The organism is Psychromonas sp. 14N.309.X.WAT.B.A12 (genome assembly GCF_030397575.1).
In the GTDB taxonomy this organism is placed as follows: domain Bacteria; phylum Pseudomonadota; class Gammaproteobacteria; order Enterobacterales; family Psychromonadaceae; genus Psychromonas.
Genome location: NZ_JAPNXS010000003.1, coordinates 57,672 through 115,342 on the forward strand (window position 1 = coordinate 57,672; position 57,671 = coordinate 115,342).

Consider the following 57,671-nt stretch of genomic DNA (forward strand, 5'->3'; position numbering starts at 1 on the left):
GTTTATTATGAAAAAAATTGAAGCGATTATTAAGCCATTTAAAATGGATGATGTACGTGAAGCACTAGCAGACATCGATATTACAGGTATGACAGTATCAGAAGTAAAAGGCTTTGGTCGTCAAAAAGGCCACACTGAACTATATCGTGGGGCTGAGTATATGGTCGACTTTCTACCAAAAGTAAAAATCGAGTTGGTGGTAAAGAAAGAGTATGTCGAGCGTTGTATTGAAGCGATAATGAAAACAGCTCAAACAGGTAAGATTGGTGACGGTAAAATCTTTGTAACTTCAGTAGAGCGCGTTATTCGTATTCGTACTGGTGAAGAAGATGGTGAAGCTGTTTAATTTTTATCGCAATTAGATCATTATAAATACATTTTTATAATGTAATTGTTTTAAATATTTAGTGAACGGATCAAAAAAGGAGAACTATGTTCTCCTTTTTATTTATATACTAACGAAGGATATTACCAGTCAAATAGTTTCAGGCTTCCACCGCGTTTTACTATCTTATTATCAGGGTAATTTAACGCTAAAATAGCCAATGCATTTTTCTTCGGCTCTTCTAAACCTAACTCTTCGTAAGCTTCTATCATAATCTCTAACGCATCTTTTACTGATTCTGTATCAGGATAGTTATTAAGTACTATTTTACTTCGATTGATGGCAGCAATATAAGCTTCACGTTTGATGTACCATTCAGCAACAGCCACTTCATATCTTGCTACACGGTCTTTTAAGTAAACCATACGTTGACGTGCATCTTTAGCGTATTCACTATCTGGGTAGCTTTTTAAAATACGATTAAAATCTTTAAAAGCACGTTGTGAGTAACTTTGATCTCGGTTGAAACGATCGACACCAAATAGGTTTTGGAAAAATTGTTCATCAACGGTTAGATTGGTTAAACCACGCATGTAATATACATAATCCAAATCTTTATGGGTTGGGTTTAAACGGATAAATTTGTCTATGTTTGCCAGTGCAAGCGCCATGTCACCTTGTTTATAGTAAGCATAAATAAGATCTAATTGTACTTGCTCTGAGTGAGGGCCAAATGGGTAGCGGCTATCTAGGGCTTCTAAAATTTCAGCGGCTTTTTCAAAGTTAGCTGATTCCAATGCATTAGATGCATCTTGATATAATGCCACTGGCGGTTTATCAGCTACTTTGGGTTTAGTATTTTTTTTCGATGAACAGCCCGAAATAAAAATGGCAATAAAAAAACTGGTCGTTATTAGTCTAAGGATTTTATTCATAAGTGTTATAATGTCGGCCAATATTAAAAAGTAACAGTATCAGCTATCGTTGAACGAAATAAAAGTAAAAAAAGACAAAATGTGACAAGATTAGGTTGTTAAACGATATACTGTTTAAAAAATACATTATTACAGCGCAATATTATAAGAAGAGAACATTATGAGCCAAGCAATACACCTAACTGCAGAAGTAACAGATGAACAGTTAGGACTTCGATTAGACCAAGCGGTTGCAGCACTTTTTCCTGACTATTCACGCTCTCGTATCAAAGAGTGGATTTTAGCCGGTTTGGTAAAAATCGATGGCGCGGTCTCATCCACTCCTCGTGAAAAAGTATTTACAGGGCAAGTCATAGACGTTAATGCAGAATTAAAAGATGAAGTTACTTTTGTTGCGCAAAAAATTGAAATCGACATTGTTTATGAAGATGAAGATATTCTAGTGATAAACAAACCTGCTGGGTTAGTTGTTCACCCTGGTGCAGGTAATGCGAGTGGTACATTGTTAAATGCACTGTTATATCATTATCCAAGTATTGCTGAAGTACCACGCGCCGGTATTGTGCATCGTCTAGATAAAGAAACATCGGGATTAATGGTGGTTGCTAAAACCGTACCTGCTCAAACGCATTTAGTTACTAGTTTACAAGCACGCCAAATGACGCGTGAATATGATGCTATTGCAACAGGTTGTTTTACGGCTGGTGGTAAAGTAGATGCACCGATTGGTCGAGATAAAGTACATCGTACTAAAATGGCTGTCAATCATACTGCCGGTAAAGAAGCGATCACGCACTATCGTATTTCAGAAAAATACCGTGCTCATACGCGCTTACGTTTACGCTTAGAAACAGGCCGTACTCACCAAATCCGTGTACACATGATGTCTATTAGCCATGTGTTAGCAGGTGATCCTGTCTACGGAGGCCGACCTCGTCCACCAAAAGGTGCTTCAGAAGAGTTAAGTAATGCACTACGTGGCTTTAGACGTCAAGCGCTACACGCAACTATGCTTCGTTTAGATCACCCTATTACAGGTGAAGAGATGGAGTGGCATGCAGAACCACCAGAAGATTTTAAAGTGTTAGCTGCTGCGTTACGTGCTGATGCCATTGCACATGAAAATCAAACTCAAGACTATTAAGTCCTGCTATGCAATTAATTAAACCTAATTGGGATGCTCCTGCTCATATACATGCTTACTCTACCACTCGTTTAGGTGGAGTGAGTGAGCAACAGTACACGGGGTTGAACTTAGGTTTACATGTACAAGATGATCCACAAGCGGTTATGACTAACCGCCGATTACTGAGTGAGCAAGCACAGGGTGCTGGCGACTTTTGTTGGTTAAATCAAACCCACAGTAATAGATTAATAAAGGTATTCCCTTCAACTGAGCAAGGTATTGACGCTGATGCGAGTTGGACAACCTCACCACAACGCACATGTGTGGTGATGACTGCGGACTGTTTGCCTGTATTAGTCACTGATAAACAAGGCTCCTTCGTTGCTGCAATACATGCAGGCTGGCGTGGTTTATATGACGGCATCATCGAAAATAGCATCACTGATATTTGTAAAGAACTGGAAATACCTAGTCAACAATTACTCGTGTGGTTAGGTCCTTGTATTGGTCCTGATGCTTTTGAGGTTGGTGATGAAGTGCGTTGCTTATTTGTGGAACATAATCCATTAGCTGCACACGCTTTCATTGCAGGCTCTCCTAGCAAATGGTTTGCTGATTTACACGCTTTAGCAAGACTGCGTTTAACCTCTTTTGCTGGCATTAATATTAGCGCCACGCCATTATGCACTTACAGTGACTCAAGTTTATTTTATTCCTACCGCCGAGATGGTCAAACAGGGCGCTTAGCAACATTTATCTATTTAGGTTAACCCTAACGCCTTTTCTTTCCTTGATTAACGTTGTGCTGATTAAATAAGAGGCAATTGGCGCTTGTTAATTGCACAATTTATTTTTAATTTATACCAATCATGCTAATTAATTGATCTATTTTTCTGGTTAAAATAACTTATCTTATTGTTGTTATTTTCATAAATATAACAACTGGTTAACTCACATTACGCCGTGAATGAAATCCTCTTTCCTACGCAAAATTTGCATTACTCATTTAATATAATTGGAACGACCTTGAATTTATAATCTTTATACCCATTTATAAAGAGTAATCTTTGTTGGGAGAATTAAGATGCGTTTAGATAAATTAACCAGTAAATTTCAATTAGCATTAGCTGATGCTCAGTCTATTGCACTAGGTCGTGACCATCAATATATTGAGGCCACGCATGTTCTGTTAGCCATGTTAAATCAAGACGGTGGAGCAATCCGCGGTATCTTGTCTGATCTTGAAATTAATATAAATCTACTGCGCTCACAACTATCAACTATGCTCGATAAATTACCTAAAGTATCTGGCATCGGTGGGGATGTGCAGCTATCAAGTCAGCTGGGTATTACCTTCAACCTATGTGATAAATATGCTCAAAAAGCAAAAGATAAATTCATCTCTTCTGAACTGTTTTTAGTGGCAGTGTGCGAAGATAAAGGTGAATTAGGAAAAGTACTCAATGAGTTAGGTCTGACGAAGCAAAAAGTCGAAGAGTCTTTAAAGAAAATTCGTCAAGGTCAGCATGTCGATGATATCGATGGCCCTGAAAAAGTATTAGATAAATATACTATCGACCTTACTGAACGCGCCGCAGCAGGTAAACTAGATCCTGTGATTGGTCGTGATGATGAAGTGCGCCGTATGGTGCAGGTATTACAACGTCGTACTAAAAATAATCCAGTGATCATTGGTGAACCAGGTGTAGGTAAAACCGCAATTGTAGAGGGGCTTGCCCAACGAATTATTAATGGTGAAGTACCTGAAGGTTTAAAAAATAAACGCGTTCTATCATTGGATATGGGGTCGCTAATTGCAGGGGCTAAATATCGAGGTGAGTTTGAAGAGCGCCTAAAAGGTGTATTAGCTGAACTCGCTAAAGAAGAAGGGCAAGTGATCCTATTCATTGATGAGTTACATACCATGGTCGGCGCAGGTAAAGGCGATGGTGCAATGGATGCTAGTAACATGTTGAAACCAGCTTTAGCCCGAGGTGAATTACATTGTGTAGGCGCAACAACCTTAGATGAATATCGTCAGTATATTGAGAAAGATGCGGCATTAGAGCGTCGTTTTCAGAAAGTACAAGTTGATGAACCTACTGTCGAAGATACCATCGCTATTCTACGTGGTTTGAAAGAGCGTTATGAGCTACATCATAAGGTGCAAATAACAGATCCGGCAATTGTTGCGGCGGCGACTTTGTCACATCGTTATATTTCGGACCGCCAATTACCTGATAAAGCTATTGATTTAATTGATGAAGCTGCATCTAGTATCCGTTTACAAATGGACTCTAAGCCGGAGAATTTAGATAAATTAGGCCGTAAAATAATTCAATTAACCGTAGAGCAAAAGTCATTACAAAATGCGACAGATGAAGCAAGTTTGCAACGTTTAAGTGATTTAGATCAAACTCTTAAAAGCAAAGGCAAAGAATATAAAGAACTCGATGAAGTATGGAAAACTGAAAAAGCCGCCTTATCGGGTACTCAAAATATTAAACAAGCCCTAGAACAAGCTCGTTTAGACCTTGAGGTCGCCAGTCGTGCTGCGGATTTAACGCGTATGTCTGAATTGCAATATGGTCGTATTCCTGATTTAGAAAAGCAGTTAGATCTTGCTTCTCAAGCTGAAATGCAAGAAATGACACTGCTAAAACATTCTGTGACTGAGAATGAAATTGCGGATATCTTAGCGCATTGGACTGGGATCCCTGTGTCTAAAATGCTCGAAGGTGAGCGTGATAAATTATTAAAAATGGAAAAACACTTACATTCGCAAGTGGTTGGACAAAATGAAGCGATTGAAGCTGTTTCTAATGCTATTCGCCGAAGCCGCGCTGGACTAAGTGATCCAAATCGCCCGATAGGCTCATTTTTATTCTTAGGTCCAACGGGGGTAGGTAAAACTGAGTCTTGTAAAGCATTAGCAAGTTTCCTCTTTGATAGTGTTGATAATATGGTGCGTATCGATATGTCAGAGTTTATGGAGAAACATGCGGTATCTCGCTTAGTAGGCGCACCTCCTGGTTATGTGGGGTATGACGAAGGTGGGTATTTAACCGAAGCAGTAAGACGTAAACCTTATTCTGTCATTTTATTGGACGAAATAGAGAAAGCGCATCCAGATGTGTTTAATATTTTGTTACAAGTATTAGATGATGGACGTTTGACTGATGGTCAAGGACGTACTGTTGATTTCCGTAATACTGTGATTATTATGACCTCGAATATTGGCTCAGAAGTGATACAAAATGCGTTTCCGCGAGCCGCTTATGATGATGTTAAGAATCAGTTATTAACTATTTTAGGAAATCATTTTAAACCTGAGTTCTTAAATCGTATCGATGAAACAGTGGTATTTCACCCATTAAGTGAAAAACACATTAAATCGATTGCGACGATTCAGCTTCATACGTTACAAACTCGTTTGAAAGCAAAAGGGTACCAGTTGATGTTTAATGATGCGTCTATTGAGTTATTAGTAGAAGCGGGTTATGACCCAGCTTATGGTGCTCGACCATTAAAACGTGCAATACAGCAGCTACTAGAAAATGCTTTAGCACAGAAAATTTTATCCGGTGAGTTAAGTACTAGCCATCCTATTTTAGTGGATGTGAAAGATGGGCAACTGGTATTTGTCGAGCAGTAGTTCGCTCAAAAAAAAGCGACCATTTAAAAACCTGAGCATTATTGTTCAGGTTTTTTGTTTTAAAGCCTTAAACTTTAATTCGTTGTAGTAGATCGCCTTCATAAATGGCTTGTTTGGTTAAAGCAAAAGCCGCGAGTGTTAGGTCTGCTGTTAATTCAGTGGGAATCACTGATAGTTGATGGTGAAAATCAGGTAGGGTTTGAGTATCAGTACATTGTTTAATTGTATCGAATACTAAGTTGCCGGATAAAATAATCTTACCTGTGATCACAATCTTTTCCGGACTTAATAGATTCACTAAGATAGCAATACTCTTGCCTAAATAGGTGGCAGCTTGTTGCACTATTGCCTGGCATAAAGGATCTTTATTCGTTGCTGCTAAGTAGATATCGTCAATAGTAAAATCTGAAGTACTGAGCGAAGAAGGGCTACCTGCCGCAATCGCTGTTTTAACTTTGTCAAAGATGGCATTATCACTTACTTCTGTTTCTAAACACCCAATATTGCCGCAATGACATTGTTTACCTAGAGAATTGATTTGAATATGGCCAATCTCTCCAATATTACAACTTTTACCTAACAGTACTTTTCCTTCCATGATGACACCTGAACCAACACCATGATGGACGCTAACTAAGATGGAGTCCTGACACTGTCGAGTGGCACCAAAGTAATGTTCTGCCAATGCTAAGCAACGCGTATGGTTGCCAATAAAGGTTGGGATATTAAAGGCCTGTTCTATCTCTTTAACTAAAGGAGTGTTTTGCAACGGGGAAGTTGAATGGTAAATAACAACCCCTGTTTTAGGGTTAACTAAACCAGAGATGGTCATAGAAATAGCTGATATTTTTTCATTGATTAAGGTCGGTTGAGTTATAAACTTAGCGATTTCAGAAATGAAAAAATCTATCAAAGCCGCGCTATCAGATACCGTTGGCACATTGATTTGTTTACTCAGGAGTTTTTCTCCAGATAACTTATAATGTGCAATAGATAACAGGCTTTTTCCTAGTTTGATTGCAATAACATTAATGTTGTGGGCATTGGGAGCGAGAGAGATAGCACGTCGGCCTCCGGTTGATGCTTGTAAATCGACTTCAGAGATTAAACCGTTTTCCATTAACTGGCGGGTTATTTTAGTCACACTGGCAGGAGCCAGACTACTTACTTTAGCTATTTTTACACGAGAAATAGGGGCATACTGTTCGATAACTTTATAAATAGTTGCACTATTAAGTTGTTTTACCTGATCAAGGTTAACGATAGTGTTTGGTGTGTTTGCCTGATCCCCGACATTCATTCATTCTCTTCCTTTACATATCAATGCATTAAATTGTAAGTTGATGATATCCATTAACAATGGTGGCAGTCACATTAAATTGTTGATCAAATATCGTTAAATTAGCTACCTTGCCGGCCGTTATGGAGCCTAGCTTGTGATCAACTGCAATCGCTTTAGCAGGGTAGTAACTAGCCATTCTAATGGCTTCATCTAACGGAATACCAACATGTTCAACACATTGTTGAATGGACTCGATCATAGTGACTGCTGAACCACCTAAAGTACCATCTTTACCGACACACTTACCATCTTTGTAATACACTTCTGTACCTACAAAATCAAACTGTTCAATATCAGCGCCTGCTGGTGCGGTAGCATCGGTCACTAAGATAAGTTTATCACCCATCAAACGTTTGGAGATGCGTATATTTTCGTAAGCAACATGGAAACCATCAACAATAATACCCGCATACAGTTGGTGATCGTAAATAGCACCAACCATGCCTGGTTCTCTTCCTGTCATAGGAGACATGGCATTAAATAGATGCGTTGCAAAACTAGCACCTTGCTCAATCGCTAAAGTTGCTTGTTGGTAATTCGCATTACTGTGACCAAGTGATACAACAATACCGGCATCACTCAATTGTTTAATAAATTCAAGGGGCATTTTTTCTGGCGCGATAGTAATCTGCGCTACGATATCTGCATTTTTACAAATTAGATCTACCATTTCAGCTTCAGCAGGACGTATCCATTGAGCTGGGTGGATCCCTTTTTTTTCTTGGCTGATATAGGGACCTTCTAGATGTAAACCTAATACTTGATTGCTGGTGGTTTGCATATATTGACGCGTCGCAGCCATGGCTTTTTCGATGCCTTGGTCACTATCTGTAATAAACGTTGGTAGAAAGCTTGTTGTGCCAGACTTAAGGTTTGCAGAATGCATTATTGATAGTGTTTGCTCACTTTCAGAGCCATTAAACATCACTCCGCCACAACCATTAAGTTGTAAATCGATAAAACCAGGGCTCAAGTGTTGTCCCTGTAGATCTATTTTCGCTAATGATGATGGCAGGTCTGCAACAGGTACAATCGCGTTAATTAATTGCCCTTCAATAATCACTGCGTGATCAGTTAGAACTGATTCAGGGCTATAAATAATGCCATTAACCAATGCATACATGTTTAACTTCTCCTTTAAAATAGGTTATAGATTACCTAAATTGCCTGCTTCTACTTCGGTGAAATAATTAAGCGTTTTAACCTTGAGTTCAAGGGTGGCATCAGCGTCACACACAACCACTACCTTAGGGTGGAGTTGTAATGCACTCACTGTCCATTGTTGATTCACAGGACCTTCAACGGCGGCATGCAATGCTAACGCTTTAGCGTGACCAGTGACAAGCGTTAAAATCTCTTCTGCATCTAATAAAGTAGCAACACCTATGGTTAATGCTTTTTTAGGTACTTGATTGATATCATTGTCAAAAAAACGGGAGTTAGCTAAACGCGTATTAGTTGTTAAGGTTTTTGCTCGAGTGCGAGAAGCTAATGATGAACCTGGTTCATTGAAGGCAATATGTCCATCATTTCCCATGCCACCCATAAATAAATGAATCTTACCGTATGCTTTTATTTTCTGTTCGTAACGTTGGCATTCTTCACTTAGGTCGTTTACTTGCCCATCGAGTAAATTAATGTTTTCTTTTTGAATATCCACATGGTTAAAAAAGTGATTAAACATAAAGCTATAGTAACTTTCTGGATGTGATCGCGGTAAACCAACATATTCATCCATATTAAAAGTGACAACATGTTTAAAGCTTACTTCTCCAGCTTGATAAAGTGCAATCAATTGTTTGTAAGTGGTTAATGGTGTACCGCCTGTCGGTAAGCCTAAAACAAAAGGGCGATCCTGTGTTGGTTGAAACTGATTAATTTTATCAGCTATATATCGAGCAGACCAAAGTCCAACCTGTGATGCATTTTCAAGCGGGATTAAGCGCATGGTAATCTCCAAATATTAAAAACAATTAATTCTCATCGCGAATAAAGTGGATTGTAATAGCTTGTTGAATATAATGCTAGTGTAAATTTAAGTGATTTGTGTCACATAAACTTTCAAAATACTTTGCGCCTATTTAGAAAAACTTTAGAGTCATAGCTTGTTTTTGATACATATTTAAATTTTTATAGGTTATTTGTTAGTAATTAAAATAAATAATAATAAGTGCGAATTAAGTTGAGTGATCAAGGAGCGTTACAGTGAATATATTAGGATATATGCAAAAAGTCGGAAGAGCGTTAATGGTGCCTGTCGCGGTATTACCTGCGGCTGCTATTTTAATGGGGATTGGTTATTGGATTGATCCTAACGGTTGGGGAGGCGATTCTCCCTTAGCTGCTTTCTTGATTAAAGCAGGTGCTGCGGTTATTGATAACATGGCGTTATTATTTGCTGTTGGTGTTGCCTATGGCATGTCTAAAGACAAAGACGGTGCTGCTGCTTTATCTGGTTTAGTAGGTTGGTTAGTGGTCACTACTTTACTGTCGCCCGGCGCAGTTGAGCAAATTACTGGTGAAGTCGCACATGCTGCCTTTGGGAAAATTGAAAATCAGTTTGTAGGTATTCTTATTGGTATCATTTCAGCTGAGTTATACAATAAATTTTCTGATGTTGAATTACACAATGCGCTCGCGTTTTTCTCTGGTCGTCGTTTAGTACCGATTGTGGTCTCGGTTGTGATGATCATTGTGTCGTTTATCTTAATGGCGATTTGGCCGATTATCTTTTCTGGTTTACAGCATTTCGGTGAAAGTATTTCTGGAATGGGGGATATTGGTGCCGGTATTTACGCTTTCTTTAATCGACTACTTATCCCGGTAGGTTTACATCACGCATTAAACTCAGTGTTTTGGTTTGATGTAGCGGGTATTAATGATATTCCTAATTTCCTAGCTGGTCAGGAAACTATTATACAGTTTGCTGCTGAAGGGAAAACGGCATTAGGGACAGTAGGTATGTATCAAGCTGGTTTCTTCCCTATTATGATGTTTGGTTTACCTGGTGCTGCATTAGCAATTTACACTGCCGCACGTAGTGAGCATAAACAAAAAGTGGCTTCTATCATGTTAGCAGCTGCGTTAGCTTCTTTCTTCACTGGGGTTACTGAGCCTTTAGAGTTCTCTTTTATGTTTGTTGCACCATTATTGTATGTCGTGCATGCAGTACTAACTGGGATATCTGTATTTATTGCCGCTAATATGGAATGGATTGCAGGCTTTGGTTTCTCTGCTGGTCTAGTGGATATGGTGCTTTCTTCGCAAAATCCACTTGCTAAACAGTGGTATATGCTACTGGTACAAGGTGTGGCTTTCTTTGCTATCTATTATTTTGTGTTTTTAGGATTAATCAAATGGTTAAATCTTAAAACTCCGGGGCGTGAAGCAGATGAAGAACTACCAGCAGAAAGTAAATCAAGTGTAGCGAAAGATGGCGATGCATTAGCGAATGATTATATTGCGGCGTTAGGTGGCATAAAAAATATCGAAGTGATTGACGCTTGTATTACTCGCCTAAGGTTAACTTTAAAAGACCGTAATATTATTGAAGATGCTAATTTGAAAAAGTTAGGGGCGATGGGAGTGGTCAAGCTAGGTGAAAAGAACCTACAAGTTATTATTGGCCCTCAAGCAGAAAGTATTGCTAATCGCATGAAATTATTAAAATAGTTAACGTTATTACTTGTCTTGTTGAGGCACGCTTTGCGTGCCTTTTTTGTTTCTGGAAATGGCCCGAAAATAAATAATTATAAGACCCTTATTTATTGGGGTTGATATAACCACAGGATATCGCGGTGATAGTAGGCATTTTCTATTATTTAACTTGAGGTTAAGCCAAGAATATACGATGATTGTTGTTTTTATGAATCATGTCTTTTAGAGGTTAAAATGTCCGAATTGGAAACACGCCCAAGTAATTTTATACGCACTATTATTGAAAACGATCTTGAGAGTGGTAAACATCAGACAATTCATACACGTTTTCCACCTGAGCCCAATGGATACTTACATATTGGTCATGCAAAATCGATCTGTTTAAACTTTGGTTTAGCATCTGATTACCCTAATGCTGCCTGTAATCTTCGCTTTGACGATACTAACCCTGTTAAAGAAGATGCAGATTATGTTGCCGCAATTGAAAAAGATGTGTCTTGGTTAGGTTTTGAATGGCAAGGTGATGTTCGTTATTCTTCAAACTATTTTGAACAGCTTTTTGATTATGCAGTAGAGTTAATTGAAAATGATAAAGCCTACGTTTGTGAGTTAAACGCTGAGCAGACTCGTGAATACCGTGGTACGTTGACTTCTCCTGGTAAAAACAGCCCATTTCGTGATCGTCCTATCGCTGAAAGTTTAGATCTGTTTAATCGCATGAGAGCAGGTGAGTTTGAAGAAGGCACGATGATGTTACGTGCTAAAATCGACATGGCTTCACCAAATATGAAAATGCGTGACCCAGTTATTTACCGTATTCGCTTTGCACACCATCACCAAACTGGTGACAAATGGTGTATCTACCCAATGTACGATTTCACCCATTGTATTTCTGATGCTATCGAAGGCATTACACACAGTTTATGTACATTAGAGTTTGAAGATCATCGTCCATTGTACGACTGGGTACTTGCTAATATCAGCATTGAATGTAAACCACGTCAGATTGAGTTTTCACGTTTAAACTTACAGTACACATTAACTTCTAAACGTAAATTAAACGCACTAATTGAAGAAAACATCGTAACCGGGTGGGATGACCCTCGTATGCCAACAATTTCTGGTATGCGTCGCCGTGGTTATCCTGCAGCTTCATTACGAGAGTTTGCTAAGCGTATCGGTGTAACCAAGCAAGAAAATACGGTAGAGTTGGCTGCTTTGGAAGCTTGTGTACGTGAGAACTTAGAAGCTAACGGTGCACGTGCTATGGCTGTGATTGATCCCGTTAAAGTAACTATCTCAAACTACGAAGAAGGTAAGTTAGAGCAACTGATTGCACCTGCTCATCCTAAAGATGAAAGTATGGGAACACGAACTATTCCTTTCTCTCGTGAATTGTATATTGATGCCGCGGATTTCCGTGAAGAAGCTAATAAAAAATACAAGCGCTTAGTATTAGGCAAAGAAGTTCGTTTACGTAATGCTTATATGATCAAAGCAGAAGAAGTGGTTAAAGATGAGGAAGGCAATATTACAGAAATTATCTGTTCATATGACCCTACTACATTAGGTAAAAACCCTGAAGATGGACGTAAGCCAAAAGGTGTTATCCATTGGGTAAGTGCTGCTTCTAACCATCCTGCAGAGTTCCGTATTTATGATCGTCTATTTACAGTAGAAAACCCTGCAGCAGCTGAAGATATCCATACAGTATTATATCCAGAATCATTAGTTGTTAAGCATGGCTTTGTTGAAAATAGTCTTGTTGAAGCGCAACCTGAAGTTGCTTATCAGTTTGAACGTGAAGGTTACTTCTGTGCCGATAATAAAGACTCAAGTGCCGAGCATCTTGTCTTTAACCGTACCGTTGCCTTACGAGATTCATGGGCTGGTTAGTGCTTACTAACTTTTTTAATAGGCCTGCTTTCAGCAGGCTTTTTTTTATTGTGTTTTTAATACTTTCTAAGAATATCCTGCAGTTTAATATGTTCTAACCCTCCCATTTTATTGAGTTGTGCTAGCAGCAGTTCTGCACAGGCAAGCGCATCAGTTAATGCATTATGGGCTGAATAAATTGGTAAGTAGTAACGTTCTCTGCAGGCATTTAACCTTAACTCTCCGTTTTTTATGAATTGTTTTTTTCGATAAATACGTTGTTTTTCTAGCTGTAAGGTATCAACCGCAAATAGTTGATGGACTGGTATTCCTAGTTTTAACAGAGCGTGCTCTATAAATTGTATGTCCAATAATGCATGGTGTGCGACTAATACTTTATCCTGGCATTGTTGTAACAACCACTCTATTACTTCTGAAGTATCTAAAGCTGTTGTTAAGTCTCTATCATGTACTCCATGAATCGTTGCACTTTGCCCAACACTTCCTTGAATTTTCAATAGCTTGTACTGTGCATATCCAGGTTGTATTTGACCTTTTATAATAGGAATAATACCTATGCTGACCATTTCATCTTTTTTATGATCTAATCCAGTCATTTCAATATCTAATGCTAAAAAATTAATGTCTGAAACAGGTTTGTTTAATTGTGTGAAAAGGTATTGATAATGTCTTTGTAGGTGAGTTGATTTGTTTAACTTATTATTACTAATAAGTCGCTTAAGTTTATTGTTTAACCACCATTTTTGAAACATTAAAATTGCCTTAAGAATTTAAGTTTTATAGTACTTTGGGCTTCATAAATCACTTTAAATGCATCTTTTAGCTGGTGTCTTGCTAAAGAGGAGAGGCTATCGGGTAAAATATAGTTTGATACTGTTTGAGCTTGGTTAAATTGGCGGCCTTGATTAGTGAGACGTTTATGTGCAATAAACTCCCAGGCATCTAATAGGTTCATTGCAATATCTTTATCAATTGCAGACTGCGTTACAAGCCTTTCGATACGTTTACTAGTATTAACCTCGTCAATGCCTACAGAGAGTGCATATATTCTAATAATGTCATTAATTAATGCATTGCCTTTATGTTTAAGATCGATACCTTTTACTTCTCTACCATCACGCTCAATAACAAAACTACGGAAGAAGCCTAATGGTGGTGTTGATTGCAGGGCATTCTGACTAAGTGCAGCAATAAAAATATCATTATTTTTTGTATCTTTTAAAACGCTTGTTTGTAATTGATCGAAGAGACTTATCTCACCATAGATAGGGCGCATATCAAAGAAGATTGATGCATGTAATAACGCGGTTGGGTCTGGGCTTTTTATCCATTTAGAAAATTGTTGTAACCATTGTTGTAGCGTGAGTTGCCATACTGGGTTTTGTGCCATGATGTTACCGGGACAAAAAGGAAAGCCACATTCGTTTAATGCGCAGCATACATATTCTGACAGCTGTTTAAAATATTTGGCTTCTTGTTCAGTGGTTTCTTTTTCTAATATTAGTGCATTATCTTGGTCTGAACCTGCCATTTGATCTTGGCGGGCTTGCGAACCAAAGGATAACCAACAAAAACGCATTGGCTCTGGTCCTAATTGTTTCTGTTTTAATGCAATTAATCGGCGTGTTAAGGCATCGGTGACCGATGTTAATATACGTCCTATTTCACTAGCTTTAGCATCACTGCTGATCAAGTTGTATAATAAGTCTGGTATTTTTTGACTCACCTGAATTAATGATTCTAGGTTGGGTTGGCGTTGTATTTGTCCAATTAAGAGTAAAGGTTGAGAGCTTTGGCTTCTAATTAAATCTGTACTAGTGATGATTGCAATAGGTTTGTTATGACTCATTACAGGTAAGTGATGGATATTGTTTTCACTCATCTTTAACATTGCTTCAAATATTAATGAGTTGCTTTCAATTGTCGTTGGATCTTGGGTCATTGCTGAAGCTACTGATAAATTACCTCCTAACCCCTTAGCCAATACTCGGCTGCGTAAATCACGGTCAGTTAAAATACCGCATAGTTGTTTCTGATCCACAACAATTAATGAAGAAACTCGTTTATTTGACATTAGCATAGCTGCATCATGAATAGTTGCATCTGGGGCAATTGTGGTCAGTTCTTTAGACATAATGTTAGTGATACGCGCAGTGTCAATCGCGTTGCGATCTAGAGAGCTTTGATTGCGTAAACGTTTTGCAAATGCACGATTAAAAAAGCGATCAAACTGATAGCAACTACCACGCAATTGATCAAACATACTTGCGGGGAGGTGATAAACCAAACCGTCTTCTAAAATATGCACTTGATTAACTACTTTCTCGCCAGAAAGCATGCCGCTGAAACCAAAAAATTGCCCTTCACCAATACGGTCAATTAATTCACCTTGCTGTGTACTAACTTCAAAAGCTCCTGTTCGTACAATATAAAGCTGTGGTTGATTGGTATCTACATGCACTAATTTCTGTGCTTTGCTGTAGTAAACAATGGTCAATGTTGAACAACATTGTTTAATGGTTTGTTCTTGCAAAGTATCAAAGGGCGCTAACTTGCGCATGAAGTCAAAAATGGGTTGTAGTTCACTATTATCCATATTTACCTATCTATCTCATGTTAGTGTATTTAGGTTATATTTCCTTTTATTCATCTGTATTAATTGCTTTATTGATGTGCTTTTTTAATAAAAAATGATGCAAAAAAAAAGCGCCGAAGCGCTTTAAATTGAGGTTGTCCTAATGATCTTGTGCTTCACCTGCTCCCTTAGGGAAACGAATAGATTCGACCATATCAACTACGGCTTGCGGAGTTGGAGCTGTCATTTTGCAGACGAGAATAGCCACTGCGAAGTTAACTACCATACCTAGCATACCTATGCCTTCTGGTGATATACCAAATAACCAGTTATCAGACACATTCGCAGATGGGTTAATAAATTTAAAATATACAATGTAAACAGTTGTAAATAATAAACCTGCTAGCATACCTGCGATAGCACCTTCTTTATTCATTTTTCTAGAGAAAATCCCCATAGTAATCGCTGGGAATAAAGAAGAGGCTGCAAGACCAAAGGCGATTGCGACCACCGCAGCTACAAAGCCTGGAGGGTTAATACCAAAGTAACCTGCCATAATAATACCGGCCGCCGATGCTAACCGCGCATACATTAGCTCCTTTTTATCGGAGATATTGGGCATTAAGTTCTTTTTCAGTAAATCATGGGAGACAGAGGTCGAAATAACCAGTAATAAACCTGCTGAGGTTGATAATGCAGCAGCCAGACCACCGGCAGCCATTAACGCAATAACCCATGCAGGTAAGTTTGCCATCTCTGGTGTTGCTAATACTATGATATCGCGGTCAACATTCATCTCATTTGTTTCTGTATTTGAGTAGAACATTTTACCGTCATTATTTTTATCATCCCATTTGATTAAACCTGTTTTCTCCCAGTTTTCAATCCAAATTGGTGCTTCGGCATGCGGTACACCTTGGCTTTCTGGACCATTGATTGACTGAATCATATTTACACGCGAGAAGGAAGCGAGAGCAGGGATGGTGGTGTACATAATTGCGATAAACAATAATGTCCAACCCGCTGAACTACGTGCATCTTTCACTTTTGGTACGGTAAAGAAACGTACAATGACATGTGGTAAGCCAGCGGTACCAAACATTAATGCACCAGTAATAAATAGCACATCAATCATATCTTTAGAGCCTTGGGTATATTGTGAAAACCCCAACTCTGTAGAAAGTCCATCAAGTTTATCAAGCAGATAGATACCTGAGCTATTTCCTGTTGCATCGAGTAATTCAGCACCAAAACCTAGTTGAGGGAAAATATGGCCTGTCATCATGATTGAAAGAAAAACAGCGGGTACCATGAAAGCAAAAATCATCACACAGTATTGTGCGACTTGTGTGTAAGTAATCCCTTTCATTCCACCTAAAACCGCATAGAAAAAAACTACACACATGCCAATATACACGCCAGTATCAACATCTACTTCTAAGAAGCGTGAAAATACAACGCCTACACCACGCATTTGACCTGCGATGTAGGTAAAACTAATGAAGATTGCACAGATAACGGCAACAGTACGTGCTGATTGTGAATAGTAACGGTCACCAATGAAATCTGGCACGGTAAATTTACCAAACTTACGAAGGTAAGGAACCATTAATAAAGCAAGTAATACATAACCGCCAGTCCAACCCATTATGTACACACTGCCATCATAACCAACGAAAGAGACAATCCCTGCTAATGATATAAAGGAAGCGGCTGACATCCAATCTGCAGCTGTAGCCATGCCATTTAAAACCGGTGGAACACCTCCGCCTGCGACATAAAATTCTTTGGTTGAGCCTGCTCGTGATTTAATTGCAATACCGATATAAAGGGCAAAAGTAACGCCAACCACGATATAGGTTAATGTTTGAACATCCATCTTGTTACTCCTTGTTATTCGTCAACACCATATTTTTGGTCAAGCGCATTAGATTTTTTTACATATACAAAAATTAAGAGTAAAAAAACGTAGATAGAACCTTGTTGGGCGAACCAAAATCCTAATTTAAATCCCATAAAACTGAATTCATTTAATATATCAACGAATAACACACCACAGCCAAATGAGACAAAAGCCCAAATTGCTAAGAGTTTGAGTACTAGTTTGAGGTTTTCATCCCAATACCCCTTTGCTTTTTCTTCATTTTCAAAACTCACTATTATTCTCCTTAATGTTATTAGTCAGAAGAGATTTCAAGAAAAAGGTTAAATTTTGTATTTAAAATAATCACTTTTAAAGTCAAAAAAATAAACATTCACTTTTAATCACTTAACTGTATTGCTAAAGAAAAAATCTTCTATTTCGTCAAATCGCTGTTAATAGTATGTTAATTTTTTTGTTTATCTATGGAGGGATGAAGAGCTAGATCATGTTTTTTTGAATAAAAAGTGAGCAGTTAATCACAATAGTTATCTATTGAATTATTTTTGTGAGCTAAGATTATTTATTAATAAAAAGTATTTTATTGATTTAATAACTAAATCACTTTTTAAGAAAGGTATAAAAGTTAAGTAATCGTGAATAGTTATGCTGTTTTTGTGATTTTAAATTCTATTTATTAGCTGTTTTTACATTTTGTCAATGGCTTATCATTTACTAGTAATTTAATACTCATTTACATAGCAGCATGACATTATTAGTAGTAAATTATTACTATATAAAAAAATATAATAATGGAATATTTAAGGTGGGTGTACAGTGATGGAATTTAATGCAATGTTAAGTCAATTATCAGAACAAGATGGTTCTGATCTTTATTTGGCCACAGGAGCACCTCCTTCAGCTAAATTTCAAGGTGAGTTAATTCCCTTAAGTGATGTTTCTTTTAAACCAGGTGATGTTAAGGCGATAGCCTACGACATTATGGATCCAGAACAAATTGAAGAGTTTGAACATACCTTAGAAATGAATCTGGCGATTTCTATCGGTGGAATAGGGCGATTTCGAGTTAATATTTTTAAACAGCGAAATGACGTGTCAATCGTCGTGCGAAACATTAAAATTAACATTCCTAAGTTTGCTGACTTAAGATTACCTGAAGTACTAAAAAAAGTGGTGATGGCTAAAAATGGTTTGATACTATTTGTCGGAGCGACTGGTTCAGGTAAATCGACTTCACTAGCAGCCTTAATTGACCATCGCAATGAAAATTCATCCGGCCATATTGTCACTATCGAGGATCCTGTTGAGTTCGTTCATCGTCATAAAAAAAGTATTATTAACCAAAGAGAAGTTGGCGTTGATACGCGTAGCTTTCATGCCGCACTTAAGAATACCCTAAGACAGGCACCAGACGTTATTCTAATTGGTGAAATACGCGATACAGAAACTATGGAGCATGCATTAGCCTTTTCTGAGACTGGGCACCTAGTGCTTTCTACGTTACATGCCAATAATGCTAACCAAGCGATTGACCGTATCATTAACTTCTTTACAGAGGAAAGACGTGCTCAGTTGTTAATGGACCTAGGTAATAATTTAAGAGCCTTTGTTTCGCAACGTTTAATTCCCACAATTGATGGCAAACGTTGTGCTGCGATTGAAGTGATGATGGGAACATTAACCATTCGAGACATGATTAAGCGTGGACATTTCGAAAGCTTAAAAGAGGTAATGGAAAAGTCTAAAGAATTAGGTATGCAAACTTTTGATAGCGCTCTGTTTGATTTGGTGAAAGAAGGTTTAATTAGCGAACAAGAAGCGATTAAAAACTCCGACTCTCCTACCAACTTAGCACTTAAGTTTAAACTTGATAAAGGCAGTTTTGCAGAGCCGGAAGTGAAGCCAAAAAGTAAAAGTAGTTTAAGTTTAGAGCCGAAAGAGCTAGGGGACATTAACGACTTAACTTATTCGTAGTATTTCAATTAGACTATAGAGTTATTAAGCGCTTCGGCGCTTTTTTATTGTCTGATGTATTTTTATTCAAGTTATTTTAAATGAATTGATATATGAATTAAGTCATAGATAAATTAATAGAAAAAAATATTGATTAATAAAGTTATTAGAACTGAGCGAAGTATGAAATATAGATAGGGGATTAATTTTTTGAAAGGTAAACGTTTATACACTGTTGGCGGAGTGGACGGGACTCGAACCCGCGACCCCCGGCGTGACAGGCCGGTATTCTAACCAACTGAACTACCACTCCTCCGAGTGTATAACAGTTTTGTCTTTTGACAGTATTAACTGAGGGCATGACAGACCGCTTATTTTAATCACTTTTAATCGTAGTGATAACGATTTAACACACTGTTGGCGGAGTGGACGGGACTCGAACCCGCGACCCCCGGCGTGACAGGCCGGTATTCTAACCAACTGAACTACCACTCCACGAGTGTGTTACAGTTATTTCTTTTCATATAAATGATTGGTGAAATAAACCAATAAGCTTTTATATAATACTGTTGGCGGAGTGGACGGGACTCGAACCCGCGACCCCCGGCGTGACAGGCCGGTATTCTAACCAACTGAACTACCACTCCAGCAAAATCAACGTTACATAATATGCAACTCCGTTGAGGCGCAGATAATACGGAGTTGCATGTACTGAGTCAATAACGAAAAACAAAAAAAACACAATATTTACAAGGTAAAAGGTCTAACTGCTCGTTTTATCGCCACAGCGTTTATTTTTTAACTTCACTTTCATCTATTTCTAATGGTTTTAGCTGATCTAAAGAAAGCGTGTTGAGTGATAAGTCACCCTCTGAGAGTAATTTCTTCTGTTTTCTTTTTAGTACAAAAAGGACGACTGCAATACTAATCGCGATTAACAGGATCAGGGCTAATACTATTATCCATAAATATTGAAAACTGCTACTTGTTTTTTCCTCTTGAATGTTTTGCTCTAGGGTGTCATCCGATATTGTCTCTGCTGTTGAGCTTGAGGTAACAACAGGTGTTGTTACTTCTTCTATAACAGGCTCTGGTTTAGCGAGCTCAAAATTATATTCAGGTAAGGAAAAGTTAACTTCTCGGCCATCAATCGTGTTGGCAAAAACCCTTCCTGAAAAGGTATATGAGGTATGCGGGAGCGGGATTTTTAACGAAAGTGTGTCATGAGCGATTGTTTCATCTGAAAAATGCACTAAAAGCTGCTCGCGTGTATTTAAGGTCGTGTTATTGATAATTCCTTCGACAATCACAGATTTAGGGTCAATCTCTGATGAATCGACTTTAAAAATAAAATTCGCATCATCACTTTTTTGATCAAGTTGCTCAACATGATAGGTCACTGGTTGCGGGAAAACGACTACATCGGCATTATAACCTCGAGTAAATATATTATTTTTAGTTTTAACATTTAGTAAGTAACGGCCCGGTGCTAAATCCATGAAAATATGTGTTGTTAGCTCCCCATCAAATGGCAGTGAGTCATAATACTCTCCATTATCTTGATAAAGGGATATTAAGTCCTGCTGATCATTTACTAGGGAAACTGTAAGTCGAGCGCTGCGCAAAAAGTCTTTTTCTGTCATGACCTTGCCTTCATTCATTAAGGAAGCATAGGTCGTCAGATACTCTTTTTGATAGACTTTTAGCGGTAATTTTTTAACATTTAAGGTTACTGGGCTTAATAATTGGATGCGGTTATCGCCATGTAACGTGGCTATCGCCTGCCAAGGTCCCGGTGTAGGGTTCTGAATGGTGATAATATCTTGGTTACGATTATTAACCCAAGCGACTTGGCTTTCTGGGTGGCGTTGAGAAAACCACTTACTGCCATCAGGTTTCACCAGTACGACCTTTTGAGGGTGTGCAGGATGATTTAATATAATAGTAACTTGTTCTGTTTTAGGATCTATTCTAAAACGGTTGTCTAATAATGATATGTCGTTAGGCGCATAAATAGTATGTGTCATTGCATTGAACGATGACAGCGCTAAGCATATAAAGACTATCCATTTACTATTGATTATCGCCATAAACAATTCCCTGATTTAGCTACTAAGTCTAATCGAGACTCATGCGCTGTTAACTCTTCTTGGTTCGCATGAATAACAGGTAGTGGTGATCGATGTTGGCGCATCCGGCGACCTGTATCATGACTACCTGATTCGTTATTCGCTAAATTAAGATCTTTTTGGCCACCTGACATTAACAGGTAAACATCCGCTAAGATCTCTGCATCTAATAATGCTCCGTGTAATACACGATGCTTGTTATCGATACCATAACGGTCACATAAAACATCTAAGTTGTTTCGCTTTCCAGGAAACATTTTCTTAGCCATCTCTAATGTATCGGTAATCGTTGATATTTCTGCAGTGGGTTGTGTCTTTTTATTTAAAAAACGAAACTCTTGATCCATAAAGCCAACATCGAAGGGAGCATTATGAATAACTAAGTCTGCCCCTTTGATAAAATCGATAAACTCATCTGCTATGTCTGCAAATCGTGGCTTATCATATAAAAATTCATCAGTGATGCCGTGTACTGCCATTGCCTCAGGATCAATTAACATATCAGGTTGTATATAAACATGATAATGCCGACCTGTTAAACGACGATTAATTACTTCAACACAGCCGATTTCAATAATGCGATGACCAACGTATATTTGGCCATCTTTGTTCATACCAGTGGTTTCAGTATCTAATACAACTTGTCGGGTGAGTTTACTTGTGTTCATAGCCATCTCTATTTATAGTTGTTGCGCAGTTTGCTCTGCATAACTCGCTAAGTATTATTGTACTAGTCTAACAAATTTATGTGATGGTAATAATGAAAAAAATCCAACTTTATACAGATGGTTCATGTCTTGGCAATCCTGGCCCAGGTGGTTACGGCGCTATTTTGATTTTTAATGAGCATCGCAAAGAGTTGTCTGAAGGTTATGCGAGAACTACCAATAACCGAATGGAGATGCTTGCTTGTGTAAAAGGACTAGAAAGTTTAACTGAAAAGTGCGAAGTTGATGTTACTACTGATAGCCAATACGTGCGTCAAGGGATCACACAATGGATCCACAATTGGAAAAAACGAGGCTGGAAAACAGCAGCTAAAGCGCCAGTTAAAAATGTTGACCTGTGGAAAGCATTAGATGCAGCTCAAGAAAAACACACGGTACATTGGCATTGGGTAAAAGGTCACTCTGGACATCCTGAAAATGAACGTTGTGATGATTTAGCTCGAGAAGCGGCGGAAGCAAACCCTATTCAAGTGGATCAAGGGTTTGACGGTTAAGACGATGTTTTCGAATGTGACTGTTTAGTGGCGACAGGACGGTTATTGATAATTGCTTTGTTAAATTTAAACCCTGTTTTTATGCGCGTCATAGGCGTGCACTGCTTTTTTGCTACAATAAAATAGATGCTACAAAAGGTTGATAGGTATTGTCGGCCTATTTTTTCTATCAATGATAAAATCGCATTTTTAGGTTGTGGAGAAATATAATCAAAGTGTTTTTTTTGTTTTATTTCAAAGCCTAGTAAATGCAACCAATCTATCACTCGGTTAGGTGCAAACAGGCGGGCAGTATGTTCGCTTTTTGAAGAAAGTAATGATCGGCAACCAAATAAGCTGTATGGATTAAAACCACTAATAATTAATATGCCATCTAGCGTTAAGACTCTATCTATCTCTCTTAACAACTGGTGTGGGTCGCTAGAAAAGTCGAGCTCATGGACTAAAATACACAGGTCTATAGTCGCATCTTGAAAAGGTAAGTGGTGCAAGTCACTTCTTAAGCCGATATCCTGACCATCTTGCGCACAATTAATTTGATGGAGAATAGGGCATTTATTGGTCTTCAATTGTGTGCTTAAATGGCCTAGCTTTAATAGATGATAGCCAAAGCTATGTGAAATAGCCTCATCTATCAAATGTTGTGTTTGTGCGTGTAAGTAACGCCCATTATTTAATTGTAACCAATCTGTTATGGGTGCTAAATTACGTGACGTTTTTGCTATTTTCATCTATTTTCACCCCCTAAACTGAAAGTTGAGACAAATTATGTTTACTGTATTAACTATACCTGCTTTTGATGACAACTATATTTGGCTTATTAAAGATAGTCAAAGCCAACGCTGTGTTGTTGTTGATCCCGGTGAAGCAGAGCCCGTATTAGCAATATTAGCGGCGCAGGATCTTTTTATTGAAGCAATTCTGATCACTCATCACCATCATGATCACACTGGTGGTGTCGCAGCATTAATAGCAGATAACCCTGGTATCAAAGTATTTAGCAAAGCGCCACTTTTTGAGGGAGCTACATTAGTTGACGACAATGACCAAGTTTCATTATTAGACGGCCGCTTAACCTTAAAAGTATGCCAAGTAGCAGGCCATACATTAGATCATATTGCCTACTTCAATGAACAAGTTCTATTTTGTGGAGATACTCTATTTTCAGGTGGTTGTGGGCGTGTTTTTGAAGGGACACATCAACAGATGTATCAAGCCTTATCGCGATTAAGCTCATTAAATGATAATACTAAAGTTTATTGTGCCCATGAATATACACAAAACAACCTAATTTTTGCGTTAGCTGTTGATCCAAATAACCAAGATTTATTAGGTTATATTAAGCAAGTTAGTAAATTACGCCAACAAGGGGTACCTACCATTCCAACGACGATTGCAAAGGAAAAACTTATAAATCCTTTTTTACGTTGTGAAGATCCTGCATTGTTAGCGAATGTGCAGAATATATTAGCCCAGCCGATAACTGCTGGAGAGGGATTATTCAAGGCTTTGCGTACTCACAAAGATCATTTTTGATTCAATAGAGAAAAGCACATAGAATACACGGCCTACTTTTTTGAAAATGGCTCAACAATGAAATTGTTTTTCTCTATATTTTTTACTTTTCTCCTGAGTGCTTGTCAAAGCACTTCATTACAAACAACTGCCCCTGTTGAGTTATCTAGCGAAGAAGTTTTAGATAACACTCAGATAGTAAGCAATAGCGGAGTGGTGAAACACGCTAATGTCACTAAAAGTGTCGAAGTAGAGGTTCCTTTTGCTGAAAGACACTATGATAACCTTTGGCTAAAATTAGCAGAAGGTTTTGAATTTGAAGTGCCTGATAACCCTCGCATTGCTGCACAGCGTGATTACTACTTAAAACATCCTGCATACCTTCAGCGTGTATCAAAACGTGCTGAGCCTTTTCTGTGGTTGATCGTCGAGCAAATTGAAAATAACAACCTACCACTTGAAATTGCTTTATTACCTATTGTGGAAAGTGCCTTTGACCCCTTTGCTTATTCACCTGCTGGCGCATCAGGGTTATGGCAGTTTATGCCAACTTCAGGACAACGTTTTGGTTTACAACAAGATTGGTGGTACGACGGGCGAAGAGATGTTTATGCATCAACTCGTAGTGCTTTAAATTATATGCAAGTGCTACACAATTACTTAGGGAAGGATTGGTTATATGCCTTTGCTGCTTATAATTCTGGTGAAGGGCGAGTAGAAAGAGCCATTAGAAAAAATAAAAAAGCCGGTAAACCAACTGACTATTGGAGTCTGTCTTTACCTAAAGAAACGCAAAAATATGTACCTAAGTTCCTAGCGTTAGTGGATATTTTACGTAATCATGAAGCTTATGGTATAGAGCTACCACATATCCCTAATACTCAAGCCCTGACTTATGTCGATATCGAATCTCAGATGGATTTAGCTTACGCGGCTGAATTATCCGAACTGACGGTCTCTGAAATTCAATTATTGAACCCTGCATTTAATCATTGGGCAACTTCCCCTGAAGGACCACATCGTTTGTTACTACCGACAGCGATCGCGGAGCAATTCTCAAACAAGCTAGCTAAAATAGATAAAAGCCAACGCATTCGTTGGGATCGTTACCTAGTGAGATCGGGGGATAGCTTGAGTGTCATTGCTCAAAGAAAACAAACAACAACACGTGTTTTAAAACAGATTAATGATTTAGATAGTTCATTTATTAAAGTTGGCCAAGCGTTATTAATACCGATTGCAACTAAAGAGCAGCAGCAGAATTTATCTTTACAAGCAGAACAGTATGAAAAAATAGCTGCAACAAGTGCGACAACCAATAAAAAGGTAATACATAAAGTAGTAGAGGGCGATACGCTTTGGGATATTAGTAAAGAGTATAAAGTAACCTCTATGCAAATTGCTAAGTGGAATGGTTTTAACGTTAAAAAAACATTACGTTTAGGAGAGAAGTTAACGATTTGGAAAGCTGTGCCGACTTTAGCTATTACGCAAGATAAGAATATTACCAGAAAAGTCACTTATCATGTGCGCTCGGGAGATTCTTTAGGTGGTATAGCACAGAAATTTAAAGTGAAAACAGCAGACTTAATTCGTTGGAATAAAATTAAAAATAGTAAGTACATTAAGATAGGTCAGCAGCTTCAAGTATATGTTGATGTTACTAAGTCTAATACTTAAAACCGGCTTTATATTATTATGAATAGTCAGTTCAAGCTAAGAGTTGTGCTTTACTCTGCATGGCACTTAGCGTGAATAACTCTAGTTTTATTAATGCTAAATATATTATTTCTAGATATATGAATAACCAGAAATAATAGTGGTACAGAAAAATTTAAGTCATGTTCGTCTATTAGGTTTTGTTTAGGCTATCTACGCTTTCAGAGACATTATGAGCAGCCAATTGAATGTCACTCATTGCCTGTTCAATATGTTGAACTTGCTGTCTCCCTTTCTCTGCAAGTTCAGATACTGCATTGATAGCTTGTTGCACATTTTGTGTTACTTCTTGGTTATTTGTGACTACATCTGATATCTCTTTGGTTGACTCTGTTGTACATGAAGCTAACTGCCTTACTTCATCTGCTACCACGGGAAAACCTCGACCTTGTTCACCTGCTCTAGCAGCTTCTATAGCTGCATTTAATGCTAATAAGTTGGTTTGGTCTGCGAGCATCGATGCGTTTTTAACTAAAGCTTCACGTTCGGCATTATGTGTAATGCTACTAGCGAATTTAATTACTTTATTACTTTGATCTACGCTTAGGTTATAGGTGGCTTGAAGCCACAAATCATTGCTATTTTCACCTTTTCTGAGGAACTGCCCAGTTTTAAATTAATGTCGCTGTAAGCCTTCCCAAAATGTAGGGTTCTCTTGATAAAAAGTACCATCACAAAATATTTTATGATGCTGGCTTTGGATGCTAGGAAGTGGGTATTGTACGGCACTTAAACTTTTTCATTGGCTAAGTGTTAAAACAATGGGCTATTAATGGAAATGTATACTAGTGCCTTACAAGCGTATTGAGGTGCATTTCATATTATTCATGTGCTTTTAAATGTGCAGAGTTTAGCTTTAATGTATTTATTTGATTGAATAGTATAGTTTTTGATTAGCTATTTGTTCGTTAAATAAACTATTTTATTCGTATATTTGTATCACTTTAAAATAATCACTAGCCAGTTTGGTAAGCGTCTTTGACTACTCCATATTAGATAATTCAAACTTTATAGCGGTAGTGTGTACTATCAAACGTTGCATTTTTTTTATCTTGGAAGCTATAATTGATTTTGTTTAATAATCTCATACTTTTTTTTGATGTAATTGTTTGAATTTATTGTGAGTATGGATGCATAGAAGAGAAGTCATAAATGGAATTTAGTCTCAGTTTACTAGAAGGGAACTGGTTAAAAAGCTGTGTGGAAATAGCATTAGCGATCATTATTCTTTTTAAAGTACCTATTCTACGTATTAGAATTAGTCTATTTGCTTGCGCTGTTATTTCTGTTATTTGGCATAGTTCAGTACCTGAGTCTATCTCTGCAGCGTCCTTTTCATGGAGTTTTCTATTATTAGAATCACTCCGATATTTGTCTTGGATCATCGTTTTACTTTATCTATTAATGCTCAGCAGGCAATCAAAGTTGCCTAATAGTTGGGCGTATAGTTTGTACACAGCTTTGACGATTATATTAGTCCTGTTTTTATATAATATAGATAACGAAGCGCTATTCCCTTCTCCTGTATTAGCGCTGTACCTTAAAATCCTATTAGGGTTATTTGGAGTGGTTATTTGTGAACAGTTGATTCGAGATGATCATTCTAGTCGCATGACCAAGTTAGTTGCTCTTGTTGCTTTTATTCTTTTTTCTTATGACATTATTGTTTTTTCGTTATTGTTGTTAAGCAGTGATTTACATGCTTCTTTATGGGAAACCAGAACGGTTATTAGCTCGGTTACTTCATTAATCTTAGCGTTAAGTATTATATTTTATGCGAATCAATTAAAAGAGCGCAGCCGTTTCAAGCTTTCTAATAGCGTGATTATTTTCAATACAAGCTTAACTGTGGTCGGTGGCTTTTTAATTGCGATTGCTTTACTTGCCTCTGCCTTTGATTATTTTGAAATTAGTTGGTTAAGTGCATCAAAAGTAATTTTATATGTACTCGCAGTGTTCTTGCTGATTGCCTTATCCTTGTCTGAAAAAATAAGAGATAGCTTTGTTGTGTGGACAAGTAAACATTTCTTTGCACATAAATATGATTATAAAAAACAGTGGATTCAACTTGATTCATTACTATCCAAACAGCACAAAAATCAAAACTGTTATGATATTTCGCTTAATGCATTAAAAACCATATTTCATTGTAATGCTGGTGGTATTTGGGTGAAAGGGCAGCAATTTTATACCTCTGTCGCCACACAAAACCTGAACTTCTCAGGAAGTTTTCCTATTGAGTCACACCATAGTGATTTGATACAAAAGCTAGAAGAAGAGGAATGGATTTTTCAAGCAAGCGAATACGCCAATAAATACGATGCTCAATATAACTCTTATTTACCTGAGTGGGTGCCTAATATTGAAGGGATATGGATAATACTACCTCTTAATAGTGCATCCGGTTTAATCGGTTTTGCTGTATTGTGTAAAAGTAATTTGAATGAAAAAGAAAAATTAACGTGGGAAGATCTTGATTTGCTTAAGTTAACCGGCCGCCAAATTGCCAGTTATATTAGTCAAGAGCAAGCATCTGAGAAGCTAATCCAAAATCAGCAATTTGACATGTTTAATAAAATATCTGCTTTTGCTATTCATGATATTAAAAATTTAATTGCTCAACAGGGATTAGTTGTAAAAAATGCGGAAAAATATAAACATCATCCAGAGTTTATTGATGATGTTATTGCAACTATTGCAAATTCGGTGAATAAAATGGATCAGCTCCTTAAAAAAATAAAGGGAGAAGTTGAGTCAAAAACTATTAATTTACATGAATTGCTTAAACAAGCTGTAAAGATGAATATGAACGGATTGCCAAGTCCTGTTTTTACTTCTGATTGCGATAGTGCTTTTATTAATGGGGATAATGATAAGTTATTAATGGCTATTAATCATTTAATCAAAAATGCTCAAGATGCCACGGCTGATGATGGAACGCTGACTTTACATCTACGTAGTCATGATGATCAAATTTGGATAGATATTACTGATACTGGTATTGGAATGGACCAAGCGTTTATTAAAAATGAGCTGTTTCAGCCATTTAACAGCACCAAAGAAAATGAAGGGATGGGCATTGGCGCCTTTCAAATTCGTGAAATTATCCATGGCTTAAATGGTGAATTAATTGTTGAAAGCACGCCTCAGATAGGGAGTAAATTTTCAATATATTTACCCATGCTAAGTTAATTAACAATTTTCAAAACAGTTATCATAGATGGAATGTTAAAGTGCGAGGGAGTAGCCATTAGATTAATGTTTTACTCTTAATATAATGTTTATTAGTTAAATTTTAAAAGAGAGATGGATATGAAAAATTACCTTATAGCACTGTGTTGTGCCGTGATTATTTCTGGATGTGCAAAGACAGAAGTGTTGAGTGAAGCACCTTATGCTGATCGAGTGAAGTTTTCTGAATATAAAATAGGGAACAATGATCAGTTACTAGTAAGTGTATGGAAAAATACAGAGTTATCAATCAGTGTACCAGTACGTCCTGATGGTAAAATTTCAATGCCGTTAGTCGGTGATGCACAAGCACAGGGGTTAACACCTGAAGCATTGGCGACAGAACTCGCTGATAAGCTAAGTAAATATATCCGAGCGCCTAATGTTACTGTGGTTGTACAAGCTGCAAACAGTGCGTCTTACTCAAGTCGAGTGCGCATTACTGGTGCTGTGAATGCGCCATTATCTATTCCTTATTACACCGATCTTAACGTATTAGATCTAGTGTTAGAGGCGGGTGGATTAACTGAATTTGCTAATGCAGATGAATCGATTTTATACAGAAAAACTCCCGAGGGTATTAAGCCTTACCATGTCAATGTTGAGGATATCTTATATCGTGGAATATTAGAGACCAATTACACGTTACGTCCATCTGATATTTTAATTATACCTGAGAGTGTGTTTTAACAATGGATATTACTGAGATCTTTAAGTACGCCGCAGTTGTTTGGCGTGAAATGTGTCAGCGGAAATTTAAGGTGGCTTTTGTGGTCACCTTGATTAGTTTTACGATTATGTTTGTCGGCATACTGCGACCACCAAGCTACTCTAGCTCTATTACTATTTTTGCCGATAACCAAAATATTATTAAGCCCTTATTGGGGTCTAAAGCATCGGTCACTGAGCTTAAGCAGAATCGAAGTAATCAAGTACGAGATATTATTTACTCTCCTCGTATTTTGTCTCAGGTAGTTGATAGTGTGTATGGTGAAGATGCTTTTCCAACACCGTTATCGAAAGATATTAAAATTAGCCAAGTACGTAAAAATCTGACTATCGAAGGACGTTCAGGTAACTATATTCAAGTGTCTTATAAAGACGATAGTGCAGATAAGACTTTTGAAATATTAAATAAAGTCGTTTCTGTGTTTATTGAAGATAGCGCAGATACAAAGCGTGAAGAGAGTCGAAGTGCATTCAACTTTATTGATCAACAAGCTGCTTCTTATAAATCATTGCTATTAAATGCCGAAGAAAAGCTTAAAAGTTTTCAATCGAATAATTTTGATGGCACTGAAGATGAAGTAAATAGCCGTATTGCTAGTTTACGTGCCTCTATTGAAGAGATGAATATTCAAATTCAAGAGAGTAATACACGTGTAGGTAGCCTAAGACGACAGCTCTCAAGAGAAAGTAAATATGCCGATAATAATTATGAAAGTGCTGTTTACAATAGTCAGTTAAGAGAATTAAAAAAGCAAAAAGCGGCCTTACAGGTTAACTATGAAGATAGTTATCCTGCGATTATTGATATCAATTATCAAATTAATGATTTGGAAAAAGTAATTTCTGAAATTGGCACTAAAGAGAGTGCAGAGAGTACTGTGAGTGGAGATTTTAATCCCTTATATGAAGAGTTAAGAAGCTTACTATCTGCTGCTCAAGTTGAGAATCGTACGCTAGTAAATCGATTAAAAGCCTTTAATCGGCTATTAGATGAATCTTACGAACGTCGTAAACGTATCGCTAATAATAAAGCTGAATTGTCAGAGTTAACACGTGATTACAGTGTTTTCCAGGAACAATATGAAGAGATGTTAACTAAAAAAGAAAAAGCACGAATTTCAATGGTGCTTGATATCCAAGGTCAGGGAGTGAACTACAAACTACAAGAAGCTGCAGCGTACCCAAATAAACCTATTGGTGCTCGTTTTATTCACTTTTTCATTGCCGGACCACTGGTTGCATTGTTAGTTATTATTGGTGTTTTTGTCGCTAAAATTCTAGTTGATTCAAAAATCAGGTTCTCATCAGAAATTAAAAATATCGAAGGCACTATGTTATTGGCGAGCATTCCGCATGCGACTTGCCGTTCTGAAAGTAAAACACGCCGTTTACATAATACCTTTTTATTACTTTATTATATTGTCTGTATGTCTGGTTATGTTGCCATTGCGCTTGCCTTTAAATATGGCGCCTCTTTAGACAACATTATTAGATTAGGAGCGTTTTAATATGTCTGTATCTGAAACTTCTTCGACGAATACAACAGCATTGCAAAATAATGATGCTTTGATGCCTGATTCGGTTAATACCAACCAGATAGCAGAGATGGCAGAAGCACCTTTATTATCTGCAAAAGAACTTGATCAATTAAAAATTATTTACCCTGGTTTAGACGATTACAAAACTTTGAATGCATACCGAGAGTTACGTACCAATCTATTTAATAAAATGCAGCATAATAATTTTATTTGTATGGTGACGGGCATATCTCAACAATCAGGGACAAGTCATGTCAGCATGAACTTAGCAACCAGTATTGCCTTAGACCAAGGTAAAACCGCATTAGTGATCGATTGTAATATCTATAAACCACGTATTGCTTCTTACCTCAAGGAGAAGCCGACTTTAGGTTTAACTAACTTTTTAGCAAGGGATACTGATGCGATTACGGACATTATTTATCCGTCAGGCATTCCTAGAGTTCGCGTTATCCCTGTAGGTAATAATACGATTCATGCGGCAGAGCTTTTTTCATCTAATAAAATGCAAAACTTTATTAACTCAGTTAAAAACCGTTATCCAGATCGGTTCATTATTATTGATACGCCGCCTATTGGTTTATATGCAGAAACACAGATATTAGCGTCTATTTGTGATACCGCATTATTGGTTGTTGGATATGGACAATCTAATTCATCGCAAGTCGAGGCGGGCATTGATGCACTAGGAAAAGATAAATTAGCAGGGGTCGTTCTTAATAATCAGTAATACTTATTTGAAATGTTTATGAAAAGCTTAAAGATAATAGTGTAAAGCATGACATGGGTAGCAGTAATACGTAATCCTGAATATTAAATTATTAAGCGCTACGTGTTTATTAATCTGCATAACGAAAATGAGTCATTACAAGGTTTAATATAGGCAGTGTGTGAATATGAAACTAAAAAAATGCTATCTGAGGTTGCTCGAAATGGGATGTTTGGGTTTATTACCAAGCATCGCGTTAGCAAATGATTTACCTAGCTCTGTTAGTGAGAGTTATGTGTCATTTGGGTTATCACACACACAAAGTGATAATATCACTCAATCCAACAGTAATAAGCAATCTGGCTATGAACAACAAGCAGATCTAGGGGTAGGTTATTTTAACCAAACAGCAACTAATCGCACTGCATTAGATTATTCTGCTTATTACACAACCTATAGTGAAGATAGCTTAGACAATGAAGGTGATGTCTCAGGTAGCTTAAGTATCAGCCAGCAGCTTTTTAGTAAAAACCTAACACTCAATTTAACGCACTTTAGGCGCTCTTATTTATTGGATGAAGCCGGACTTGATGTTCCTGAAAACACAGGAGACAGAGACGTCTTCACCATTAATCCTGTTTGGGTTATTCCTTACTCATCAAGAGCGGGTATAGAGCTTGATTATGATTTTACTGCAACTCGCTACACTGACGATGATGATCAAGACACTAATCGCCATGGTGTTGGAGTAACTTGGTATAATGAGTTATCAGCAAAAGCTCGTTTAGAAGTTGCAACGGATGTTAATAAAGTAGAGTATCTTTCTTCGAATTTTGATTACACACAAACTAATGTTAATGCTTCTATTGACGGTAAACTGCGTGAAGGCTTATATCTGGTGCAATTAGGTTATAGCCACCTAACTTCTGATCAAGGGGACGAAGGAGGGGCTATTTTCAAGTTATCTTATAGTTACCAATTTAGTCGACAAAGCCTTTCGTTAACTGCACAAAGAGAATTAAGCGATTCATCATTGGGCTCCGGTAATGATGTATTAGATAACAGTGATGAAAGTGCTAGTGATGATGCAGAAATTCAATGGGTAGATAGAGTTGACTTACAACATCAGTTCTTTATTACAAACCGCCTAAGTAATAGTAATACTTTGTACTATCAGCAAGAAACTGAAATTGTCAGCGATGATGTCGAACCGCGTTGGGGAGCTTCTACTTATTTTAGCTTACAAACGACTAAAAAAATGAATACGTTTTTATCAGTTGGTTATAGTGAATCAACAGTGAATACTAATTTCGATAAACAAGCGGCTAACGCGACTCTTGGCAGTAGCTATGCCTTCCGCCCTCATTTAAGTTTTTCTTTACAAGCTAATTATTATAAACAGTCTGTAGAGAACGAATCCAATAGCTATGATGAGATGCAATATACCGCGAGTGTCGAGTTTAAATATTAAGGATTGAAGATTGAAAAATAATAAAGCAGATGCATTATTAATTGTTGAAGATGATTTGGGGTTGCAAACTCAACTGAAGTGGCACTTTGCGGACTACAATGTCATTACCGCAGCTAACCAGAAAGAAGCAATTTCTGCGATACGATTGCATGAGCCAAAAGTAATGATTCAAGATCTAGGTTTACCGCCAGATGAAGATGGGGTAACGGAAGGCTTTGAGCTACTGCAACAAGCATTACATTTAAGTCCACACATGAAAATTATTGTCATGACAGGGAATGAAGGTAACGAACATGCAATGCAAGCGGTTAAATTAGGATCATATGACTTTTATGCTAAGCCTGTCGACCCTGATACCTTGGACTTAATCGTTCAACGTGCATTTCATATCTATCATCTTGAAGAGAAAAATAGGCAATTAAACAATCAACAGGAGTCGATGTTGAATGGTTTGATTGCTAGTGATACTAAGATGTTAAAAATCTGCAATATGGTGGAAAAAATAGCACCAACAGATGCCTCTTGCTTATTAATCGGTGAAAGTGGTACTGGTAAAGAGGTGATTGCGAATTCATTGCATCAATTAAGTTTACGCAAAGATAATAAAATGGTCGCGATTAACTGTGCAGCCATTCCTGAAAACCTTATCGAAAGTGAATTATTTGGTTATGAAAAAGGGGCATTTACTGGCGCAGTAAAAAGTACTGTCGGTAAAATAGAATTAGCGCATAAAGGTACACTATTTTTAGATGAAATCGGTGATATGCCACTTCATTTACAAGCTAAGTTATTGCGTTTTTTACAAGAGCGAGTGATTGAGCGTGTTGGTGGAAGGAAACAGATAGATATCGATACGCGTATTATTTGTGCAACACATAAAGACCTCGATAAATTAGTGGAGACCGGTGAGTTTAGAGAAGATCTTTATTACCGTATTGCTGAAATACAAATCGATATCCCCCCTTTAAGAGAGCGTGGCTCAGATAAGTTATTATTAGCGAAGTACCTATTAAATAAATATGTAAAAAAACAAAAACTACAAATTATCGGGTTTTCAGAGGATGCCGTTAATGGTATTGAAAATCACACTTGGCCGGGCAATGTACGCGAAATGGAAAATAAAATTAAGCGTGCAGCAATCATGTGCGATCTTAAATATATCAGTGCGTTAGATTTAGGGTTAGCGAATGAAGAAGTTGCGCCGCTAAACCTCAAAGAGATTCGACGAAATGCAGAAGTGAATGCATTAAAACAAGCATTAATTGCCTCTGATCATAATATCAGCGCAGCCGCTAAATCATTAGGCATCACAAGACCAACCTTGTATGACCTAATGAAAAAATACGATATGCAATAATTATAAAGCTAGTTCAGCTACCTTTTATAAGGGAAGAAAATGAAAAAATCATCTACCGTCATGTTTAGTTCGTTAGTATTAGCCAGTAGTTTATTTATTACTGCATGTAATGACGACTCTAACGCTGAAAATGTTGCTGAATTGGCTCAATATAGTCAACAAGGCAAAACCTATCTAGAACAAAGTCAATTCAAAGCAGCAATTAATTCCGCAAGTAATGCTGTTCTCCTTTACCCTGATCATCAAGATGGCTATGTTATCTTAGCAAAAGTTTATAATAAGCTTGGACAGTCTAATCAAGCGCTTGAGGTTCTAAACCGTTACCAGGGGCAAAAAGATGCTGATTTCTATTTATTATTATTAGAGTCTTACCAACGCACTAAGAAAGTTATTTCAGCAAATAAGCTGATTGAGCAACAATCTGAGCTATTGTCTTCAAAGGGAAATAGCTTCAAATTATTACAGGCGAAGTTGTTATTATTAGAAAATAAACCTGAGCAAGCATTATTAAGCTTTACTGAGCTACAACAGCAAGCAGGTTTTGAAAGTGATGGTTTCATCGGTGAGGCAAGGATTGCCGCGGGTAATAATGACAAAGAAGCCGCTTTAACACTGTTAGAAAAAGCGATAATGAATGAGCCTAAAAATACTGAAGCCTTAATGTTAAAAGGCTTTTTATTACTTGAGAAAGGTCAAATAGAGCAAGCTGAAAGCACACTGTCTTTTGCATTAAGTGAATTACCTTCATCGGATATATTTACGCCAGAGCGAATTAATATTCTTAAGGCGTTAACATCGATTTTAACTTCACAAGGTCGCAGCTCAGAAGCGCTATTATACTCTCGTATTTTAAGTGATGAATTCCCTACAGCCACAACGATCAATGAGTATTATGTTTCAGCGCAAGAATATTACAAAAGAAAGCAGTTAGGTGAAGCAAAAGAAGCTTTACAAAAAATATTAGAAATAGACCCTAAAAATAAAAAAGCATCTACTATGCTTGGTGTTATTTTATATACGGAAGGGGATATTAATGGCGCAGAAAAATACTTATCTGGCATGATTGATCCTGAAGTTAACACGCCTCAATTAACCCAAATCTATGCAATGACTCAACTTAAGCTTAATCAAAGCCATGACGTTTTAGATATTTTGGATGGCGTTATTGAGTATGAGGAGCGTTTAGATACATTGACCTTATATGCGATTGCCGCGATTGCTGAAAAGCAATTTGATAAAGCAGATATAGCGATTGCGCGTATCAAAAAACTATTTCCAGATTCACCTAAACTGACTTTAATAGAAAGCAGTTATTTGAATGAGAAATCTCCAGACAAAGAGCAAGAAGTACTAGACTTATTGGCCGCTGGTTTAGCTAAAAATAGCTCAGACCTTTCGTTGCAAACGGTTTATTTAAAAAAACTAATCGCAATGCAACGTTTGGAAGAAGCGGATCGTTTTATTGCTAATGAAGTCAATAAACCTGGAGAAGCAGTAGGGACTCGTTTATTAATTGCCAATTATTATTTATACAGAAATCAATATGCTTTAGCTGAGCAATCATTTAATCAGACCCTCAAAATTTCTGATAATGTTCAAGCATATTATGGGTTAGCGCAAAGTAAACAGCTACAGCAAGACTGGTCATCAGCATTTACCTATTATAATCAAATTATAGATTTGTATCCTGAGCAAATTAAAGCTTATTACGGGGCTGTTATTAGCACTCAACAGCAAAACAAAGATCCACTTAATATGGAAGAAAGCTTATCAAATAAGCATAATCCAAGTGTATTGGCACTTGTGTTAGCTGATTATCAGTTTCAGAAAAAGCAATTTTCTCAGGCTGATAAAATGATTAAGAAAGCAGTTAATCTCCCCGTAGAGCTGGTGGATAAAGGTGATACATTACAACAGCAAATCAGTAACCAAAGAATTATTGCGGCAATCCGATCTAAGGATTATACCAGTGCAAGAGAATTAACTCTGGCACAGTTGCAATTGACTCCTACAAAACCAATCTTTTTAATGAGATTAGCTGCGATTGAGACCTTATCAGGTCAATATGCAGAAGCAGATAAAGTATTGAAACAAGTAGAGGTTATTTTACCTCATAATCCCCAAGTTGTGGTATTGAAAGCTCAGTTGGCTATGACCCAAAAAGATGACACAACAGCAATACAGTTATTAACAGACGAATGGAACAAAAATAATAATGACGAAATTGCCGTTGAGCTCTATAAAATTTATCAGCAGTCCGATAAAAGTAAAGCTGAAGCATTTTTAAGTAAATGGTTAGTTGCTGCGCCTTCTAGCTTATATGCAAATTTAAACAACGGCATGTTATTACAAGCCAAGGGTGAAAACGAAGCTGCTATTCAGGCTTATGAAAAGGTCTTGAGTGTGTCGCCTAATGAACTAAGGAGCTTAAATAATGCTGCATGGTTATACTCATTAGAGAAAAATCCTAAAGCAGAAGTATTAGCTGCTAAAGCCTATGAAGTTGCACCGAATAACCCTGCTGTTTTAGATACCTATGGTTGGATTCTGTATCAGTCTGGAAAAACTGCTGAAGCTAGGCCGTTAATTAAGAAAGCGTTAACGTTACTACCCGATAATGTTGAAATTCAAAAACATTGGCAGGAAGTGTCAGAGTAAGCGTTATCTAAATAGATTAGTTGTAGCATTTAGACCAGTGTTTATTAGTTAAACACTGGTTTTTTAATTCTACCTTTTTAACCCTGTATTCTATTTGGCATTAAGTGCCTAAAGTTTTGAAAGGTTTTGCACTGAAGATGTGGGTTATTATTCAAAAACTGATCTAGTTTAGTTAATGAATAAGGGGCAAGGCTCTTAGGATGGCCCATAATATTGAAGATAGCACCAGCGTTTTGTTTATGATGTGACTTTAGTGCGGCTTCTAGCTGTCCTGCTTTAGCGCCATCAATCATTACCGGACCATAGGTCGTTTTAGTTAGCCTCTCTATATAATATTGTTTATTGGCTACCATCGCCTGGCCATTGCCAAAGCTTTTAAATTTTTTACTTGAAACCTTCTTATGGAAGGCAAGTTTCCAAAAAAATAAAGGCGATGTTTTGAAAGCACTTATAGGTATTTCTAGAAACTGCCCTTGAGTATCGGGCTTTAAAGGATCTGTCGAGAAAGTCCAATAAGGTTGTTGCGGCATATTAGTGAAATCAAAATAGCGTGTAGGATCCGATGAGTAACCTTGATTAAACAAGGTGCTGTCCAGCCAAATACCATTGTCTGATAAGGCTTTAGATAGTGTATCAAAGGGTTGTAAACACCACCCTCCTGCACGATATGCAAATATCGGTTGTAAAGTACAGGTGGTGAGCTCTGCTTTATAGCTACGTACAATCTCGTTTATTTCTGAGTCAGAGAAGTCATGTAATCGATACCTGCTGGTATCAATATGCCAGCCATCTTGGTCGTAGGTAGTATCTACCCAATGGGGGTGGATATGAAGCTGTATATCATGACCCGCTTTGGAGAGTGTTAATAATTGTTGCTTAATATCACGGTATTGTTTTGCTAATTCAGGGAAACTGTCTGCATATTCTTTTAATTTAACTAAAAAGCCAGCATCTACAAAAAGGCAAACACGACTATTATATTTATTTAATAGGGTAATCAGTTTATTGGTAGGCGTAATCATACAGTCTTCTATAGAACCTGTATTTTTTCCAAAAAAAAGCTCATAATCTAGGCTTATTAAGTAATCTGTTTTTTTCATTTTTTCCTTTCCTGTTCAATTAGTTAATACCTAATAAGGCTAGTTTTTTATCTTTTTATTGTAAAAAAATGTTATTAAATTCCGTTAAGATTTACAACACAAAAAACTACTGTTATGTTTGATAAAATAAGCCATCATAAAAGCTAAGGAGAGGCTAGGTGAAAGAAGAGTATTCCTCGTCAAGTGAACCTTTCAACCGATACCATTTAAAAGAACCTACCATTACAATGTTTGGTATTGATATACACCCATTAAAAATGTCTCAAACATTAGATGTTGTACATGAATGTATCACTTCTAGGCAATCATTACATATAGGCATGCTTAATGCGGCTAAGATTGTCAATATGCAAAAAAATCCAGCCTTAAGAGAGAGCGTTACTTCTTCTAATTTGATTTTGGCGGATGGAAGTGCAGTCGTGACAGCAAGTAAAGTTCTTAATAAAAGGTTGCCTGAACGTGTTGCAGGGATCGATTTAATGTATGGCATTATGGAACGAGGTAATAAATCAGGTTATCGAGTTTTTTGCTTAGGGGCAACAGAGGCTGTCTCAGAAGAAATTGAGCGACAAATCACTAAGCATTACCCTGGTCTTGTTATTGCAGGACGTCAAAATGGTTATTTCTCAGACGAACAACAACAGCAAGTAGCAGAAAATATTGCGCAAGCTAAGGCTGATGTTCTCTTTGTCGCAATCACTTCTCCTAAGAAAGAACAGTTTATGGCCAAGTGGGGGGAAGTAATGCGAGTACCTGTCGTGCATGGCGTTGGTGGTTCATTCGATGTGTTTGCTGGAAAAGTAAAGCGTGCGCCTTTAATTTGGCAGAAAATGGGAATGGAGTGGTTTTATCGTGTATTACAAGAACCTAAGCGTCTATGGAAACGTTATTTAATCACTAATACTTTGTTTATTTGGATGTTAATAAAAGAGCTTTTAAAGCCCGTTAAATCATAAAGAAAATAGATGACAATTAAAAAACAAAAACTAGTTTATCTTGCTGCTGCTAGCCATTCAGGCTCAACTATGACGGCTATGCTATTAGGAGCCCACCCTGACTTATGCAGTGTTGGTGAATTAAAGGCGGTAAATTTAGGCGATAAAAATAGTTATTTATGCTCTTGTAAAACGCTGGTGGGGGAGTGCGGGTTTTGGCAAGGCGTGACTCAGAAAATGGCGGATAAAGGCCATGATTTTTGTATTTCTGAGGCTGGAACAGATATTCGCACTGGCGCGACTCCTTACGTATTACGCTTATTAAAACCTTTAGTGCGTTCGCCTTTGATGGAGTTAGTTCGTGATACCTTGCTTTGTTGCTCTCCAGTTTGGCGTAAAAGTCTACCTTTGCTGCAAAAACGCAATGCTGATTATGCACGTTCAATCTCTGAGCAAGCAGGTGTGGATATTGTCGTTGACTCTTCAAAAATTGGTATTCGGTTGAAGTATTTATTAAAGAACCCTGATTTAGACGTTAAAGTAATTTGGGTTGTCCGCGATGGCCGAGGTGTTTCTTTAGCCTATAAAAACCCTTCAGAATTTGCCGATGCTAAAAATCCAAAGTTACGTGGCGGTGGTGCAGGAAAAACACAAGAGCAAGGAAGAGGAATTGAAGTTGGTGCTCATGAATGGGTGCGTTGTAATCAAGAGGCGGAAGCCGTATTAGCGACCATGCCGAAAAATAATTGGATCAGAGTACATTACGAAGATATTTGTAATAACACTGAGCAAACCCTAGATACTTTGTTTGAGTTTATCGGTGTAGACCCTGCTAAAAAACGCTTAGATTTTAAAACTGTTGAGCATCATGTCGTCGGTAACGGTATGCGCTTGGATGATTCAGAAGTCATCCAGCTAGATGATCGTTGGAAAACTTTATTGAGTGAAGGTGAGTTACAAACATATTATCAAGTCACCGGTGATTATCATCGCCATCTTGGTTATGTGGAATAAAGTAAAATGATAGATAAAGTTGAACAACAAAAAATTGATTTAACCGGGCAAGACCGTTTTGCATGGAATTTGATGGTGAGTTGGATCAGCCAACTAGTGCTGATTTTCTCTGGCTTTATTATGCCGCGTTTGGTGGATGATAAAGTGGGACAAGCGGCTTTAGGTATATGGGATTTTGGTTGGTCATTTGTCAGCTATTTAAGCTTGGTTGGTCTCGGCATGGGGGCTTGCTTCAATCGCTATGTTGCCAAGCATAGAGGTGCAGGTGAACTGACCTTACTTAATTATGTTGCTAATTCAGCCTTATTTGTTCAGTTAATATTTGCTGCTGTGGCAATGTCGGTTACCGTTTTATTTTACCTATTACTACCACCTTATTTTGGCGAAAACCTTGCTGAGAATACTCATACGGCTCAGTTAGTTATTCTTTTTTTAGGAGCAGGAGTTGCTTTTCAAATGGCTTCTGGTTCGGCAAGTGGATTATTAACCGGTTACCATCGGTGGGATATACATAATGCACTGCATGCAGGCGATAGTATATTATCTATTGTCTTAATGGTATTTGCTCTTTATTTCACTGATTTGAATGTTGCTGGAATGGCAATTGGCTACTTGATTTCAACTATTATTTTCCAATCACTTAGATTTGTATTTGTTAATAAAATCTGCAAGGAATTTAAGTTTAATTTAAAAATGGCGAACTGGAAAACAACTAAAATGTTATTAAAGTTTGGCATTAAAAGTATGCTATCTAATGTTCCTCCTATCATTTTGTTACAGACGATCAGTGTGATGTTGGTGAGTTCTATTGGCCCTGCTGCGCTCGCAATTTTTGCTCGCCCTATGGCGTTAACTAAGCAAATCAAAACATTCATGACTAAGTTTACTTTGATGCTGACTCCTACAACAGGCTCCATGCAGGGGGCTGGAGATGCGCAAGCAATTCAGGCGTTGTTCATTAATACCACCAAATTAAGCTTTGCTTTTGCTTTGCCTACTTTAGGTTTGTTGTTCATCTATGGTGATATTGTTCTGCATTATTGGATGGGACCTGAATATGCACTTTGGCCATTAGTAATGATTTTAGCCATTGGCCAGCTACTTCCAATGGGGCAAGATACTTCGATTCGTATATTAATGGGCATGAATCAACATGGCCGTATTTCACTTTTTGCTTTTGTTGCGATTTTTGTATTATTTGGGATAGGGCTTTTATTCACGGGTGTTAAGCAGTGGGAATTAACTACAGCCGCACTATTGTTTGTTATTCCAATGAATATTGTCTATGGCATTATTGTACCTATTTATGCATGTAACGAGCTTAAGCTTTCTTTAAAAACCTATATTTTCAATAGTTTACTTAAGCCATTTCTTTATATTATTCCTTTTTTTACCCTGCTTTCTTTATCTCGCAATGAATATAATCAAGGTGAGTGGTTAAATGCTTGGTTGTTTTTTGGTTGTGCAGGTGTTGTTACCTTAACTATTTACTTCTATTACTTAGTACCAATGAAGCTACGAAAAAAGTGTTTATCTCGATTTAAGTTGCAATCACTATGAAGAAGAAAAATACGGTTAGCCTAAGAAAATATCCATACCCTTACCAAGCAATGCTTGCTATTTGTAGTGATCTTGATGAAACACCTAACAAAGAAATTTATTTTGAAACGGCAAAGTACTTAAATACAACTGAACAAACGTCTTTAGGAAAAGGGGTTGGCTTAGAGGTTGGTAATACGATCTATTTTGATATGCCAAGCCATAATTTTTCTTATACAAATACTGATGATGATGGAAGGGGCAAAATTCATCAATTAATTGAGTCTGGCCATATTGACTGCCTACACTCATTTGGTGACTTTGTTGATGACAGAGTATCAATTGAAAAGTATTGGAATACTATTCAATCAGGAAAACGAAAAATTGAGGTATGGGTAGACCATGCACAAGCCCCAACTAATTTGGATAATGACATTATGCAAGGTCGCGGTGCTGAGCAAGGTACCAAAGCTTATCATAGTGACCTTACAGTACAGTCTGGTGGTCTGCCTTTTATTTGGAAAGGTCGGGTGACGAGTTGTGTTGCGCAAAATGCAAAACGCAGTTATCAAAGTTTATTTAACAAGCTGAAAATTAAAGCATCTATTAAAACCATTGCATTAGAGTTTATTAAAGGTTGGCTGGCTCGATTTGGAAACCAAAAATATGCAATGCATAAAGCTAACAAAGTACTACGTAAAGCAACATTAATAGACGGTACTGAAGTTATTGAATTTATGCGTTGTAACCCAGCATGGGGGGGGGTCTCTTGTTTCGATCAAGCACGTGGTATTCATCATGTATTAACTAAAGAGATGTTAGATACCTTGGTGCAGAATGAAGGTTGTAGTGTTCTATATAGTCATTTAGGTAAAGTGCACTCTATCGAAGAACCGTTTACTGAAGAAACGAGGCAAGCCTTTGAGTTATTAGCTGAGTATCAAGGTAACCAAAAAATATTAACTACCACTACTCGCCGTTTATTAGGCTATAACCGTACAGTTGAAGAATTGGATTTCTCTGTTAAACATATAGGTGAAGAAACCCATATCTATCTTACTACAGATTACAGCGGCGAGGATATTCAAGGTCTGACTTGGTATGTGGAAAATCCTGATTTAACCCTACTATATATTAATGGCGTAAAGTGTCATCGTATAATCATTAATGACAAGGATGATTCGGGACTAGTTAGTATTTCAATCGGATGGGAGCGATTAGTCTTTCCTAAAATGGATAATTAAAAATGCTTGATAAGAAAGTTAATCTTCTTCGGAACTGTTATCGTTGGTTATTAAGGATAATGCTTATTTTGCATTATTTAATATTAAAGTTATTTAAGTTAATACCTCATAAGACTAAAAAAACGAAGCAATTAACTATATTAGCGACAGGCACTTTTTATTCTGACCATTGGTTAATGACTCATTTACACCCTATGGCTAATGCTGATAAGTGTAAGCATTTATTGATGGTGGCATCTACTTCTGTACCAAATATAGATAAAGTTTCTGGACAGTATGCTCCGCGCTGGTTAAGTAAAATATTCGGACAGGTAGGTGCTCGTTTGCTCTTTTTTACATGGGTAGCGATCACTAAAAGGCCTGATGTTTTAGTAGGGTTTCACCTTTTACTTAATGGTTTGTTTGTTGTGGTGTTAGCGAAACTGATTGGTGCTAAATCTGTCTACATTTGTGGTGGTGGGCCAAGAGAAGTTGTTGGAGGTGGGGTTAACACTGAAAATAGAATTTTTAACAAAATTGGACAGCCTGATGACTTTATAGAAAAAATGTTAGTTAAGTCAGTAAATGAAATGGATCTTGTCGTGTCTATGGGAACATCTGCTATTCGTTATTTTAAAGATAAAGGTGTCTCGACAAACTTTGAAATTGTGCCTGGCGGGTTCGATGATTCTGTATTTTGCCCTAGGCCTGAAATAAAAAAACAATATGATTTAATTTTAATAGGTCGTTTGTCTGAAGTAAAAAGAATCGATCGGTTTTTGGAGTCGATACAAATTGCGAAAAAACAACTTCCTCATTTAAATGCGGTAATCGTCGGTGATGGTCCAGATAAAGAAAAATTACAAAAGCTGGCTATCGAGTTAGGTATTGCTGATGATGTATATTTTGCAGGGTGGCAAAATAATGTCGAATATTGGCTTCAGCAATCTCGCTGTTTTGTGTTGACCTCAGATTCCGAAGGTTTATCGCAGGCACTTATTCAGGCAATGATGTGTGGGATCCCTGCCATTAACTCTGATGTTGGCGATTTAAGTGATTTAATTAAAGAAGATAAAAATGGTTATCTTATAACTCCGTTAACCAATGAAAGCTTTGCAAATAGTTATGTGACTATACTTTCTTCTGAAAATAAACTAAAAAAATTGTCGGAAAATGCGTATCACTCTACAACAAAATTTTCTGTTCCTGCAGTCTCACAACATTGGCAGAAAATATATGCAACATTTACCAGTTAGATAAATTAAGCCCATTACTTATGATTCGAATTACATTATTGACCTTACTCATTGCTTATTTAAGTGTTTATGCTTGGAAGGATTGGTTTCGTGGTGCTTGCTGGTTAGTGCTTCTAATTGCTATCTTTCAGCATCCTGATATGCCTAAGGCTGTTGGGGGTATACCTGGTTTAAATCATTGGAACTTTTTATTTCTAAATGTAGTTTTATCTTGGCTTTCTAATAGAAGAAAGCAGAAGTTACTTTGGGAAATGCCGCGTAAAATTAATTTTTTGTTATTTATATATGGCTTTTTTATTGTACTGAGTGTCATCAGATACATGTCAGATCGAAGTGGTGTATTAGAATGGTATGAAGTGATTAATGCTTCTCCACCAGGAGCTATTTCTGATATCAACGAATACTTGATTAATTGTTTTAAGTGGGTCTTTCCAAGCATGATTATTTTTGATGGTTGCCGTAATAGAAAGCAGTATAATTTTGCATTGGGCTCCTTAGCTCTGATGTTCATTTTATTAGCCTTTCAAGTTGTTAAGGCAATGAAGTTAGGTTCATTGACTTTAGGTGGTGATGCGCTACAGCATAAAGCGCTAAAAATTATCTCTGATAGTGTTGGCTTCCACCGAGTTAATATCTCAATGATGATGAGTGGCGCTTTTTGGCTCGTTTTTTGTTTAAAAGAGTTAGTTAGTAAAAAACATTACTGGTTTGTTATATTGCCCAGTTGCCTTATGATATTTCTTGCTATGGCTTTAACGGGAGGCCGAACAGGCTACGGAACTTGGGCTGTACTAGGTTTGCTTTATTGTTTGTTTAAGTGGAAAAAATATATTTTATTAGTCCCATTAATATACATAGCCGTGATTATGTTTGCACCATCTTCGGTTGAGCGACTTAGCTTTGGTTTTAAATCAGATGAAAATTTATACACTCAAGAGGCTAATTTCGAAGAAGATGGAGTTGACTTGTATGAAGTCACTTCTGGCCGGAATTTAGCTTGGCCACTAGTGTGGGAGTCCATTTTAGAGGCCCCATTTTTTGGTTATGGTAGAGATGCTATGGTAAATATAGGGCTTACACTCCAGATGAAGGATTTATATGGCGTATCAGATAGTTTTCCTCATCCGCATAACTCTTATTTACAATGGATTCAAGATAACGGCTTTATAGGTGCCTTGCCTGTATTTTTATTATATTTACTGCTCTTGAAATATTCTTGGAGCCTGTTTCGTGATAATTCTAACCGTTTATATGTAGTTACTGGAGGGGTTTCCTTTGCATTAATAGGAGCCTTTCTAATTGCTTCTATAGGAAGCCAGTCTTTCTATCCTAGAGAAGGCTCTGTTGGTATGTGGGCGGCAATTGGCTTGTTATTACGAGTTTATGTCGAACGTAACAAAAAAAGAAATAATAAAAATAGTTTACTTTTAGATGAATAATACTCGAGCGAATTGCTATAAAATTAACTAATTTTTACATGGGTAAGCTGAAGGTAGGTGCAGATTAAAGAAGCTAAGGTATATTTCTCTAATCTGCCTTGTATTTTTTAACCGATTAATTTGTTATGTCGATACTCAAAATTTCAGGTGCATCAGGTAGATTATATAAAGAAGGTTCTGTTTGACCTCCTGCAGAGTTCTCATAAGCACCAATATCCCAAATAGTTGTATCAGTCCTAATATAGCCTAGTATATCTGATGTGATTGATTCTCCATAAAGGGTTTCATATAGCGCATAAAAACTGGCTTTAGTGCCTTTATCTATAGCTGCAGAGCTTGAAGATAAACTGTAATTTCCATCATCTAAAAAGCTTGGGTCTGCATTAAGACAACTTCCTCCGTTATCATCACATTTGCCCGATGAAACTAACGAAGTTAAATCAGTATATGTTTTTCCATCAATATAAAGTCTTAAAGGATTATAGAAAAGATTGTTTTCAATATCAGAGTTATCGACAGTGGTATCATCGCCTTTTAACATTATCGCATATTGGCTATTTCCGGTATAAGCTCCGTCATGTAGGTTTGCTATAATATTACTTGTTATATCAGCTTCATACCCTGAGACTGCCTCATAGGCAATGCCTCTAATTGCATCTGTAATAGTATTATTACTAATATAAACATTACCGGTATTATAAGCAGTAATCCCCACACCAGTTTGATAGCTAGATATATCACCATGTGTTTCGTTAGTGCTCTCTTTCATACCGTGGATATTATTACCCGTAATGTAGACATCAAAAGCACCTGTGGATTTTATACCAGTTATACATTCAGATATATCATTGTTAATGAACCAAATCCTACTAGGATCATAATGCACTACCATACATTCACCAGGGGAAGATGAAGATGTTTCAATATCATAACAAGTATTACCACTAATGATTACATCGTCTGCCTGTTTTATGTCTACACAATTCTCTCTTTCACTATAGCTTGTGTTTCCTCCATAATAAAAGTGATGTGCATCTACACCTCCGTGAGAGTATTGAACTCCATCGCCACCATTATGATGAGTGGTATTATATAAATGCCAAACATTATTAATATAGCTTCCTGTTTGTAAAGCATGTCGATCATTTTCTGTTTCAGACTCTGAATCACCCATATATGAGATGGTATTGTTATAGGCAATGAAACCTTCAAGTTGTAGTCCATTACTACCTCCTGCTGCAATGCCAGTTGCACCACTTTCTAATGAACCTGTGCCTGTAATAACGGTATTACGCACCATTATGTGATCAGTTTGCAGATCACGATAAGGGCGAACAGAAATCCCTTTATCCCCACTGATATTTAAATTGTCTACATATAGGTAGGTTCCATATAATACAAGTGACATTTTTATTGAGTTACCTTCTGCACCAACGATCCAAACAGGTTCGGATTCAGTACCTTCGGACTTAAGATAGATGGTACTAGTGTATTCGTAAGGTCCACCATGGACTTCAACATAAGAACCAGCTGCCATTGAAGAAGGGAGTCTGCATAGAGGTTCACTCTCAGAGCCATACGTTAATTTCAAAGAGCAATTTTCATTTGAAGCATCAATATAATACATATTAGTTACTTCGGAACTCCAATCTGAGGGGGGGGTAGGCGCTGCAACATCAGGTACTATCCAAGCTGCAGGTATACCCGTTGGGTACTCAAAAGCAAAACTGGTCGTAGAAAGTGTCAATATACAATACGTTCCATATTTTAATAAACGGCTCATTTTTGCTCCATGCTTGCTTTGATACAAATTGATAGTGACAACTAATAAACAATAAGTAATTTTAAAATTAAATAGTCTGTATCATAAGATTATAGAAGCTATTTCTATAAATCCTAGTTTTTGTAGATAACTTAATGATAATTTATCATTCATGCTTCTCAAAGCGGGGAGTTTAACCTTATTTTACTTACATGCTGGGGTATGAATATTTAGTTAGGAATTATTTAAATGAAATAACCTCTTTATATGTGGTGCTTGACAGTTTATTTTAAAAAACAAAAAGTTATTTTAATTTATTTACTTATAGGTATTTGTTGTTTCATTAAAATAATTAAAATTACTTTCTAAAATATTTATGTGGTTTAAGTTTTTATTTCAGTTTTTTGTGTTGTTAATTATAGGTAGAGTTCTTTGAGTAATGTTATAAATGTTGTCCATTATTGGGGAGGCTTTCCTATTATTGCAACTTCTAAATGGCTAAGTGCTTTAAAGCTTGTTGAAAAGTGTGCTGCTAATAATTGGAAAAATTGGCTGGTACTATCCAAGCAACCTGATGATATATCTTTAATTACTCCTTTTATAGAAGCTGGATGTGAAGTTATTTATCACCCAAGATCGCAGGGTAATTTTGACTATAAAAGTATTTATAGAAATTTAAAATTTCTTTTAAAAATAAACTGCACAATATTTCATTGTTATAATGATCATACGAGCCCTATTATAGCTGCAAGACTAGCGAATGTACCTATAAGGCTTTGGTCTAAGTTAGCAATGTCTTCTTATTATGAAGAAGGAGTTTCTCCTAAAGGCTTAAGAAAGTTAATGCCAAGTACTCGTATTACTTGTTGGGCAGCAAGCCAGGTCTTAGCTATTAGTAATGCTGCAAAGCAAGAAATATCTGCGCAAGTTGGCTTTCAAGATAGAGTTGCTGTTGTAGAAGTGCCTGTTGATCTAGATGTTTTCAATTACCTTGAAGGTGCATTAAAAATAAGAAAAGAATTTAATATTTCCTCAAGTGATATTGTTATTACTGCCGTTGGCCACTTTGCAGAGGTTAAAGGTTGGGATATAGCGGTTGAAGCTTTTAGTAAGGTATATAAAAAGTTCCCAAATACGAAATTATTGCTCGTAGGTAAAAAAACTTCCACCGTATTTTATAACAAGATAATGACGCTAATTCAGGAGTTAGGGGTAGAAGGGAAGGTTATTTTTTTAGGTAATAGAAATGATATCCCTTACATATTAAAAGAAAGTGACCTTTTTATTTTTCCTTCTCGGTCTGAAGGTGCTGGTGCAGCGCTTGTAGAGGCAATGGCATCTGGAATACCTTGTGTCGCATCAAATACAGGAGGAATACCGGAGATCATAGAAAATGGTAATAACGGCCTTCTTTTTGAAAGAGACAACGTGCAAGATTTAGCTGAGAAGATAACTAATGTATTATCTGACAGTGATTTGAGTAGTAATTTAGTTGAGTCTGCTAAGAAAGGTTTACAAAGGTTTAGTATTGAAAGGTATGTAGATAATGTATCTAATCATTATAAAAATTTACTTGAGTACCAGAAATAATTTTCCCGTTAATTTTGTTGATTCGAGAGATATATAACTATGACAACTAAAGCTTTTATTAAGAGAATATTTTTAAAGGCTTTATTTAGAACTGGGTTGTTAAGAATCCTACATCACAAAAACCGTCATAAAATTTGTGTGCTAATGGTGCATGGTGTCATGGATATTGATACCAAAACTATTTGGTCTCCACTTCGTAAGCAAATTCCTGTTAAAGAGTTCGACCGAACTCTAGGCATGCTTTCTCAGTACTATCATTTTATTACCGTACAACAGTCTATCGACATCTTAAGCGGTAAAATTCCACCTATTGATAATGCTTTATTGATTACATTTGATGATGGCTACCGTAATAATATTGATTATGCGCTTCCTATTTGTGAGAAATATAATATCAAGCCAGTTTTATTTGTTGCTACTAATCATGTTAATTCAGGGCTTCCTTTTTGGTTTGACCGTCTTGATTATGCTTTGCAACAAAATGCGGGAGAGGTTATTTCCTTATCCTATAATAATGAAGTTTATACCTTTGATGCAACAAGCCGTAATGCTTTAACTATTAGCTACAAAAAATTTCGTGATATTTGTAAGGATAAATTTAGCGACGATATTGAGCTCAATAATCTATTTGATTATTTGTGTGAAACCTTAGAAAAGCGTTCAGCATCTGCTTTAAAAGATATTTGTCATGAAGATGATTGGTCTGCAATTGTTACATGGGACGTTCTAAAAAGACTAACGTCAGACAATCGTATTGATGTTGCAAGCCATACTCAGGATCATTTACGCTTAGATTGCTTAATAAAAAGCAAAATATTATCACAGATAAAGCAATCAAAAATCTGTATTGAAAAGGAATTAGCAGTCAAATGTGATTATTTTTGTTATCCTAATGGCAATTATAATAAGCTTTCTAAACAGTTGGTAAAAGAAGTTGGTTATCAAGCTGCATTTTCAACGGATGTTGGGTTGTGTCAATCAAAGGATGATTTAATGACATTAAAACGTTTTAACTTTCCTGCGCATAAAACAATTCCTGAACTGTTATTCCTGTTTAATACGAAATAATAACTATCTCGTTTTATCTATTTCATTGCTAGGGTTGTAAATTATCATGTTAAATATTTGTCTTGTTGCTCATTTTGCCTATGGTGCAGTTACTGGTGGAAGTCATGGCTCAATTGGTGGTGTGGAACGACAAACGAGTTTGATGGCTAAATGGTTGGTGGCAAGAGGGCATAAAGTTTCTTTGTTAACTTGGTCTGAAGGATCCGATGAAGACGAAGTGATAGAGGGCATCAATGTGATTAAAATATGTCGTCAAGATTCAGGTTTAAAAGGACTTCGTTTCTTTCATCCTCGTTGGACTGGTTTAAATAGTGCAATGAAGCGTGCCGATGCTGATATTTATTATCAAAACTGTGGTGAATACATAACAGGGCAAGTTGCGCTATGGTGTAAGTTGCATAACAAAAAATTTTTATACTCTTTAGCAAATGATTCTGATGCTGATTATAAATTGCCAGTAATGAACACCTATCGAGAAAGGATTTTATATCGTTATGGTTTAGCCAATGCGGATTATATTTTATCGCAAACTAAAAAACAGATGAACTCTCTAAAGTCTGGTTTTAAACTCAATTCTGAAATAATGCCTATGCCATGCCCTGGTCCTAATCGTGATGAGTATGAAAAAATCGTTTTAAATCAAAAATCACCTTCTATTTTATGGGCAGCGAGAATCCATGAAAGTAAACGATTAGAGTTGTTTTTAGAAGTCGCAAAAAGTCTTCCTGAGTATCAGTTTATTATTGGTGGCAGCCCTAAACAAGAAGATGCCTATTTTAAAAGCGTATTAAATACGATGAATAAGCTCCATAACGTAACCTATTTAGGTATGGTTGCTCGTGCTGATATGCCCAATTTATATCGTAGTGCAAGTGTGTTTTGTTGTTCATCGGTTTATGAAGGGTTTCCTAATACCTTTTTAGAAGCATGGAGCCAAGGGGTGCCTATTGTTTCTACCTTTGACCCAGACCACCTTATCAGAGATCGTGAGTTAGGCTTTGATGCTGTTACAAAAGATGATTTGGTATCAGGTATTAGAAAGTTATGTTCTGACCCTGAGTTATGGCAACAGTATTCTAATAATGCGCGTGAATATTATGTAAAGAATCACTCTGTTAACCAAGTGATGGAACGTTTCGAAGCTATTTTCGCTGAATTATCACAATAAGGGGGATAAATGCCAATTAGATTAGCGTTTGTAACCCAGTTTCCTATTGAACTAGGTAGACCACATGGTGGGGTTGAAGCTGTTAGTGTTAATTTAGTACCTGCGTTAGCCGCCTATTCTGAATTTGAACTACATGTAATAACCTTGTGCCCAGACACCAAGCTTGAATCCATTGAAAAGCTTGAAAATATAACTATTCACCGCATTCCCAAACCTTCTGGAAGTGAGTTAATAAATGCATTAACAACTGGCAAACGGTTGATCGAACATAAAATCAGAGAAATATCTCCCGATTTAATTCATGCTCATGATACTTACGGCATTATGGTTAAGGATTTAAGTATCCCTAAAGTATTTACTATCCATGGTTTTATTTATGGGGATACATTATTAGCAAATGGAAAATTTAAAGCGATACGTTCTAGAATATGGGAATTTATCGAGAAGTCGAGTTGGCGAAAACAACCTAATATTATTTCCATTAGTCCTTATGTTAGAGAGAGATTAACAGGGGTAACAAAAGCGCATATTTTTGATATCGATAATCCTATCTCAGGCATATTTTTTGATTTAACAAAACAGCTCAATAAGAAAATTATATTTACATCTGCAGTGATCACCCCTCGTAAAAATGTATTGCAGCTAGTGAAAGCGTTGAAAATACTTGCTGATAAAGGCATTGAGGTTGAGCTAAGAATTGCTGGTGGTATTACGGATCAAGCTTATGCAGATCAACTAACGCAATTTATTGAGACAAATAACTTACAAAAAAATGTCACTCTTTTAGGGCGTATCCCCACTGCTCAAGTCCAAGCTGAACTATGTAATGCAACTTTATATGCATTAGTTTCTCTGGAAGAAAATTCGCCTATGGGAATCGAAGAAGCAATGGCCGTAGGGGTCCCTGTGGTAACTTCTAACCGTTGTGGTATGCCTTATATGGTAAAAAATGGCGAAACAGGTTATTTGATCAATCCTTTTGATGAACACAATATTGCTAATAAATGTGAGTTAATTTTAAATGATCCTGAGCTTGCCAATAAAATGCAGTGTAAAGCAAAGCAGTTAGCACGAGAGCTATACCATGTAGAAAAAGTAGCAGAGAGAACCATTGCTGTTTATCATGAAGTGCTCATGTAATGAGGTTATTTATATTAGGAGCTTATTTTGTTTAAAAGAATTTCAGTACATAGCTTATTTGTAGCCTCTCTATTTGTATTGCTTGTGGTCAGTGCGCCTGTTTTACTCACTATTTTCGACGAATGGAATAGTGACGGGCCCTATAGCCATGGGTTTTTAGGGATTATTGTTGTGGCCTACGTTTTTTATCTACAACGACATCACTTACAGATCACTCTTTTATCTAAAAGGCATTACGCGCTTGCTTTAGTGTGTTTGGTGTCGAGTCTGTCTATTTCTTTGGTTGCGTTGTTATCTAGTATCCAACAATTACAGCAATTAGCCTTTTTTAGTATCCTAGTTTCTCTGCTTTTCTGCTTTTATGGTTGGCAGGTTATTTGCTCTTTTTTCATTCCTTTACTGATGCTGCTACTTATTTTACCGGTTTGGAATATGTTGCAGTTGCCTTTACGTGAGCTGTCAACGCAAGCTGGAGTGTGGGGGCCTGAGTTACTAGGCATTGCCGTAGACCGTGATGATTATCGACTGTCTACAGCGGGCGGTATGTTCGATGTTGATCCAGCTTGTTCTGGTCTAGGCTTCTTTATGGTGGCTGCTTTGCTTACATTTTGTGTAAGTTACTTTAATAAACTCTCTACCAAACGAACCTTAACATTTTTACTTATTAGTCTAGCGGTCGCTATTATTGCCAATTGGTTAAGGGTGATGATTATCATCATAGTGGGCACTTACACAGAGATGAACCATTTTATCGTGCATGACCATCTTACTTTTGGGTGGATTGTGTTTGCTATATGTTTAATTCCACTTATTTATATTGCTCGTACCTATTTTGAAGAAAGGTCTGAAGATGATACTTCTGAAACTGTTAAGCCAGTAGCTAATGATGATTTCTCTTTAAATAAAACACAGATATGCGTGACTTTGATTGTTTTTGTTTCTTTTGTTGCAGCCTCTTATTGGATTCCTTCTCGCTATGATAAAAATTATGCGTTTGTTGAACCAAGTTTAGTCAATTATCAAATAGTTAGTCGTGACAAAGCTTACAGTCCAAGTTGGAAGCCTTACTCACAAGGGGCAACTAAAGAGCGGTTCTCTTATTACATTGAGAAGTCATTAGGTTTTCAGGTTTATTTGGCAGATTACTATAAACAAGAACAAGCCAAAGAGATGATTTTTGTAGAAAATTACTTATTTGATGAAGATTTTTGGATGGAAGTGGCAGATAAAAAGCTGTCTATTTCGGAAGCACCTGCATTGGATCAAGCTAATTTATTCGTATTAAAAAAATCTGCTCATCGGTATCGATTAATTGCTTCTTGGTATGTCATTAATGGGATTATGACTAGTGATAAAAAAATTGCCAAATTAGCTGAGGTCAAAGCAGCATTATTGGGTCAACCTGGGGCAACGTTAGTTGCAGTTAGTTTTGATTTTGATGGTGATGATCAAGCCAGCGCTGAGCAACAATTAAGTAAGTTTATTACAGCTTATCTTAATTCAAATAAATCATAATTTAAGGGATTAAATCCAATGCAATCTATAACTTGGTACATTAAACGTATTCAGATGATGAGTTTAAGCGAAATAACTTGGCGAATTATCTCGCTTTCAGCTGCTTGGGTAGAGCGTATAAGAGTCCAGTTTAACTGGGTGCCTAAAGTTCAGTTTGTAAAAGGTTATCAGGTTAGCTCAGATTTCATGCCTGGTTTTAGTGTTTTTAAAGGGCAATTAGAAGAGCATAAGCCTGAGTGGAAAACCCCTTTATTAGCAAAAGCCGATATGGTGATTGAACATAGATTAAGCTACTTTGATTTGCAGGATAAGCATCTAGAGACTCCGATTAATTGGCATAAAGATCATAGTGCGAATATCTATTCAAATACTGGTCATATCTTAGATGTTAACTATCGCGACTTTAAGGTTAATGGTGACTGTAAGCTTGTTTGGGAGCCAAATCGCCACCATCAAATGGTAGTACTAGCTAGAGCCTATCAAGTCACAGGAGACATTAAGTATGCACAAGCAGTTGTTGAGCAAATAACTGACTGGCTGAATCAAAATCCTTACGGTAAAGGTATGAATTGGCGTAGTCCTCTAGAGCTAGCAATTCGCCTAATCAATTGGGTTTGGACAATTGATCTGATTAAAGATAGTGGATTATTTGTAGGGGACTTTAAAGCGCGCCTATTAGAAAGTGTTTTTCTACATTGTCGTGACGTTAGTAGTAAATTCTCTCAAGGTACTTCTGCTAACAATCATTTGGTAGGAGAAGCTGCTGGTGTATATATTGCGGCCAGTTATTTCTCAATGTTACAAGATGCCGCTATTTGGAAAAATAATAGTAAGCGGGTACTGGAGAGAGAGATAGTAGCGCAAAGCTTTGCCGATGGTTGTACTAAAGAGCATGCCTTTAGCTATCAGTTTTTTGTACTGCAGTTTTATCTTTTTACAGGTTTAGCTGGTAAGTGGGCCGGTGACGATTTTTCTGAGAGTTATTGGGATACGTTAAAACGCTTATCGGAATTTGTTGTTCGTATCGCTGAAGGTGGCGAGTATTACCCTATGCTAGGCGACCAAGATGATGGTTATGTATTAGATCTTGGAGATCATGTACATGACATTAATGCGCTTACTGATGTCGTTGGCTATTTTTATGATGATTCGATTTTCGCATCTACTCAAGCTTGTGAGTCTAGTTTTTGGTTATTTAATAATAAACAAGAAAAAATTAATCAAGGCGTATTAGCAGACTCTGGTTTAAATTCTGCTGCTTTTGAGGATTCAGGTTACTATTTACTACAAGGTGGTAAGGCTAGCGAGAACAACCAAGCTAGTATTTTAATGGATGTCGCAGAGTTAGGTTATACGGCGATTGCGGCTCATGGTCACGCGGATGCTTTAAGCTGTGTTGTGCGTATTAATCAGCATGATTTATTCGTTGATACAGGTACCTATGATTATTTCAGCTTTCCCGAATGGCGTAATCATTTCCGCAAAACACAGGCACATAACACATTAGAAATTGATGGGTTAGATCAATCAGTGATGACAGGGCCTTTTATGTGGGAATCGCATGCACAGGCATCTTGTATTGAATGGTCTCCAACAGATAGTGGGGGAAAAATTGTTGCTGCTCATGATGGTTATCAACGTTTAGCATCACCTGTTACTCACCAACGCGATGTTGAACTAGATATCACACAACAACAGATAATCATTACTGACCATGTTAAAGCACAAGCACATCATCAAGTTGCCATCTATTTTCACTTCTCTGAATGTTGTCAGGATATACGTATTGAAGAGGGGATTTGCTATTTAACACTAGGTGATAATGAGATAGTGATTACATTACCTGAGCAAGTTAAAGCAACTCTAGTACAAGGCGTACCTAATGATGATGCTCAAATTCCTTCAATAGGTTGGTTGAGTCGTGGCTACCACCAAAAAGTACCTATTACGACTTTAGTACTTAATGCTGGTATTAATCGAGATAGTGAATTTGTGACTAGTATTGTCTGGAAATAAATTGCTAACGAGTTGGTTTTAAATATTTCCCCGTTGGCCAAATAGTTAAAAAGTTAAAGAGTGTATTTTTTATCTTATTTGGCCAAATAAGCAGGTGTTGGCCATTACGCTGCTTAGCTAACCAGCGTCTTTTATGATTCGTATATTGCCCTAGAAAATCATAATCAGTTAACCTCTCTTCAATACACTTTTTCATAACATGGTAACGTAAAACTTGCCCTGTGCCTTTTTGGAATTCAGGGTTAAAACCTTCTTGTAAAGCAAAAAACTGATCACGATATACATAACCAATTTGTACTGCTTGGGTTTCGCCATCACACGTTAATTCAGCTAATCTTAACCAACCTTTTTGTAAAGCTTTATGAGCAAAGTCTTGATAGAAACTCGCCATTTCTGGGCGTCGCTGAAATGAACCTTTAAGGCCTGCTTTCTGCCAACGTAAGTTATGTAGTTCAAATAATTTGTTTAATGCAGTACTCAGGAGATTAGGATCTTCACAACAGGTTACTTGCCATTTCCCATGGTTGGTTAAATAACCTTTTGTTTGCTTAATATTCGTGCGTAAGCTTTTTGAAAGAGCTGGTAGGAGCTGATCCGAAAGCAGAGTCAAATCGGTGTTCGCAAAATCAACATCCCGTGCAGCTGTATTTAGTTCAGGAACTTGTGCCAATGACTTTAATAGGCTTTGCCCACCAACTGTCCACGTAGATACATTAGTGTACCAAATAAGGTCCCAATGGAAGCTGGCTTGCTTTAATCGTAGTGTCTGCCAAAGTTGTGTTTTTAGTTTTACACTGTCGTGTTTTCTCACAATAAAATTAGAATATTCTGAACCAATCCCTTGATCACCAGCAAAACGCAATACTTGGTAGGTTAATGTGTTAAGGAGACGGTAAGGTTGAATATAAAAGGGAGCTATAGCGATCGGTTTGTTATTTTCTTTTAATACAATAAAAAATAACTGAGTTTCATAAGGGCAAGTTTTTTGCCAGCTCTCCATCCATTCCCAAGTGAGAAATATATTATCAGCATCAGATTGTTCTAATAAGGTATTCCAGTTAGCTTGTAATGTTTTTATTTCAGACCACGAGGTCATAACATAAGAGGTAATAACTGACATATTGTAATAAATACCTTATCTGCAAATTAGCTATAAAAATCACATTGATAGAATGTGTTCTTTTATTAAGTAGAAACTAAGCAATTTTGTTTAATATTATCGTGATTTAAACCAATATATGAAGAAAGATTATATTTTATTGTAAAAGAAAACAGGTAAATA

The 57,671-nt window shown here is 37.0% G+C and carries 44 protein-coding genes and 3 tRNA genes; 29 read left to right on the forward strand and 18 right to left on the reverse strand.

Features of this window, described 5'->3' with window-relative positions; genetic code table 11:
• Positions 1–7: 7 nt before the first annotated feature.
• The gene (glnB, locus tag OW492_RS05140) at positions 8–346 is read left to right on the forward strand and encodes a nitrogen regulatory protein P-II (protein WP_113819966.1); all 339 of its coding nucleotides are present in this window, start codon (positions 8–10) and stop codon (positions 344–346) included.
• Positions 347–468: 122 nt separating this feature from the next.
• Here glnB and OW492_RS05145 read toward each other — a convergent pair whose 3' ends face one another.
• Entirely contained in the window at positions 469–1,260 is a 792-nt protein-coding gene (locus tag OW492_RS05145; protein WP_290038868.1) for an outer membrane protein assembly factor BamD, read from the reverse strand.
• 160 nt (positions 1,261–1,420) lie between these two features.
• Between OW492_RS05145 and rluD the strand changes: the two genes are divergently transcribed.
• The 3 genes from rluD (at position 1,421) to clpB (ending at position 6,041) form a co-directional block, all read left to right on the forward strand.
• Positions 1,421–2,404 (forward strand): 23S rRNA pseudouridine(1911/1915/1917) synthase RluD, encoded by a 984-nt coding sequence (rluD, locus tag OW492_RS05150; RefSeq protein WP_290038869.1) that lies wholly within the window; start codon positions 1,421–1,423, stop codon positions 2,402–2,404.
• A gap of 8 nt (positions 2,405–2,412) precedes the next feature.
• Positions 2,413–3,156 carry a peptidoglycan editing factor PgeF gene (gene pgeF / locus OW492_RS05155; RefSeq protein WP_290038870.1) on the forward strand — a complete coding sequence of 248 codons (744 nt, stop codon included), beginning with the start codon at positions 2,413–2,415 and terminating at the stop codon, positions 3,154–3,156.
• A gap of 314 nt (positions 3,157–3,470) precedes the next feature.
• Positions 3,471–6,041, forward strand: a complete 2,571-nt coding sequence (clpB, locus tag OW492_RS05160) for an ATP-dependent chaperone ClpB (protein ID WP_290038871.1) — start codon at positions 3,471–3,473, stop codon at positions 6,039–6,041.
• Between the two features lie 67 nt (positions 6,042–6,108).
• On the opposite strand, the gene OW492_RS05165 is transcribed toward clpB, so the two are convergent.
• From OW492_RS05165 to nagB, 3 genes are read right to left on the reverse strand one after another with little or no spacing between them, the layout of a single operon-like run.
• Positions 6,109–7,341 carry an ROK family transcriptional regulator gene (locus OW492_RS05165; protein WP_290038872.1) on the reverse strand — a complete coding sequence of 411 codons (1,233 nt, stop codon included), beginning with the start codon at positions 7,339–7,341 and terminating at the stop codon, positions 6,109–6,111.
• A gap of 28 nt (positions 7,342–7,369) precedes the next feature.
• Positions 7,370–8,506 (reverse strand): N-acetylglucosamine-6-phosphate deacetylase, encoded by a 1,137-nt coding sequence (gene nagA / locus OW492_RS05170; protein ID WP_290038873.1) that lies wholly within the window; start codon positions 8,504–8,506, stop codon positions 7,370–7,372.
• A 24-nt stretch (positions 8,507–8,530) separates the two neighbouring features.
• Positions 8,531–9,331 (reverse strand): glucosamine-6-phosphate deaminase, encoded by an 801-nt coding sequence (gene nagB / locus OW492_RS05175; protein ID WP_290038874.1) that lies wholly within the window; start codon positions 9,329–9,331, stop codon positions 8,531–8,533.
• A gap of 257 nt (positions 9,332–9,588) precedes the next feature.
• Between nagB and nagE the strand changes: the two genes are divergently transcribed.
• On the forward strand, positions 9,589–11,055 hold the full coding sequence (gene nagE, locus OW492_RS05180; RefSeq protein ID WP_290038875.1) for an N-acetylglucosamine-specific PTS transporter subunit IIBC: 1,467 nt from the start codon (positions 9,589–9,591) through the stop codon (positions 11,053–11,055).
• Positions 11,056–11,274: 219 nt separating this feature from the next.
• A complete protein-coding gene (gene glnS, locus OW492_RS05185; protein ID WP_290038876.1) occupies positions 11,275–12,936 on the forward strand; it encodes a glutamine--tRNA ligase in 1,662 nt (553 codons plus the stop codon).
• 56 nt (positions 12,937–12,992) lie between these two features.
• On the opposite strand, the gene OW492_RS05190 is transcribed toward glnS, so the two are convergent.
• From OW492_RS05190 to OW492_RS05205, 4 genes are all read right to left on the reverse strand, one after another.
• Positions 12,993–13,688, reverse strand: coding sequence for an exonuclease domain-containing protein (locus OW492_RS05190; protein WP_290038877.1), 696 nt, complete (start codon positions 13,686–13,688; stop codon positions 12,993–12,995).
• Positions 13,688–15,532 carry a DUF294 nucleotidyltransferase-like domain-containing protein gene (locus tag OW492_RS05195; RefSeq protein WP_290038878.1) on the reverse strand — a complete coding sequence of 615 codons (1,845 nt, stop codon included), beginning with the start codon at positions 15,530–15,532 and terminating at the stop codon, positions 13,688–13,690. The genes OW492_RS05190 and OW492_RS05195 overlap by 1 nt, the downstream gene beginning before the upstream one ends.
• A gap of 139 nt (positions 15,533–15,671) precedes the next feature.
• A complete protein-coding gene (locus OW492_RS05200) occupies positions 15,672–17,390 on the reverse strand; it encodes a sodium:solute symporter family protein (RefSeq protein ID WP_290038879.1) in 1,719 nt (572 codons plus the stop codon).
• A gap of 14 nt (positions 17,391–17,404) precedes the next feature.
• Positions 17,405–17,668, reverse strand: a complete 264-nt coding sequence (locus tag OW492_RS05205) for a DUF4212 domain-containing protein (RefSeq protein ID WP_290038880.1) — start codon at positions 17,666–17,668, stop codon at positions 17,405–17,407.
• Between the two features lie 544 nt (positions 17,669–18,212).
• Between OW492_RS05205 and OW492_RS05210 the strand changes: the two genes are divergently transcribed.
• Complete coding sequence (locus OW492_RS05210; protein ID WP_290038881.1) at positions 18,213–19,367, forward strand: PilT/PilU family type 4a pilus ATPase; 1,155 nt, start codon at positions 18,213–18,215, stop codon at positions 19,365–19,367.
• Positions 19,368–19,582: 215 nt separating this feature from the next.
• Here OW492_RS05210 and OW492_RS05215 read toward each other — a convergent pair.
• The 5 genes from OW492_RS05215 to dnaQ all read right to left on the reverse strand — a co-directional run bounded on the left by OW492_RS05215 (position 19,583) and on the right by dnaQ (position 22,143).
• Positions 19,583–19,659: transfer RNA gene (locus OW492_RS05215), tRNA-Asp, on the reverse strand.
• Positions 19,660–19,764: 105 nt separating this feature from the next.
• Positions 19,765–19,841: transfer RNA gene (locus tag OW492_RS05220), tRNA-Asp, on the reverse strand.
• Between the two features lie 75 nt (positions 19,842–19,916).
• Positions 19,917–19,993 (reverse strand) — tRNA-Asp (locus OW492_RS05225).
• Positions 19,994–20,137: 144 nt separating this feature from the next.
• Positions 20,138–21,436 (reverse strand): hypothetical protein, encoded by a 1,299-nt coding sequence (locus tag OW492_RS05230; protein WP_290038882.1) that lies wholly within the window; start codon positions 21,434–21,436, stop codon positions 20,138–20,140.
• Entirely contained in the window at positions 21,427–22,143 is a 717-nt protein-coding gene (gene dnaQ, locus OW492_RS05235; protein ID WP_290038883.1) for a DNA polymerase III subunit epsilon, read from the reverse strand. Before dnaQ ends, OW492_RS05230 begins: the two co-directional genes overlap by 10 nt.
• Positions 22,144–22,235: 92 nt before the next feature.
• On the opposite strand from dnaQ, the gene rnhA reads away from it, so the two are divergent.
• Positions 22,236–22,697: a ribonuclease HI gene (rnhA, locus tag OW492_RS05240; RefSeq protein ID WP_290038884.1), complete on the forward strand. Its 462-nt coding sequence runs from the start codon at positions 22,236–22,238 to the stop codon at positions 22,695–22,697.
• Here rnhA and OW492_RS05245 read toward each other — a convergent pair.
• Positions 22,694–23,428: a methyltransferase domain-containing protein gene (locus tag OW492_RS05245; protein WP_290038885.1), complete on the reverse strand. Its 735-nt coding sequence runs from the start codon at positions 23,426–23,428 to the stop codon at positions 22,694–22,696. The genes rnhA and OW492_RS05245 overlap by 4 nt on opposite strands.
• 37 nt (positions 23,429–23,465) lie before the next feature.
• Here OW492_RS05245 and gloB point away from each other — a divergent pair, with 37 nt between their 5' ends.
• Both gloB and OW492_RS05255 read left to right on the forward strand, forming a co-directional pair.
• The gene (gloB, locus tag OW492_RS05250) at positions 23,466–24,233 is read left to right on the forward strand and encodes a hydroxyacylglutathione hydrolase (RefSeq protein ID WP_290038886.1); all 768 of its coding nucleotides are present in this window, start codon (positions 23,466–23,468) and stop codon (positions 24,231–24,233) included.
• Between the two features lie 57 nt (positions 24,234–24,290).
• Positions 24,291–25,892 (forward strand): LysM peptidoglycan-binding domain-containing protein, encoded by a 1,602-nt coding sequence (locus OW492_RS05255; protein ID WP_290038887.1) that lies wholly within the window; start codon positions 24,291–24,293, stop codon positions 25,890–25,892.
• 172 nt (positions 25,893–26,064) lie between these two features.
• Here the strand turns inward: OW492_RS05255 and OW492_RS05260 are convergent, their stop codons facing one another.
• Complete coding sequence (locus OW492_RS05260) at positions 26,065–26,502, reverse strand: methyl-accepting chemotaxis protein (RefSeq protein ID WP_290038888.1); 438 nt, start codon at positions 26,500–26,502, stop codon at positions 26,065–26,067.
• Between the two features lie 581 nt (positions 26,503–27,083).
• On the opposite strand from OW492_RS05260, the gene prsK reads away from it, so the two are divergent.
• The 7 genes from prsK (at position 27,084) to OW492_RS05295 (ending at position 37,624) form a co-directional block, all read left to right on the forward strand.
• Complete coding sequence (prsK, locus tag OW492_RS05265) at positions 27,084–29,123, forward strand: XrtA/PEP-CTERM system histidine kinase PrsK (RefSeq protein ID WP_290038889.1); 2,040 nt, start codon at positions 27,084–27,086, stop codon at positions 29,121–29,123.
• Between the two features lie 120 nt (positions 29,124–29,243).
• Positions 29,244–29,852, forward strand: a complete 609-nt coding sequence (locus OW492_RS05270) for an XrtA/PEP-CTERM system exopolysaccharide export protein (RefSeq protein ID WP_290038890.1) — start codon at positions 29,244–29,246, stop codon at positions 29,850–29,852.
• A 2-nt stretch (positions 29,853–29,854) separates the two neighbouring features.
• A complete protein-coding gene (locus OW492_RS05275) occupies positions 29,855–31,399 on the forward strand; it encodes an XrtA system polysaccharide chain length determinant (RefSeq protein WP_290038891.1) in 1,545 nt (514 codons plus the stop codon).
• Position 31,400: 1 nt separating this feature from the next.
• Positions 31,401–32,159, forward strand: coding sequence for an AAA family ATPase (locus OW492_RS05280; RefSeq protein WP_290038892.1), 759 nt, complete (start codon positions 31,401–31,403; stop codon positions 32,157–32,159).
• A 202-nt stretch (positions 32,160–32,361) separates the two neighbouring features.
• A complete protein-coding gene (locus OW492_RS05285; protein ID WP_290038893.1) occupies positions 32,362–33,609 on the forward strand; it encodes a hypothetical protein in 1,248 nt (415 codons plus the stop codon).
• A gap of 10 nt (positions 33,610–33,619) precedes the next feature.
• On the forward strand, positions 33,620–34,966 hold the full coding sequence (prsR, locus tag OW492_RS05290) for a PEP-CTERM-box response regulator transcription factor (RefSeq protein WP_290038894.1): 1,347 nt from the start codon (positions 33,620–33,622) through the stop codon (positions 34,964–34,966).
• A 39-nt stretch (positions 34,967–35,005) separates the two neighbouring features.
• Positions 35,006–37,624: a tetratricopeptide repeat protein gene (locus OW492_RS05295; RefSeq protein ID WP_290038895.1), complete on the forward strand. Its 2,619-nt coding sequence runs from the start codon at positions 35,006–35,008 to the stop codon at positions 37,622–37,624.
• 77 nt (positions 37,625–37,701) lie between these two features.
• Here OW492_RS05295 and OW492_RS05300 read toward each other — a convergent pair whose 3' ends face one another.
• The gene (locus tag OW492_RS05300; protein WP_290038896.1) at positions 37,702–38,724 is read right to left on the reverse strand and encodes a hypothetical protein; all 1,023 of its coding nucleotides are present in this window, start codon (positions 38,722–38,724) and stop codon (positions 37,702–37,704) included.
• Positions 38,725–38,882: 158 nt separating this feature from the next.
• On the opposite strand from OW492_RS05300, the gene OW492_RS05305 reads away from it, so the two are divergent.
• Genes OW492_RS05305 through OW492_RS05330 form a run of 6 tightly spaced genes read left to right on the forward strand, consistent with a single transcriptional unit; the run spans position 38,883 to position 46,130 of the window.
• Entirely contained in the window at positions 38,883–39,680 is a 798-nt protein-coding gene (locus OW492_RS05305; protein ID WP_290038897.1) for a WecB/TagA/CpsF family glycosyltransferase, read from the forward strand.
• A 9-nt stretch (positions 39,681–39,689) separates the two neighbouring features.
• Positions 39,690–40,673, forward strand: a complete 984-nt coding sequence (locus OW492_RS05310) for a sulfotransferase (RefSeq protein ID WP_290038898.1) — start codon at positions 39,690–39,692, stop codon at positions 40,671–40,673.
• Positions 40,674–40,679: 6 nt separating this feature from the next.
• Positions 40,680–42,233 carry an MATE family efflux transporter gene (locus OW492_RS05315; protein WP_290038899.1) on the forward strand — a complete coding sequence of 518 codons (1,554 nt, stop codon included), beginning with the start codon at positions 40,680–40,682 and terminating at the stop codon, positions 42,231–42,233.
• Positions 42,230–43,456: a hypothetical protein gene (locus OW492_RS05320; RefSeq protein ID WP_290038900.1), complete on the forward strand. Its 1,227-nt coding sequence runs from the start codon at positions 42,230–42,232 to the stop codon at positions 43,454–43,456. Before OW492_RS05315 ends, OW492_RS05320 begins: the two co-directional genes overlap by 4 nt.
• A gap of 2 nt (positions 43,457–43,458) precedes the next feature.
• Positions 43,459–44,691 (forward strand): glycosyltransferase, encoded by a 1,233-nt coding sequence (locus tag OW492_RS05325; RefSeq protein WP_290038901.1) that lies wholly within the window; start codon positions 43,459–43,461, stop codon positions 44,689–44,691.
• Positions 44,658–46,130: an O-antigen ligase family protein gene (locus tag OW492_RS05330; RefSeq protein ID WP_290038902.1), complete on the forward strand. Its 1,473-nt coding sequence runs from the start codon at positions 44,658–44,660 to the stop codon at positions 46,128–46,130. The genes OW492_RS05325 and OW492_RS05330 overlap by 34 nt, the downstream gene beginning before the upstream one ends.
• Positions 46,131–46,245: 115 nt before the next feature.
• On the opposite strand, the gene OW492_RS05335 is transcribed toward OW492_RS05330, so the two are convergent.
• Positions 46,246–47,913, reverse strand: coding sequence for a hypothetical protein (locus OW492_RS05335; protein WP_290038903.1), 1,668 nt, complete (start codon positions 47,911–47,913; stop codon positions 46,246–46,248).
• 411 nt (positions 47,914–48,324) lie between these two features.
• Between OW492_RS05335 and OW492_RS05340 the strand changes: the two genes are divergently transcribed.
• From OW492_RS05340 to OW492_RS05365, 6 genes are read left to right on the forward strand one after another with little or no spacing between them, the layout of a single operon-like run.
• The gene (locus OW492_RS05340) at positions 48,325–49,482 is read left to right on the forward strand and encodes a glycosyltransferase family 4 protein (RefSeq protein ID WP_290038904.1); all 1,158 of its coding nucleotides are present in this window, start codon (positions 48,325–48,327) and stop codon (positions 49,480–49,482) included.
• 39 nt (positions 49,483–49,521) lie between these two features.
• Positions 49,522–50,550 carry a polysaccharide deacetylase family protein gene (locus OW492_RS05345; protein ID WP_290038905.1) on the forward strand — a complete coding sequence of 343 codons (1,029 nt, stop codon included), beginning with the start codon at positions 49,522–49,524 and terminating at the stop codon, positions 50,548–50,550.
• 46 nt (positions 50,551–50,596) lie between these two features.
• The gene (locus tag OW492_RS05350; protein ID WP_290038906.1) at positions 50,597–51,718 is read left to right on the forward strand and encodes a glycosyltransferase family 4 protein; all 1,122 of its coding nucleotides are present in this window, start codon (positions 50,597–50,599) and stop codon (positions 51,716–51,718) included.
• Between the two features lie 9 nt (positions 51,719–51,727).
• On the forward strand, positions 51,728–52,858 hold the full coding sequence (locus tag OW492_RS05355) for a glycosyltransferase family 4 protein (protein ID WP_290038907.1): 1,131 nt from the start codon (positions 51,728–51,730) through the stop codon (positions 52,856–52,858).
• Positions 52,859–52,885: 27 nt separating this feature from the next.
• Positions 52,886–54,373 carry an exosortase C-terminal domain/associated protein EpsI gene (locus OW492_RS05360; protein WP_290038908.1) on the forward strand — a complete coding sequence of 496 codons (1,488 nt, stop codon included), beginning with the start codon at positions 52,886–52,888 and terminating at the stop codon, positions 54,371–54,373.
• An 18-nt stretch (positions 54,374–54,391) separates the two neighbouring features.
• The gene (locus OW492_RS05365) at positions 54,392–56,389 is read left to right on the forward strand and encodes an alginate lyase family protein (protein ID WP_290038909.1); all 1,998 of its coding nucleotides are present in this window, start codon (positions 54,392–54,394) and stop codon (positions 56,387–56,389) included.
• Between the two features lie 4 nt (positions 56,390–56,393).
• Here the strand turns inward: OW492_RS05365 and OW492_RS05370 are convergent, their stop codons facing one another.
• A complete protein-coding gene (locus tag OW492_RS05370) occupies positions 56,394–57,509 on the reverse strand; it encodes a GNAT family N-acetyltransferase (protein ID WP_290038910.1) in 1,116 nt (371 codons plus the stop codon).
• Positions 57,510–57,671 lie beyond the last annotated feature (162 nt).

Coding starts and splice junctions, on each gene's coding strand:
- glnB (WP_113819966.1), top strand. CDS start 8: ATGAAAAAAATTGAAGCGATTATTAAGCCATTTAAAATGGATGATGTA.
- OW492_RS05145 (WP_290038868.1), bottom strand. CDS start 1,260: ATGAATAAAATCCTTAGACTAATAACGACCAGTTTTTTTATTGCCATT.
- rluD (WP_290038869.1), top strand. CDS start 1,421: ATGAGCCAAGCAATACACCTAACTGCAGAAGTAACAGATGAACAGTTA.
- pgeF (WP_290038870.1), top strand. CDS start 2,413: ATGCAATTAATTAAACCTAATTGGGATGCTCCTGCTCATATACATGCT.
- clpB (WP_290038871.1), top strand. CDS start 3,471: ATGCGTTTAGATAAATTAACCAGTAAATTTCAATTAGCATTAGCTGAT.
- OW492_RS05165 (WP_290038872.1), bottom strand. CDS start 7,341: ATGAATGTCGGGGATCAGGCAAACACACCAAACACTATCGTTAACCTT.
- nagA (WP_290038873.1), bottom strand. CDS start 8,506: ATGTATGCATTGGTTAATGGCATTATTTATAGCCCTGAATCAGTTCTA.
- nagB (WP_290038874.1), bottom strand. CDS start 9,331: ATGCGCTTAATCCCGCTTGAAAATGCATCACAGGTTGGACTTTGGTCT.
- glnS (WP_290038876.1), top strand. CDS start 11,275: ATGTCCGAATTGGAAACACGCCCAAGTAATTTTATACGCACTATTATT.
- OW492_RS05190 (WP_290038877.1), bottom strand. CDS start 13,688: ATGTTTCAAAAATGGTGGTTAAACAATAAACTTAAGCGACTTATTAGT.
- OW492_RS05195 (WP_290038878.1), bottom strand. CDS start 15,532: ATGGATAATAGTGAACTACAACCCATTTTTGACTTCATGCGCAAGTTA.
- OW492_RS05200 (WP_290038879.1), bottom strand. CDS start 17,390: ATGGATGTTCAAACATTAACCTATATCGTGGTTGGCGTTACTTTTGCC.
- OW492_RS05210 (WP_290038881.1), top strand. CDS start 18,213: ATGGAATTTAATGCAATGTTAAGTCAATTATCAGAACAAGATGGTTCT.
- OW492_RS05230 (WP_290038882.1), bottom strand. CDS start 21,436: ATGGCGATAATCAATAGTAAATGGATAGTCTTTATATGCTTAGCGCTG.
- dnaQ (WP_290038883.1), bottom strand. CDS start 22,143: ATGAACACAAGTAAACTCACCCGACAAGTTGTATTAGATACTGAAACC.
- rnhA (WP_290038884.1), top strand. CDS start 22,236: ATGAAAAAAATCCAACTTTATACAGATGGTTCATGTCTTGGCAATCCT.
- OW492_RS05245 (WP_290038885.1), bottom strand. CDS start 23,428: ATGAAAATAGCAAAAACGTCACGTAATTTAGCACCCATAACAGATTGG.
- gloB (WP_290038886.1), top strand. CDS start 23,466: ATGTTTACTGTATTAACTATACCTGCTTTTGATGACAACTATATTTGG.
- OW492_RS05255 (WP_290038887.1), top strand. CDS start 24,291: ATGAAATTGTTTTTCTCTATATTTTTTACTTTTCTCCTGAGTGCTTGT.
- prsK (WP_290038889.1), top strand. CDS start 27,084: ATGGAATTTAGTCTCAGTTTACTAGAAGGGAACTGGTTAAAAAGCTGT.
- OW492_RS05270 (WP_290038890.1), top strand. CDS start 29,244: ATGAAAAATTACCTTATAGCACTGTGTTGTGCCGTGATTATTTCTGGA.
- OW492_RS05275 (WP_290038891.1), top strand. CDS start 29,855: ATGGATATTACTGAGATCTTTAAGTACGCCGCAGTTGTTTGGCGTGAA.
- OW492_RS05280 (WP_290038892.1), top strand. CDS start 31,401: ATGTCTGTATCTGAAACTTCTTCGACGAATACAACAGCATTGCAAAAT.
- OW492_RS05285 (WP_290038893.1), top strand. CDS start 32,362: ATGGGATGTTTGGGTTTATTACCAAGCATCGCGTTAGCAAATGATTTA.
- OW492_RS05295 (WP_290038895.1), top strand. CDS start 35,006: ATGAAAAAATCATCTACCGTCATGTTTAGTTCGTTAGTATTAGCCAGT.
- OW492_RS05300 (WP_290038896.1), bottom strand. CDS start 38,724: ATGAAAAAAACAGATTACTTAATAAGCCTAGATTATGAGCTTTTTTTT.
- OW492_RS05310 (WP_290038898.1), top strand. CDS start 39,690: ATGACAATTAAAAAACAAAAACTAGTTTATCTTGCTGCTGCTAGCCAT.
- OW492_RS05315 (WP_290038899.1), top strand. CDS start 40,680: ATGATAGATAAAGTTGAACAACAAAAAATTGATTTAACCGGGCAAGAC.
- OW492_RS05320 (WP_290038900.1), top strand. CDS start 42,230: ATGAAGAAGAAAAATACGGTTAGCCTAAGAAAATATCCATACCCTTAC.
- OW492_RS05325 (WP_290038901.1), top strand. CDS start 43,459: ATGCTTGATAAGAAAGTTAATCTTCTTCGGAACTGTTATCGTTGGTTA.
- OW492_RS05335 (WP_290038903.1), bottom strand. CDS start 47,913: ATGAGCCGTTTATTAAAATATGGAACGTATTGTATATTGACACTTTCT.
- OW492_RS05345 (WP_290038905.1), top strand. CDS start 49,522: ATGACAACTAAAGCTTTTATTAAGAGAATATTTTTAAAGGCTTTATTT.
- OW492_RS05350 (WP_290038906.1), top strand. CDS start 50,597: ATGTTAAATATTTGTCTTGTTGCTCATTTTGCCTATGGTGCAGTTACT.
- OW492_RS05355 (WP_290038907.1), top strand. CDS start 51,728: ATGCCAATTAGATTAGCGTTTGTAACCCAGTTTCCTATTGAACTAGGT.
- OW492_RS05365 (WP_290038909.1), top strand. CDS start 54,392: ATGCAATCTATAACTTGGTACATTAAACGTATTCAGATGATGAGTTTA.
- OW492_RS05370 (WP_290038910.1), bottom strand. CDS start 57,509: ATGTCAGTTATTACCTCTTATGTTATGACCTCGTGGTCTGAAATAAAA.